We start from the raw sequence: 46106 nt of genomic DNA, 5'->3' as shown, positions 1-46106 counted from the left end.
CTGGATCCATGGCAGGCGTTAGTCGTCTCCCACATTTTGAGCTGAGACCACTAGAATAGAGCTGACGTACCTATTCAGAATCTCGAGATGCCCGATCCCGTCGAAACCCAAGCCTTAGAGCAGTTGCCGCTGGACGAACTGGTCGCCTGCCACGAGTGCGACCTGCTGATGCGCAAGCCGGTGCTGCAGCATGACGAAAAAGCCCAATGCCCACGCTGTGGCTATGAGCTGTACGCCCACCGGCACAATGTGGTCAGCCGCAGCCTGGCCTTGGTGCTGACGGCCCTGCTGCTGTTCGTGCCAGCCAACTTCCTGCCCATCATGCAGCTGCACCTTCTTGGCCAGACTTCGGACGACACCGTTTGGAGTGGTGTGCTAGGTCTGTATAACTCGGAAATGCGCGGCGTGGCCGTGGTGGTGTTCCTGTGCAGCATGGCCATCCCCTTGCTCAAGTTGCTGTGCCAGCTGGCCGTGCTGCTGAGCATCCGCCTGAATGTCGGGCGCAGTTACGGTCTGCTGTTCTATCGCGTCTATCACCACCTGCGGGACTGGGGCATGCTCGAGGTCTATTTCATGGGCGTGCTGGTGGCGATCGTCAAACTCGTCGACCTGGCCGAATTGACTATTGGGCTTGGCCTGTTCTGTTTCATCAGCCTGTTGCTGATCCAGGTCTGGCTCGAAGTGGTGATGTCGCCACACCAGATCTGGAGCGCATTGTCGGGGGAGGATCTCCATGCGGGCGATTGATGCAGGCATTCTGGTCTGCAATGAGTGCCATGAGTTGAACCGCCAGGACGCCGAGAGCGATTCGCAGACCTGCACGCGCTGCGGCGCCGTCGTGCATGCGCGGCGACCCAACAGCATCATCCGTACCTGGGCGTTGTTGATCACTGCCTCGATTCTGTACATACCAGCCAATCTGTTGCCGATCATGACGGTCAGTACTTTGGGGCAGGGTAGCGGCGACACCATCATGTCCGGCGTCATCACCTTGCTCAAGCACGGCATGCTGCCAATTGCCGCCGTGGTTTTCATTGCCAGCATCCTGGTGCCTACCTTCAAGCTGGTGGGTATCGGCCTGCTGCTGTATTCGGTCCAGCGCCGTCAGCCGCTGTCGGCAAGGCAACGAATCCTGATGTACCGCTTCATCGAGTTCATAGGGCGCTGGTCCATGCTGGACATCTTCGTTATCGCCATTCTGGTGGCGGTGGTGAATTTTGGCCGTATCGCCAGTGTCGAAGCCAACCTGGGCGCTGTCGCCTTCGCTACTGTGGTGATCCTCACAATGCTTGCTGCTTTAACTTTCGATCCCCGACTGATCTGGGATAACACGGAGTCGGATGACGACCATGAGTGACATGCCAACGGCTAAAACCCGCCCTGCGTCGAACTGGTCGGCGATCTGGATCCTGCCGCTGATCGCGCTGATGATCGGTGGCTGGCTGGCCTGGCAGGCCTACCGTGATGCTGGCGTGGAAATCGAAGTGCGTTTCGAGACTGGCGAGGGCATTGTCGCCAACAAGACCGAAGTGATCTTCAAAGGTATGCCGGTTGGCAAGGTCACGAAGCTGGTGCTGGATGCAAAGGGTGAGAACCAGGGGGTAATCGCCACCATCGAGATGAACAAGGCCGCCGAACCGCACCTGACCAAGGGCACACGGTTCTGGCTGGTCAAGCCAAGTGTCAGTCTGGCTGGTATCTCTGGTCTGGAGACGCTGGTATCCGGCAACTACATCGCTGTCAGCCCGGGTGAAGGCGAGCCGACCAAGCGCTTTAACGCACTCAAGGTCGCGCCACCACTGTCCGACAGTGAGCCTGGCCTGCACCTGACGCTCAAGGCCGACCGCCTAGGCTCGCTCAATCGTGACAGCCCGGTGTTCTACAAGCAGATTCAGGTTGGCCGGGTGAAAAGCTATCGCCTGTCTGACGACCAGAGCACGGTCGAGGTCAAGGTCTTCATCGAACCGGCCTACGCCAGCCTGGTGCGCAAACACACGCGCTTCTGGAATGCCAGCGGCATCAGCATCGACGCTGACCTGTCGGGCGTGAAGGTGCGCAGCGAGTCACTGTCGAGCATTGTTGCTGGCGGCATCGCCTTTGCCACGCCCGAGTATCGCAAGGACAGCCCGCCTACAGACCCGAGCCTGCCGTTCCGCTTGTATGAAGACTTCGATGCGGCCCAGGCAGGTATCCGCGTCAAGGTGAAGCTCAGCGACTATGAAGGCCTGCAGGCCGGTCGTACGCCGGTCATGTACAAAGGTATTCAGGTCGGTTCGTTGAAAGCCCTGAAGATGGAAGACAACCTGAGCAGCGCCACGGCCGAGCTGACGCTGGACCCCTTGACCGAGGACTATCTGGTCGAGGGTACGCAGTTCTGGGTGGTCAAACCGTCCATTTCCCTGGCGGGTATTACCGGTCTGGAAGCGTTGGTCAAAGGTAACTACATCGCCATTCGCCCAGGCGAAAAAGGCGCCAAGCCGCAGCGCGAGTTCGAGGCCCGGCCCAAGGCGCCGCCGCTGGACCTGAAGGCCCCAGGCCTGCACCTGGTGCTGTTCGCCGATACGCTGGGCTCGCTGGAGATCGGCAGCCCGGTGATGTACCGCCAGGTCAAGGTCGGTAGCGTGCAAAGCTACCAGTTTGCCCGCAACAGCAACCGTATCCTGATTGGTGTGCATATCGAAAAGGAGTACGAAAACCTGGTCAACGGCTCCTCGCGGTTCTGGAATGTCAGCGGTATTACCCTGACCGGCGGCCTGTCGGGCATCAAGATCAAGAGTGAGTCGCTGCAGACGCTCATGGCCGGGGGCATCGCCTTCGATACACCCACGCCCAATGTTGCGCTCAAACGCCATATCCCACGTTTCCGCCTGCTGGAAAGCCAAGAGGCGGTGAACCGCACCGGTACCTTGGTCACCATACGGGTAGACCGTGCTGATGGTCTTAAGCCTGGCACGCCAATCCGCTTCCGTGGCCTGGATGTCGGTAGCGTCGAGAGTGTGGACCTGACAAAAGACCTGCAGGCGGTACTGCTGCGAGCACGCATTACCGAGGCGGCTGATCGTATTGCCCGGGCGGGCACGCAGTTCTGGGTGGTCAAGCCGGCACTTGGGCTGGTGCGGACCGAGAACCTCGATACCTTGATTGGCGGGCAGTACATCGAAGTGCAGCCAGCGGTGAAGGACAAGGGGCCGCAGCGTGATTTCATCGCGTTGAGCGAAGCGCCTGAAGTCGTAGGCGAGGAAGTGGGCCTGCCGTTGACGCTGAGTGCGCCGCGCCGTGGTTCGATCAAGCCGGGCGTGCCTGTTACCTATCGCGAGGTGGCGGTCGGCAAGGTGACCGGTTTCGAGCTTGGTCAGACTGCGGATCGCGTGTTGATCCATATTCTGATCGAGCCGCGTTATGCCGCCCTGGTGCGCGGTGGCAGCAGGTTCTGGAACAGCAGTGGGTTCGGCTTCGACTGGGGGCTGTTCAAGGGTGCCACGGTGCGTACCGAGTCGCTTGAGACGCTCATCGATGGCGGTATTGCCTTCGCCACGCCTGAGGGCGAGCAGATGGGCAATCCGGCGCGGCCGCAGCAGACCTTCGCCTTGTTCGAGAAGCCAGAGGATGCCTGGCTGCAGTGGGCACCGAAGATCCAGATCGCCAAGTAAGTTCCAAGGCTGGCGCGGTTCCAGTGGGAGCGGGTAAGCCCGCTCTCACCAGGATCGCGTGAGCCTTGAATTGCAGGCATAAAAAAACCGGCCCTAGGGCCGGTTTTTTCGACAAGAACGTCGCTTAGGCAGCTGCAGCTTCTTTCAGCGCCTTGATGTGGCCATTCAGACGGCCTTTGTGGCGAGCAGCTTTGTTCTTGTGGATGATGCCTTTATCGGCCATACGGTCGATTACAGGCACAGCCAGAACGTAAGCGGCTTGCGCTTTTTCGGCGTCTTTTGCGTCGATGGCTTTAACTACATTCTTGATGTAGGTACGGACCATGGAACGCAGGCTGGCGTTGTGGCTGCGACGCTTCTCAGCCTGTTTTGCACGTTTCTTGGCGGAAGGTGTGTTGGCCACCGTCGAGCTCCTCGAAAGACTTTAGGTAAATAGCAAACAAAATAGGCCGCGAATCATGCCGATGAGTCGACCGGATGTCAAGGCCACCTGCAGGGTTCCGCCGAGTGGTGCAGCAACAGGCGGGAAATATTCCTTTCTGCCGTGCTACCTGTAAACTCGGGATTTTTTGGCTCCCCTGCGAAGGCGCGGGAGTATCGCACATTCGGACGCTGTCTGGCAGCGCCCTCTGTCCCTGGCGTGAATCTTTTCGATGAATCTGCTCAAATCCCTGGCTGCAGTCAGCTCCATCACCATGATTTCGCGGGTGCTGGGCTTCGTGCGCGACACCATCCTGGCCCGTGTTTTCGGGGCCGGTATCGCCACCGACGCCTTCTTCATCGCCTTCAAGCTGCCCAACCTGCTGCGGCGGATCTTTGCCGAAGGGGCATTTTCCCAGGCGTTCGTGCCGATCCTGGCCGAATACAAGACCCAGCAGGGCGAGGAGGCGACGCGCACCTTCATCGCCTACGTCAGCGGCCTGCTGACCCTGGTGCTGGCCCTGGTCACGGCCGTCGGCATACTCGCCGCACCCTGGGTGGTCTGGGCCACTGCCCCGGGCTTTGTCGACAGCGCCGAGAAGTACGCGCTCACCACAGACCTGTTGCGGGTGACCTTCCCTTATATATTGCTGATTTCGCTGTCCTCCCTGGCCGGCGCGATTCTCAATACCTGGAACCGCTTTTCCGTCCCGGCGTTCACGCCGACCCTGCTCAACGTGGCGATGATCATCTTCGCCGTGCTGCTCACGCCGTATTTCAATCCGCCGATCATGGCCCTGGCCTGGGGCGTGCTGGCCGGAGGCCTGGCGCAACTGCTGTACCAGCTGCCAGCGCTGAAGAAGATCGGCATGCTCGTGCTGCCGCGCCTGAACCTGCGCGATGCGGGCGTATGGCGGGTGCTCAAGCAGATGCTGCCGGCGATCCTCGGGGTATCGGTGAGCCAGATCTCGCTGATCATCAACACCATCTTCGCCTCCTTCCTGGTGGCCGGTTCGGTGTCGTGGATGTACTACGCCGACCGCCTCATGGAGCTGCCTTCTGGTGTGCTGGGCGTGGCCCTTGGCACCATCCTGCTGCCGACCCTGGCCAAGACCTACGCCAGCAAGGACCGTGAGGAGTATTCGCGAATCATGGATTGGGGGCTGCGTCTGTGCTTCCTGCTGGTGTTGCCGTGTACCCTGGCCCTGGCGATCCTCGCCGAGCCGCTGACCGTGGCATTGTTCCAATACGGCAAGTTCAGCGCCTTCGACGCCGCGATGACCCAGCGTGCGCTGATTGCGTACTCGGTCGGCCTGCTGGCGATCATTCTGGTCAAGGTGCTGGCACCAGGCTTCTATGCGCAGCAGAATATCCGTACCCCGGTGAAGATCGCGATTTTCACCCTGGTCTGCACGCAGCTGTTCAACCTGGCACTGGTCGGCCCGCTGCAGCACGCCGGCCTGGCCTTGGCCATCAGCCTGGGTGCCTGTCTGAACGCAGGCCTGCTGTTCTGGAAACTGCGCAGCCAGCAACTGTTCCAGCCGCAACCGGGCTGGGCGAAGTACCTGCTCAAACTGGTGCTGGCAGTCACCCTGATGGCAGCAGTGCTGCTGGTAGGCATGCACTATTTGCCGGCCTGGGAACAGGGCAACATGCTTGAACGGTTCCTGCGCCTGGGCGCGTTGATCGCAGCGGGTGTGGTGACCTATTTCGGTTGCCTGTACCTGTGCGGCTTCCGGCCCCGGCACTTCGCCCGCAACGCCCTGCATTGAGGTAGAAGGCGGGTCAGGCGTCGGTTTTTCGCATTCCACGCCACCCCTTGGCGCTGCTGCCTGTCACCAGCGCCCGGGTGTGGTTATAATCGGCCACTTTATGAGCAAGAAGCGCGTTATGCAGCTGGTTCGAGGTCTTCACAACCTGCGCCCCGAGCACCGGGGCTGTGTCGCCACCATTGGCAACTTCGACGGGGTTCACCGGGGCCACCAGGCAATCCTGGCGCGCCTGCGCGAGCGCGGGCAAGAGCTGGGCCTGCCGACTTGCGTGGTGATCTTCGAGCCGCAGCCGCGCGAGTACTTCGCCCCGGACACTGCACCCGCCCGCCTGGCGCGCCTGCGCGACAAGGTCGAACTGCTGGTCGCCGAGGGCATCGACCGGGTTCTGTGCCTGGCGTTCAACCAGCGCCTGAGCAAGCTCAGCGCCGATGGGTTCGTCAAGGCAATCCTGGTCGACGGCCTGGGCGTGCGTCACCTTGAAGTGGGCGACGACTTCCGCTTCGGCTGCGACCGCGCCGGCGACTTCACCTTCCTGGTCGCTGCCGGCAAGCAGTACGGGTTTACCGTCGAAGCCGCCAACACCGTGATCCAGGACGGCCTGCGGGTCAGCAGCACCGAAGTACGCAAGGCGCTGTCCGAAGGCAACTTCGAGCTGGCCGAGCATCTGTTGGGCCGCCCATACCGTATTACTGGCCGTGTGCTGCATGGCCAGAAGCTGGCCCGCCAGCTCGGCACCCCGACTGCCAACATCCAGCTCAAGCGCCGCCGTGTGCCGCTGTCCGGGGTCTACCTGGCCAGCATCGAGATCGACGGCAAGGCCTGGCCGGGTGTCGGCAATATTGGTGTGCGCCCGACGGTGGCCGGTGACGGCCGCCCGCACCTCGAGATTCATCTACTGGATTATGCCGGCGATCTGTATGGCCGGCGCCTGACGGTGGAATTCCACCACAAGCTGCGTGAAGAGCAGCGATTCGCCTCCCTGGAGGCGCTGAAGTCGGCGATCGATGCGGATATCGCCGCCGCACGTGCACATTGGCACGCTCAACCGCTAACGAAGAGCCTGAAATGACCGACTACAAAGCCACGCTAAACCTTCCGGACACCGCCTTCCCCATGAAGGCCGGCCTGCCTCAGCGCGAACCGCAGATCCTGCAGCGCTGGGACAGCATTGGCCTGTACCAGAAGCTGCGCGAAATTGGCAAGGATCGTCCGAAGTTCGTCCTGCACGACGGCCCGCCCTATGCCAACGGCAAGATTCACATCGGTCATGCGCTGAACAAGATCCTCAAGGACATGATCGTCCGCTCCAAGACCCTGTCGGGCTTCGATGCGCCGTACGTACCGGGCTGGGACTGCCACGGCCTGCCAATCGAGCACAAGGTCGAGGTCACCCACGGCAAGCACCTGACCGCCGACCGTACCCGCGAGCTGTGCCGCGAGTACGCCGCCGAGCAGATCGAAGGGCAGAAGTCCGAATTCATCCGCCTGGGCGTGCTGGGTGACTGGGACAACCCGTACAAGACCATGAACTTCGCCAACGAGGCCGGTGAAATCCGTGCCCTGGCCGAGATGGTCAAGCAAGGCTTCGTGTTCAAGGGCCTCAAGCCGGTGAACTGGTGCTTCGACTGCGGTTCGGCCCTGGCTGAAGCCGAAGTCGAATACGCCGACAAGAAATCCCAGACCATCGACGTGGCCTTCCCGGTCGCCGACGAGGCCAAGCTGGCCGCCGCCTTCGGCCTGGCCTCGCTGGCCAAGCCAGCTGCCATCGTGATCTGGACCACCACCCCGTGGACCATCCCGGCCAACCAGGCGCTGAACATCCACCCGGAGTTCAAGTACGCCCTGGTCGACACCGGCGAGCGCCTGCTGGTGCTGGCTGAAGAACTGGTCGAAGCGTGCCTCAAGCGCTACAACCTGGAAGGTTCGGTGATCGCCACCGCCCCGGGCTCGGCCCTGGAGCTGGTCAACTTCCGCCACCCGTTCTACGACCGCCTGTCGCCAGTCTACCTGGCCGACTACGTCGAACTGGGCGCCGGTACCGGCGTGGTGCACTCGGCACCTGCCTACGGTGAAGACGACTTCGTCACCTGCAAGCGCTACGGCATGGTCAACGACGACATCCTCACCCCGGTGCAGAGCAACGGCGTGTACGTCGAGTCGCTGCCATTCTTCGGCGGCCAGTTCATCTGGAAAGCCAACCCGGCCATCGTCGAAAAGCTGAGCGAAGTCGGCGCGCTGATGCACACCGAAACCATCAGCCACAGCTACATGCACTGCTGGCGTCACAAGACCCCGCTGATCTACCGCGCCACCGCGCAGTGGTTCGTCGGCATGGACAAGCAGCCGAGCACCGGCGAGCCGCTGCGCGAGCGCGCACTCAAAGCCATCGAAGAGACCAAGTTCGTCCCGGCCTGGGGCCAGGCGCGCCTGCATTCGATGATCGCCAACCGCCCGGACTGGTGCATCTCGCGTCAACGCAACTGGGGCGTACCAATCCCGTTCTTCCTGCACAAGCAGACCGGCGAGCTGCACCCGCGCACCGTCGAACTGATGGAGGCCGTGGCCAAGCGCGTCGAGCAAGAGGGCATCGAAGCCTGGTTCAAGCTGGACGCCGCCGAACTGCTGGGTGACGAAGCCAGCCAGTACGACAAGATCGCCGATACCCTGGACGTCTGGTTCGACTCCGGTACCACCCACTGGCACGTGCTGCGTGGCTCGCACGACATCGGCCACGCCACCGGCCCGCGCGCCGACCTGTACCTGGAAGGTTCCGACCAGCACCGCGGCTGGTTCCACTCGTCCTTGCTGACCGGTTGCGCCATCGACGGCCACGCGCCGTACCGCGAGCTGCTGACCCACGGCTTCACCGTGGACGAAAGCGGCCGCAAGATGTCCAAGTCGCTGGGCAACACCATCGAGCCGGAGAAGGTCAACAACACCCTGGGTGCCGACATCCTGCGCCTGTGGGTTTCCGCGACCGACTACTCGGGCGAGATGGCTGTTTCCGAGCAGATCCTGCAGCGCAGCGCCGATGCCTACCGCCGTATCCGCAACACCGCGCGCTTCCTGCTCTCCAACCTGTCCGGCTTCGACCCGGCCCGCGACCTGCTGGCCCCGGAAGACATGCTGGCCCTGGACCGCTGGGCGGTGGACCGTACCCTGCTGCTGCAGCGTGAGCTGGAAGAGCATTACGGCGAGTACCGCTTCTGGAACGTCTACTCGAAGATCCACAACTTCTGCGTGCAGGAGTTGGGCGGCTTCTACCTCGACATCATCAAGGACCGCCAGTACACCACCGGCGCCAACAGTGTTGCCCGTCGTTCCTGCCAGACCGCGCTGTACCACATCAGCGAGGCACTGGTGCGCTGGATCGCGCCGATCCTGGCGTTCACCGCCGATGAAATCTGGCAGTACCTGCCGGGCGAGCGCAACGAATCGGTAATGCTCAACGGCTGGTACCAGGGCCTCAGCGAGCTGCCGGAAGGCACCGAACTGGACCGCGCCTACTGGGACCGCGTCATGGCCGTCAAAGCCGCGGTCAACAAGGAGCTGGAAAACCAGCGTACCGCCAAGGTCATCGGCGGCAACCTGCAGGCTGAAGTTACCCTGTTCGCCGAGGAAGGCCTGAGCGCCGACCTGAGCAAGCTGGGTGATGAACTGCGCTTCGTGCTGATCACCTCGGCCGCCAGCGTGGTGCCGTTTGCCCAGGCGCCGGCCGAAGCCGTGGCCACCGAAGTCGAAGGCCTCAAGCTGCAGGTGGTCAAGTCCGGTCACGTGAAGTGCGGCCGTTGCTGGCACTTCCGCGCCGACGTCGGCAGCCACCCGGAGCACCCGGAAATCTGCGGCCGTTGCGTCGACAACCTGACCGGCGAAGGCGAGGTGCGCCACTATGCCTAACCCTACCGCGGGGCGCTTCGGGCGCCTTGCATGGCTTTGGTTGAGCTTGCTGGTCCTGGTCCTGGACCAGGCCACCAAGCTGTACTTCAACAATGCCCTGACCATGTACCAGCAGGTCGTCGTCATCCCTGACTACTTCAGCTGGACCCTGGCCTACAACACCGGCGCGGCGTTCAGCTTCCTGGCCGACAGCTCCGGCTGGCAGCGTTGGCTGTTCGCCTTGATCGCCGTGGTGGTCAGTTCGGTGCTGGTCGTCTGGCTCAAGCGCCTGGGGCGCAACGAGACCTGGCTGGCCGTGGCGCTGGCGCTGGTGCTGGGTGGTGCCATCGGCAACCTGTACGACCGCATCGTGCTTGGCCACGTGGTCGACTTCATCCTGGTGCACTGGCACAACACCTACCGCTTCCCGGCCTTTAACCTGGCCGACAGCGCCATCACCGTTGGTGCGGTGATGCTGGCGCTGGATATGTTCAAGAGCAAGAAGTCCGAGGATCCGGTCCATGACTGACACCCGTATCGGCCAGAACACCGAAGTCACCCTGCACTTCGCGCTGCACCTGGAAAACGGCGACACCGTCGACAGCACCTTCGACAAGGCGCCAGCCACCTTCAAGGTCGGCGACGGCAACCTGCTGCCAGGCTTCGAGAGCGCCCTGTTCGGCTTCAAGGCCGGTGACAAGCGCACTGTGGTAGTGGCCCCGGAGAATGCCTTCGGTCAGCCCAACCCACAGAACGTGCAGGTCATGCCACGCTCCAACTTCGAAGGCATGGAGCTGTCCGAAGGGTTGTTGATCATCTTCAACGACGCTGCCAACACCGAGCTGCCGGGTGTGGTCAAAGCCTTCGACGACGACCAGGTGACCATCGACTTCAACCACCCACTGGCTGGCAAGACCCTGAGCTTCGAGGTGGAAATCCTCGAGGTGAAGGCCCTGTAAGCCTGGAGCCGAGCATGCAAATCAAACTCGCCAACCCTCGCGGTTTCTGTGCTGGGGTCGACCGGGCGATCGAGATCGTCAACCGTGCGCTGGAAGTCTTCGGCCCGCCGATCTACGTGCGCCACGAAGTGGTGCACAACAAGTTCGTGGTGGAAGACCTGCGTAACCGTGGCGCCATCTTCGTCGAAGAGCTGGACCAGGTGCCGGACGATGTCATCGTCATCTTCAGTGCCCACGGCGTTTCCCAGGCTGTGCGCCAGGAAGCCGCCGGCCGTGGCCTGAAAGTGTTCGACGCGACTTGCCCGCTGGTCACCAAGGTGCATATCGAAGTGGCCAAATACAGCCGCGATGGCCGTGAGTGCATTCTCATCGGCCACGAAGGGCACCCGGAAGTCGAAGGCACCATGGGGCAATATGACCCCAGCAACGGCGGTGCCATCTACCTCGTCGAAGACGAAGACGATGTTGCCCAACTGCAGGTGAACGACCCCGACCACCTGGCCTTCGTTACCCAGACCACGTTGTCGATGGACGACACCAGTCGCGTCATCGACGCCTTGCGTGCGCGCTTCCCGAACATTGGCGGCCCGCGCAAGGACGACATCTGCTACGCCACGCAAAACCGCCAGGATGCGGTCAAGCAGCTGGCTGGCGAGAGTGATGTATTGCTGGTGGTGGGCAGCCCTAACAGCTCCAACTCCAACCGCCTGCGCGAGCTGGCCGAGCGCATGGGCACCCCCGCATACCTGATCGATGGTGCCGAGGACATGCAGCGTGTCTGGTTTGAAAAGGCACAACGGGTAGGCATCACTGCCGGTGCTTCGGCCCCCGAAGTGTTGGTGCAGGGCGTGATTGAACAGCTCAAGGCCTGGGGCGCCACCGGCGCCGAAGAGCTTGATGGGCGGCCGGAGAACATCACGTTCTCCATGCCTAAAGAGCTGCGGGTTCGCTCGCTGATCTGAATCAGGGGCCTGCGTACGATGAGTTTGTTTGTTCATTTGTGCGCAGGTCTACCTTGCCTGTACTTGATATCACTACCTCGTATTTGCAGCTCGCTGAAGAGCCCTCACAAACTTTCAATGTCGCGCCTAATCGCCCCACTGGCATTCCCAGGGCGCTGAATTTCACCTGTCCCTTGGTGTTTTCGACGATTCTCATTGAACGCGTCAGCCTGTATTCGCGCAGCACTTGCTGATTATGTTCGAGCAGTACAACCCAGCCCTTGCTCCAATCTTTTTGCAGTGGTCGCACAAGCACGGCCCGGCTTTGCAGCATGGCGTGGCTGCGCGCGCTGCGCAGTGCCTGGGCCAGATCCCGGGCTGCGGCCGCTCTATGCAGATCATCGCTCAGCCTCGCGTAGGCCGGCATGCCAAGTTGCGTCAGCAAAGCGGCCATGACCAGGGCGAACATCATTTGAATCAGTGTTACACCACGTTGCCTCACCGTGCATTCCTCCCTGGAAGTGCTTGGCTATAGCTTCACGGTCATGGGGCATGAGGTCCAGTCGACCAAGTTCCAGGCAATTGCAGGAAAAGGCGCAGGAGGTGCAGGGATGCACAAGAAACAGCGGGGCATGACGCTTCTGGAAGTGCTGTTGTCGGTCGTTGTGGTGGCTGTTGGCATCTTTGCTTGCGCAGCCATGCAGCTGAAGGCATTGCAAGCGACTGACGGTGCGCGCCGCGATGGGCAGGCGGCATTTGCGGTGCACAGCGAAAACGAGCGGGGCCGACCATGAAGCGCATGCAAGTCGGCTTCGGTCTGCTCGAAGTGATGCTGGCGCTGACGATCGGGCTGATGGTGCTGGCGGCTGCTAGTCAGCTCTTTGCCACTGCCCATCAGGCATGGCGGCTTCAAGGCGCAGCGCTGCGCCTTCAGGATGATGCACGCCTGGCGTTGCTGCGTATGGCTCAGGATATCCGCATGGCAGGCATGTTCGGTTGCCTGCGACTGAACCCCGACGACTTCGAAGACCCGATTGCTAGGCAGGCATTTGCCCAGCCACTGGTGATTGGCCCGTCCAGCCTGGAGTTGGTGGTCGCCGAGTCATCAGAGCATGCAGGCGAGCCTGACTGGGCACTGCTGACTGACTGCCATACCGAAGCCCTCGTGAAAAAAGATTTCCCGTCGAAACCGGGCACGCTCATGGCCTTGCGAATCAGCCGTCATCGATATGAGCTACGTGGTTCCACCCTGCAGTTCATCTGGAAAGGAAGGTCCCAATCGCTGATTGAGCATGTACGCAAGTTACAGGTGACCCGCGTTGATACGCCCAAAGGGGGGAGGGTTGACCTGAAGCTGACGTTGTTCGAACCGACGCTACAACTTGAGCAGCGCCATGAACTAAGCGTGGCTCTACGTAATCTGGAGTCCGATTCATGAGTCGTGAACGCGGGATGGTTCTGCTGCTATCTCTGGTGCTAAGCCTGCTGCTGGCCTTGCTGGCAGCCTCGGCTTTACGCGACGCGCTGATCGAAACCCGAATGACCGGCGCCATGACGGATGGCCTGCAGGCTTTTGAAGACGCGGAAGCCGTGCTGCTAGCTGGCGTCGAGGCGTTAATGCGCACGCCGCCAGGGAAGTGCAACGACTGCCAACCACCGCCACGCCCGCACGACCTGCAAGGCCAATGGCAAAACCACGAACGCGGTTACTTTCAGCTACAGAACCTGGGTGAAACCGACCGAGCCGCACACATGCCCGAGGGTGAGTGGGCCACCTTGTACCGGATAACAGCCGTCAGCCGGCAGCTGGCAGCCAGGCAGGTACTGGAAGCCGTATACGCCGTACCCACCGCTCAAGCACAAGCCCCCCAGCGCATTCTCTGGCGGCAGAGACTGAGGCAAGACTGACATGCAGCAAGGTATGAGCCTGATCGAGTTGTTGATTGTCGTGGCCGTGACCGGCATTCTGGCAGCCATTGCCTACCCCAGTTACAGCGACCAGCTCAGGCGAGCCGCACGCAGCGAAGTGGTTGGCCTGCTGCATGACGCCGCCTTGCGCCTGGAGCGCCATCGCGTGCGCACCGGCCAGTACGCCGAAGGCGACCCGCAGTTGCCCGCCGCCAACCGTCATTACCGCCTGCAGGCCCAGCGCGACAGCGATACCTTCACGCTGACCGCCCACCGGCTGCCCGATGGCCTGATGGCCGATGATCGCTGTGGTGACTTCCAGCTCGACCAGGCCGGTGTGCAGAGCAATCCGGGCGCCACTGAAAGCAGCGAGCGCTGCTGGGGAAGCTGAAGGTTGAATGATGCCCGTGCATCGCGGTTTTACTTCAGGTGTTGGATCGACAGATGAGCAAGCAAGTAGTGGTGGTCGGCGGCGGGGTGATCGGCCTGCTGACCGCGTTCAACCTGGCGGCGAAGGTCGGCCAGGTGCTGGTGTGTGACCAGGGCGAAGTTGGGCGCGAGTCTTCCTGGGCTGGTGGCGGTATCGTTTCGCCGTTGTACCCCTGGCGCTATAGCCCGGCGGTGACCGCATTGGCGCACTGGTCGCAGGACTTTTATCCACAACTTGGCGAGCGCCTGTGCGCAGCGACAGGCATCGACCCCGAGGTGCATACCACTGGCCTGTACTGGCTCGACCTTGACGACGAAGCCGAGGCCTTGGCCTGGGCCGAGCGTGAACAGCGGCCACTCAGCGCCGTGGACATCTCGGCAGCCTACGATGCGGTGCCGGTGCTTGGCCCGGGCTTCAGGCGCGCGATCTACATGGCCGGTGTGGCCAACGTGCGCAATCCGCGGCTGGTGAAGTCGCTCAAGGCGGCGTTGCAGGCGCTGCCCAATGTGACCTTGCGCGAGCACTGCCAGGTCAGCGGCTTCGTTCATGAGAACGGCCGCGTGACTGGCGTACAGACGGCTGACGGTGTGCTCAAGGCTGATGAAGTGGTGCTCAGTGCCGGCGCCTGGAGTGGCGACCTGCTGCGCACCCTGGGGCTCGAGCTGCCGGTCGAGCCGGTGAAGGGCCAGATGATCCTGTTCAAATGTGCCGAAGACTTCCTGCCGAGCATGGTGCTGGCCAGGGGGCGCTATGCGATTCCGCGTCGTGATGGGCACATTCTGGTGGGCAGTACGCTGGAGCATGCCGGCTACGACAAGACCCCGACCGAGGAGGCGCTGGCCAGCCTCAAGGCGTCGGCCATCGAACTGTTGCCTGAGCTCAAGGATGCCACGGTTGTGGCGCACTGGGCCGGACTGCGTCCAGGCTCGCCTGAAGGCATTCCGTACATCGGGCCAGTGCCTGGGCATGACGGTTTGTGGCTGAACTGCGGGCACTACCGCAACGGGCTGGTGCTGGCGCCGGCTTCGTGTCAGCTGTTCACCGACTTGCTGACCGGGGCCGAGCCGATCATTGATCCTGCGCCTTATAAGCCAGAGGGGCGTTTGGGCTGAGATTGCTGGGCTCGCTTTGCGGGCCTTTCGCGACAAGAGGCCGCTGCTACTGGGATCGCGGCTTCTTGTAGGAGCGGCGTTGCCGGGGCGCCGGACCGGTCGGAAAGGGCTGCACAGCAGCCCCCATTTCACCAAGCTAAAAGATCACTGCGATTGGCCGGGCCCCTGCTGCAAGTGCGCCTGGCTGCAATACCAGTCATTCCCCTGCTGCAGCGCCCGGTCATCGGGCAGGTGTACGCCACAGTGGGCGCAGCGCACCATCTTCAGCGGCGCGTCGAGCTTGGGCTCGGAGTGCGATTGCTGGCTGACTTTGAACTTGCGCCACAGCCAGAACGCGGCGGCGATCAGGGCGATCCAGAAAAGTAGGCGAACCATGGTGTCCAGCTTGTTGGTTGTAGAAGCCGACAGTCTAGGACGCAGCCATAAAAAAAGGGAGGCCTCAGGCCTCCCTTTCTCATTGCGCGTGTGTCAGTCGAACAGACCAAAGGTCATGTAGCTGAACCACGAGCGGTCTTTCTCGGCTTCTTTCGGGCCTGCCGGCACGATCGGGTCGCCGTTCTCGTCCTTAGGCAGCAGCTCTTGCGGCATCTCGTCGCGCGCGTCCTGGAACTGCTTGACCACGTCCTGGTTGGCGCGGGTTTCGCCCGGCGGCAGCGGGGTGTCGGTCTCGATCAGGCCCAGGGTGGCCTTGGACAGCCAGCCGCGGCCGTCAGACTCGGTCTGCTTGGGCTGGAACTGGCCATCGACCAGGCTTGGGTGGTCCGGGTAGTTGAGCTTGAGGGTTTCCAGGCTGGTGGCTGCCAGTTCGTCCAGGTGCATCTTCTGGTACGACTCGACCATCACGGCCAGGCCGTCGCCAACCGATGGGGTTTCCTGGAAGTTCTCGACCACGTAGCGGCCACGGTTGGCAGCGGCCACGTAAGCCTGGCGGCTCAGGTAGTAGTCGGCCACGTGGATTTCGTAGGAAGCCAGCAGGTTGCGCAGGTAGATCATGCGCTGCTTGGCGTCTGGCGCGTAGCGGCTGTTGGGGAAGCGGCTGGTCAGCTGGGCGAACTCGTTGTACGAGTCGCGCGCGGCGCCCGGGTCACGCTTGGTCATGTCCAGCGGCAGGAAGCGCGCCAGCAGGCCACGGTCCTGGTCGAACGAAGTCAGGCCCTTGAGGTAGTAGGCGTAGTCGACGTTCGGGTGCTGCGGGTGCAGGCGAATGAAGCGCTCGGCAGCCGATTTGGCAGCCTCAGGCTCGGAGTTCTTGTAGTTGGCGTAGATCAGCTCGAGCTGCGCCTGGTCGGCGTAGCGGCCGAACGGATAACGCGACTCCAGGGCCTTGAGCTTGTTCACGGCGCTGGTGTAGCTGGAGTTGTCCAGGTCAGCCTGAGCCTGTTGATACAGCTCGGCCTCACTGAGGTTCTCGTCAATGACTTCCTTATTGGAGGAACAGGCCGCGGTGAGCCCGAGGATGGCGATCAGCAGCAGGTGTTTCACTTGCATGGCGGCTTGCGTCCCTTTGACGGCCGCTGTCTTGGGCGGTGCCGTCCTGTTATGATGAGCGCCCCGGCAAACCCCGGGACAAAAGAAGCCGTATTTAACCACAAGCTCGCAGCCGAAACCAAAGGCTGTGCGCCCGCCGAATCGAGCATGTCCGAGATCATTCAACTTAGCGCAGAGGTCCCGTCCGAACTGGGCGGTCAACGCCTCGACCAGGTCGCCGCCCAATTGTTCGCCGAGTATTCGCGTTCGCGGCTTACTTCGTGGATCAAAGAGGGCCGCCTGACGGTCGATGGCGCGGTCGTGCGCCCTCGGGACCCGGTCCATGGTGGCTCGCAACTCATCCTGGAGGCCGAGCAAGAGGCCCAGGGTGAGTGGATCGCAGAAGATATCGAACTGGATATCGTCTACGAAGACGACCACATCATGGTGATCAACAAGCCTGCCGGGCTGGTTGTGCACCCGGCTGCCGGGCATGCCAGCGGTACGCTGCTCAATGCGCTGCTGCACCACGTGCCAGACATCGTCAACGTGCCGCGCGCCGGTATCGTGCACCGCCTGGACAAGGACACCACCGGCCTGATGGTGGTGGCCAAGACCTTGCAGGCGCAGACCAAGCTGGTCGAGCAGATGCAGGCCCGTAAAGTCAGCCGCATCTACGAATGCATTGTGATTGGCGTGGTCACCGCCGGTGGCAAGATCGATGCGCCTATCGGCCGTCACGGCGGCATGCGCCAGCGTATGGCGGTCACCGACGGCGGTAAGCCGGCGGTCAGCCACTACCGTGTGCTCAAGCGCTTCCGCTCGCACACCCACGTACGCGTGAAGCTGGAAACCGGCCGTACCCACCAGATTCGTGTGCACATGGCTCATGTCGGTTTCCCGCTGGTTGGCGATCAGACCTACGGCGGGCGCTTCCGCATTCCGCCGGCTGCCAGCCCAACCATGGTCGAGGCGGTGAAGACCTTCCCGCGCCAGGCGCTGCATGCGCGTTTCCTCGCCTTGGCTCACCCGATCACCGGTGAAATCATGAAGTGGGAATCGCCCTTGCCGGACGATTTCGTCTGGTTGCTGTCGCTGCTCAACCAGGACCGCGAGAGCTTTATCGGATGAACGGCCTGACGCAGTCGCTGCTGATCCCCGATTGGCCAGCCCCGGCCTCGGTTCGCGCCTGCGTCACTACCCGTGAGGGCGGGGTCAGCCTGCCGCCCTATGAAACCTTCAATCTCGGCGATCACGTCGGCGATGACCCGGCCGCAGTCGTCGAGAACCGCCGTCGCCTGAGCGACGCATTCACCATCCAGCCAGCCTGGCTCAAGCAGGTGCATGGCTTGGTGGTGGCCGATGCCGACCCAGCTGTGGTGGCCGAAGCTGACGCTAGCTGGACCGACCAGCCTGGCATCGCCTGCACCGTGATGACTGCCGATTGCCTGCCGGCATTGTTCTGCGATCGCGCCGGTACGCGGGTGGCTGCAGCCCATGCTGGCTGGCGCGGGCTGGCAGGCGGCGTGCTCGAGGCTACCCTCGATCGCCTGGCGCTGGCGCCTGAAGAGGTGCTGGTGTGGCTCGGGCCGGCCATTGGCCCCAAGGCGTTCGAAGTCGGGCTGGAAGTGCGCGATGCATTTACCGCCGTGCATCCCGAAGCGGCCAGGGCGTTCGTCGACGGCGAGCGGCCAGGCAAGTTGATGGCCGACATCTACGAGCTGGCGCGCATTCGGCTGGCCGCGCGTGGGGTGACGGCTGTTTATGGCGGTGGCTACTGCACGGTCAGTGATGCCCGCTTCTTCTCCTATCGCCGCACCCCTCAAGGTGGGCGCTTCGCCTCGCTGGTCTGGCTGGCCCCGCGCTAGCCTGTACTGGCCTCTCGCGGATAAATCCGCTCCTACACGGGAACGCGAAACCTGTAGGAGCGGATTCATCCGCGAATGCCCCAGCGCTGATCCAGAAAGCTGACCCCGGTCAACCGCGCTACGCTTGAATCTTTCAGAATCACCCTTATCTATAAGGTCATCTCAGGCAGGTTTCTTCATAAACAGGCGCTGTCCATCGCTCCGACCTGCCCTTTAAAGGAAGGTACACCATGCGAATAGACCGTTTGACCAGCAAGCTTCAGCTTGCAATATCCGATGCCCAATCCCTGGCCGTTGGCATGGACCACCCAGCCATCGAGCCCGTGCACCTGCTGCAGGCCCTGCTCGAACAGCAGGGCGGTTCGATCAAGCCGCTGCTGATGCAGGTTGGCTTCGACATCAACAGCCTGCGCCAGGCATTGGTGAAAGAACTCGACCAGTTGCCGAAAATCCAGAACCCCACCGGCGACGTGAACATGTCGCAGGACCTGGCACGCCTGCTCAACCAGGCCGACCGCCTGGCTCAGCAGAAGGGCGACCAGTTCATTTCCAGCGAACTGGTGCTGCTCGCTGCCATGGACGAGAACAGCAAGCTCGGCAAGCTGCTGCTCAGCCAGGGTGTGAGCAAAAAGGCCCTGGAAAACGCCATCAACAACCTGCGCGGCGGCGCGGCGGTGAATGACGCCAACGCCGAAGAGTCGCGCCAGGCCCTGGACAAGTACACCGTCGACCTGACCAAGCGCGCCGAAGAAGGCAAGCTTGACCCGGTGATCGGCCGTGATGACGAAATCCGCCGCACCGTGCAGGTGCTGCAGCGCCGCACCAAGAACAACCCGGTGCTGATCGGTGAGCCTGGCGTGGGTAAAACCGCCATCGCCGAGGGCCTGGCCCAGCGCATCATCAACGGTGAAGTGCCCGATGGCCTGAAAGGCAAGCGCCTGCTGGCGCTGGACATGGGGGCGCTGATCGCTGGTGCCAAGTACCGTGGCGAGTTTGAAGAGCGCCTCAAAGGCCTGCTCAACGAGCTGTCCAAGCAGGAAGGCCAGATCATCCTGTTCATCGACGAACTGCACACCATGGTCGGCGCCGGCAAAGGCGAGGGCGCCATGGACGCCGGCAACATGCTCAAGCCGGCCCTGGCCCGCGGCGAGTTGCACTGCGTTGGCGCTACCACGCTCAACGAATACCGCCAGTTCATCGAGAAGGACGCGGCGCTGGAGCGGCGCTTCCAGAAAGTGCTGGTGGAAGAGCCGAGCGAGGAAGATACCATCGCCATCCTGCGTGGCCTGAAAGAACGCTATGAAGTGCACCACAAGGTGGCCATCACCGACGGTGCGATCATTGCCGCAGCCAAGCTCAGCCACCGCTACATCACCGACCGCCAGCTGCCAGACAAGGCCATCGACCTGATCGACGAAGCGGCCAGCCGCATCCGCATGGAGATTGACTCCAAGCCGGAAGTGCTCGACCGCCTTGACCGTCGCCTGATCCAGTTGAAGGTGGAGTCCCAGGCGCTGAAGAAGGAAGAAGACGAGGCGGCCAAGAAGCGCCTCGAGAAGCTCACCGAGGAAATCGAGCGACTGGAGCGCGAGTATTCGGACCTGGAGGAAATCTGGGCGTCGGAGAAAGCCGAAGTGCAAGGCTCGGCGCAGATCCAGCAAAAGATCGAGCAGGCTCGCCAGGAACTGGAGGCCGCCCGTCGCAAAGGTGACCTGAGCCGCATGGCCGAGCTGCAGTACGGGGTGATCCCGGACCTGGAGCGCAGCCTGCAGATGGTCGACCAGCACGGCAAGACCGAGAACCAGCTGCTGCGCAACAAAGTGACCGAGGAAGAAATTGCCGAAGTGGTGTCCAAATGGACGGGCATCCCGGTGGCGAAGATGCTCGAAGGCGAGCGTGAGAAGCTGTTGAAGATGGAAGCGTTGCTGCACCAGCGCGTAATCGGCCAAGGCGAAGCGGTGACCGCAGTTGCCAACGCCGTGCGCCGTTCGCGTGCCGGGCTGTCCGACCCGAACCGGCCGAGTGGTTCGTTCCTGTTCCTCGGCCCGACCGGTGTGGGCAAGACCGAGCTGTGCAAGGCACTGGCCGAATTCCTGTTCGATACCGAAGAGGCCATGGTGCGCATCGACATGTCCGAGTTCATGGAGAAACACTCCGTGGCTCGCCTGATTGGTGCCCCGCCAGGCTACGTCGGTTATGAAGAGGGCGGTTACCTGACCGAGGCCGTGCGCCGCAAGCCGTACTCGGTGGTGCTGCTGGACGAAGTGGAGAAGGCCCATCCGGATGTGTTCAACGTGCTGCTGCAGGTGCTGGAAGACGGCCGCCTGACTGACAGCCACGGCCGCACCGTGGACTTCCGCAACACGGTGATCGTGATGACCTCCAACCTGGGCTCGGCGCAGATCCAGGAGCTGGTGGGGGATCGCGAGGCGCAGCGTGCGGCAGTGATGGACGCGGTGGGTTCGCACTTCCGTCCGGAGTTCATCAACCGTATCGACGAAGTGGTGGTGTTCGAGCCACTGGGCCGCGAGCAGATCGCCGGTATTACCGAGATCCAGCTTGGCCGCCTGCGCAGCCGCCTGCTCGAGCGCGAACTGTCGCTGAGCCTGAGCCCGGAGGCGTTGGACAAGCTGATCGCCGTGGGTTACGACCCGGTATATGGCGCGCGTCCGCTGAAGCGGGCGATCCAGCGCTGGATCGAAAACCCGCTGGCGCAGCTGATCCTGGCTGGCAAGTTCGTACCAGGGACGGCGATTACCGCCAAGGTCGAAGGCGACGAAATCGTCTTTGCCTGATTGCTGCTATAAATGAGCCCCGCATCTGCGGGGCTTTTTTTTGCCTGTTTACCTGTGCGGGCCCCTTCGCGGGTAAATCCGCTCCCACAGGATTACCTACCGTTTCAAGGCCTGTGCAGTACCTGTGGGAGCGGGTTTACCCGCGAAGAGGCCCGTGCAGCCCCAGCAAATCCGGGGCTTTCCGGGCTTGTTGGTTAACTTGCTGAAAATTTTGAAATTTTTGCTTGCATCATAAAACGAGTGCCCCTAATATACGCCGCGTTGTCAGGCACTAAGCGAATCACCCGCAACATCGGTGACCGCAAAACAACTTACAAATCAGTAAGTTGAATGAAAAAAAGTGGTTGACAAGCAAAACGAAGAATGTAGAATAGCCGGCCTCAGCAGCGACAACGCGAAAGCGGAGAAGCTAAAGGGTCCGAAGCGAACACAGTCTTCGGAGTTGTACCGAAGTTCAGTTCCGCGATAGCTCAGTCGGTAGAGCAAATGACTGTTAATCATTGGGTCCCTGGTTCGAGTCCAGGTCGCGGAGCCAATCTCGGGGTGTAGCGCAGTCCGGTAGCGCGCCTGCTTTGGGAGCAGGATGTCAGGAGTTCGAATCCCCTCACCCCGACCATTTTCCGGGTCGTTAGCTCAGTTGGTAGAGCAGTTGGCTTTTAACCAATTGGTCGTAGGTTCGAATCCTACACGACCCACCATGTAGAAAAGGGCATCTCCAATGAGATGCCCTTTTTTTTGAAAGACCCGGGGTGTAGCGCAGTCCGGTAGCGCGCCTGCTTTGGGAGCAGGATGTCAGGAGTTCGAATCCCCTCACCCCGACCATTTTTGGGTCGTTAGCTCAGTTGGTAGAGCAGTTGGCTTTTAACCAATTGGTCGTAGGTTCGAATCCTACACGACCCACCATGTAAAAAGGGCATCTCGAATGAGATGCCCTTTTTCTTTGCCTCGAAAAACTGCGCCTTCGGTGCAGGCTGCGGGCATCTGATTACAACCACGCCTGTGGGAGTGGGCTTGCCCGCGAAGAAGGCAGCGCGGTGCATGGCACGGGCTTCGCCCGTGTTCGCGGGCAAGCCCGCGCCCACAGGGGAAGCCCTTTGGCCTGTCAGTGCAGTTTCAGGCGCGGCTCAGTGCCCCGACCAATCTTGCTACCCAGCATCATCAAAGCCGTGCGGAAGAACCCATACAGCGCCATCTGGTGCATGCGGTACAGCGACACGTAGAACATCCGCGCCAGCCAGCCCTCCAGCTTCACGCTGCCCATCAGGTTACCCATCAGGTTGCCCACCGCCGAGAAGCGCGACAGCGACACCAGCGAACCGTAGTCCTTGTACTCGTAGGTCGGCAGTGCCTTGTTCTCCAATCGCGCCTTCAGGCTCTGCGCCAGCATCGAAGCCTGCTGGTGCGCGGCCTGTGCCCGTGGCGGCACATTGCGGTCGCTACCTGGCTGCGGGCAGGCAGCGCAGTCACCAAAGGCGAAAATGTTGTCGTCGCGGGTGGTCTGCAGGGTAGGGCGCACCACCAGCTGGTTGATGCGGTTGGTTTCCAGGCCGTCGATATCCTTGAGGAACCCCGGTGCACGGATACCCGCCGCCCACACCTTGAGGCTGGCCTGGATCACTTCACCGTCTTTGGTCTTCAGGCCATCTTCGGTCACTTCACTGACGGCGGCGTTGGTCAGCACCTTGACCCCGAGTTTCTCCAGGGTCTTGTGCACCGGCACGCTGATGCGCTCCGGCAGCGCAGGCAACACGCGCGGGCCAGCCTCGATGATGGTGATGTGCATGTCCTTGGGCTGGATGCGGTCCAGGCCATAGGCCGCCAGTTCGTGGGCCGCGTGGTGCAGCTCTGCCGCCAGCTCCACGCCGGTGGCACCAGCGCCGACGATGGCCACGCTGATCTGCTCGCTGGCCACATCGCCGGCGTGGGCACGCAGGTAGTGGTTCAGCAGCTGCTGGTGGAAGCGCTCGGCCTGCTTGCGGGTGTCGAGGAACAGGCAGTGCTGCGCGGCGCCCAAGGTGCCGAAGTCGTTGGTGTTGGAGCCGACGGCGATCACCAGGGTGTCGTAGCCCAGGGTGCGCGCAGGCAGCAGCTCACGGCCCTCTTCATCCAGGGTAGCGGCCAACTGGATTTGCTTGCCTTCACGGTCCAGGCCGCTCATGCGTCCCAGCTGGAAGTTGAAGTGGTTCCACTTGGCCTGGGCTACGTAGTTCAGTTCGTCTTCCGAGGAGTTCAGCGAGCCGGCGGCCACTTCGTGCAGGAGCGGCTTCCAGATGTGCGTGAGGTTGGCGTCGACCAGGGTGATCTCGGCCTGCTTGCGCTTGCCCAGGCTTTTACCCAGGCGGGTCGCCAGTTCCAGGCCGCCGGCGCCGCCGCCGACAATCACGATGCGATGAGTCATGGGAATATCTCATAAGGTTTACGGAATTCGTGGCCCCAAGGGCCGGCCGCAAACTGCGAGAGAGGAGGGCGAGCGCAAGGCAGCTCATAGCACCAGTCCACTCAGCAGGCGGCTGATGAGACCCAACCCGATGGTCACGGCCAGTACCAGCGCAAGGAGCAGCCAGGGCCGAAATGGCCGGCGCTCGACTTGGTGCTGGGGGGCTCGCAGATACTCATCGACACGACGCTGATCTTCCGGGTTCAGGCGGCTGGTCATGGTGGGCCTCGTCAGGTAGACGTCTGTGACTGCACGAACGCCACAGCGTTCATGCAAGCGCTTCAAACAAATGATAATGCTTTCTATCCCTGGCGCCGAGTTTACGCCATCGCAAAGACTCTCGGCACTGGATCAAAGACTGATGCCCACGTCGAAGACGATGCTGCGCCCCAGGTTGCCACGCAGAAACTCCGGTGCATCGGGGTGGGCGAACAGTACACGGGCAAAGGTCGGCCCGACCAGCGACAGCGAGCGCCAGCCCTGGCGCAGGTACTCGGTGGGCGGCGGGAAGTGGGTGTTGAGGTCCAGCACTTCGCGCTTGAGGCTGGCAAAGGCGATGATGTCCAGCTCGCTCAGGTCCAGCCCGCGCTCGCGGTAGTTGTGCGCCTTCTTGCGCAAGGTCGGCGCCAGGCGCCCCAGCAGCTCGGCGGCGGCGATGCGCCGGGGGCGGGCTTCGCGGCGAACCAGCTGGGCCAGGGAAAACGCACTGCGCCGACGCTGCAGCTCTTCGCGCCATTCGTCGTTGAGGCGGCGGCCTTCGTCGAGCACGAAAAACACTTCAAAGGCGGCATCGCGGAACAGCACATCCGGGGGCTCCTGGCCGGCCGGGGTGAAGTCCTCGCTGCGGTAGGGGATATTCAGCCCCTGCAACAGGCGCTGGCACACCCACCGCTCCCGCTCCCACTTGCGGGCGTTGGATAAAAAGGCATTGGCTTGTTCGGCCTGGATGGTAAGCAGGCGCAGGTAGTCTGAGTCATCCATGGGAACAAGCTTAGCCGCTAATCGATGACGGTAAGATGCTGTTTGTGCGTGGGAATCAGGCCAATGTCGGCCACCGCTGCAGGCGTTGACGAGAATCGATGTAGACTCAGGTTTATCCACAGGCCAGACAGGGGCATTGTTCGGGTGATCAGCGCGCAGGTTTTATCCACAACCAGCCTGGCCATGGGTTGGCTTGGCTACGTGCCGCTGCTGATCTGGGCCGCCAGCCGCACGCGCTGGGTTGAGCTACTGACCGACCGGCGCCGCCAGCACCTGCTGTTTGGCACCGTGTTCTGCCTGTTTGCCCTGTGGCTGGTCAGGCGCGATTTCGATACAGGCGTGTCGTATCACTTCATTGGCATGACGGCGGTTACCTTGTTGCTGGACTGGCCACTGGCAGTGCTCGGTGGCTTCTTCGCCCAGCTCGGCTTGCTGGCGCTGGGGCGGCAGGACTTCGCGGCGCTCGGGGTCAACGGGTTGCTGCTGGTGGGGTTGCCGGTGCTGATCACCGAAGTGTGCGCGATCCTGGTCGAGCGGGCGCAGCCGCGTAACCTGTTCGTCTACATCTTCTGTTCAGGGTTCTTCCCCGCTGCACTGACGGTGCTGATTTGCGTGCCGGTGGCGTTGGGGGTGTTATGGTTGGATGGTCGCTTTGCGATGCCGGAGTGGCTCAGCGATTTTATCGGCTACCTGTGGCTGATGATGTTCCCGGAGGCGTTCATCAACGGCATGGTGATCAGTGCCCTGGTGGTGTTTTGCCCGGAGTGGCTGGAAACATTCAACCGTACGCGGTATCTGCAGGCGCCGTGGAAGGATGATGAGCGCTGAAAGTCGTATTGGCTATGCCGGCCTCTTCGCGGGTAAACCCGCTCCCACAGGGATTTCACCGCTTTCAGATCCTGTGAAGGTCCTGTGGGAGCGGGTTTACCCGCGAAAGGGCCGGCACAGGCAGCCCAAGCGTCCGTCAGTGCCGCGGCTCCAGCTCCCCGGAAAACAGCTCATCCTCGGCATCCGGCGCTACCGGAATCTTGTGCTCCTCCGCCGCCCAGGCCCCCAGGTCGATCAGCTTGCAACGATCGGAACAAAACGGCCGGAACGTGTTTTTCTCGTTCCATTCCACAGGTGCGCCACAGGTCGGGCAATCGACGGTCAATGGCTGGCTCATGGTTGGCCTCCTCGTAAAGTCAGGTAAAAGTGGTGCAGGCGGTCAATCTGCTCATGCAGTGCGGCCAGGTCGCCGTCATTGACCACCACATCGTCGGCATGGCCCAGGCGCTCCTCCCGGCCCAGCTGGGCCTTGAGAATGGCCTGCACCTGCTCGGCACTGGTGTTGTCACGTGCCAGGGTGCGCGCCACCTGCAGCGCTTGCGGCACATCGATGACCAGCACGCGCTGGACCTTCTGGTGCTGGCCCGACTCGATCAGCAGCGGCGACACGTACACCGCATAGGGTGATTCGGCCTTGGCCAGATAACTGAAGATCTCCTGCCCGATCAGCGGGTGCAGCAGTTGTTCCAGCCACTTGCGCTGAGCAGGGTCGGCAAAGATCAGCTGGCGCAAGGCCGCGCGATCAAGCTGGCCATCGCCCAGCAGCACGCCGGGGCCGAAGCGCTCGACGATGCTGGCCAGTGCCGGGCGGCCGGGTTCGACCACCCAGCGCGCCGCCTGATCGGCATCGACCAGGTGCACGCCAAGTTCGACGAAGCGTTCGGCGGCGGCGCTCTTGCCGCTGCCGATGCCGCCGGTCAGCCCGAGAATCCAGGGGGTGAAGGCCTTGGTGGTCATCACATTCCAAACAGTTGCAGGTAGGAGGCGTATATTTCATCACCCCAGAGCACAGCAATCCACCCCGCAATGGCCAGATAAGGGCCAAAGGGTATTGCAGTGCCGACGGACTGCCTGCGCACGCGCAGCAGGCACAGGCCCGCCACCACGCCGATCACCGATGACAGCAGCAAGGTCACCGGCAATACCTGCCAGCCACCCCAGGCCCCGATCAGCGCCAGCAGCTTGAAGTCGCCATAGCCCATGCCTTCCTTGCCAGTGACCAGCTTGAACACCCAGTACACCGACCACAGGCTCAGGTACCCGGCCACTGCGCCCCACAGTGCATCGGGCAATGGCACCACAGTGTCGAAGGCATTGACGACCAGGCCCAGCCACAGCGTCGGCAGCACCAGCACATCGGGCAATAGCTGCTGGTCATGGTCGATCAGGCTCAGCGTCAGCAGGCTCCAGGTCAGCAGCAGCAGTGCCAGGGCCTCGGTGCTTGTGCCGGAATGCCAGGCCACTGCCATCGACAACAGCGCACAGGCCACCTCGACCAGCGGATAACGCGCACTGATCGGCTGCTTGCACGCCGAGCAGCGCCCCCGCAACGCCAGGTAACTGATTACGGGAATGTTCTCCCAGGCGCGGATCGCGTGGTTGCAATGGGGGCAGTGGGAAGCGGGGAGGGACAGGTTGAAGCGCTCGTGCTCGGTGGTCGGCAGGCCCAGCACCTCCTGCGCTTCGCGCTGCCATTGGCGCTCGAGCATGATCGGCAGGCGATGCACCACCACATTGAGGAAGCTGCCCACCAGCAGGCCGAGCACAGCCGCCAAGGGGATGAAGTAGGCCGGCTGTTCGGCCAGCAAAGTCCATGAAGTCATGTTCAGATCAAGCTACCCAACTGGAAGATCGGCAGGTACATCGCCACCACCAGGCCACCGACCAACAGGCCCAGGATCAGCACGATGGCTGGCTCCAGCAGGCAGGTCAACTGGTCCAGCGCCTGGCTGACCCGTTCCTCGTAATGGCTGGCGGACTTCGCCAGCATCTGCTCTAGCGTGCCGCTGGATTCACCAATGGCGGTGAGTTGCACCAACAAGGGCGGAAACAGCGGTTCATTGGCCATCGCCTGATTCAGCGCCTGCCCGTTGGCCATGCCCTGACGCAAGCGCTGCACGGCCTGTTCGTGCAGTTCATCGCCGCAAGCCTTGGCCACGGTGACCAGCGCATCCAGCATCGGCACCCCGGCAGCATAAGACGTGGCCAGGGTGCGGGCGAAGCGCGCCAGGGCCGCCTGGCTCAACAGCCTGCCGAACACAGGAAGGCGCAAAGCCTGTGCAGTCATCCACAGCCGTGCTGGCGCATGCCTCTGATACAGCCGGGTAAAGGCGAATGCCAGGCCAACTGCGGTTATCAACAGCAGCGGCGCATAGCGCCCCAGCCCTGTGGACAAGTTGATCACCCACTGTGTGAAGGCCGGTAGCGCTGCATCGAAACCGGCAAACAGGCTTTCGAAGCGCGGAATCACCTCCAGCAACAAGATCGCCGAAACCCCCAAACCGGTCAGCAACAACAGCAACGGATAGAGCATCGCCTTGCGCACCCTTTTACGCAGTAGCTGGCGTTGCTCCAGCATCCCCGCCAACTGCTCCAGCTGCCGATCGAGCGTGCCGGATTGCTCACCCACGCGGATCAGGTTGCAGTACAACCCATCGAACCACGCCGGGTGGCGCTGCAGCGCATCGGCCAGCCCCAGGCCCGAGGCCACATCCCGTTTCAATTTATCCAGCAAGGCTGCCTGCGCCGCATTGCAGCCACTGCGCCCCATCACCTCGAAGGCCTGCAACAGCGGTACCCCGGCCTTGAGCAAGGTCGCCAGCTGGCGACTGAAACCCGCCGGGTCGGCCTTTTCCCGAGCCTTCGGCATACGCCATTCAAACCCGCCGGCCGCCCGCAGGCTGACCACGCGAATGCCCTGGCGCTGCAAGCCGGCCCGTGCGTAAGCCAGGCTGCGCCCGCTGACCTGGCCGCTGACCTTGGCGCCACTGGCATCAGTGCCGCGCCACGAATAAAGATGCGTCGATGAGTTCATGCAAAGGTCCTTTTGTGCTCATGCGACAAGCCTGGAAACAGCTTGCCGCGTCCATGAGCGGGCGTACGTCCGTGATGCTCACTAGAGTAGTTCAGCGAAGATGACGCCCCGGCGGGCAGGGGTGACAAAAGGTGTCTGTTCAGGCCTACTGCGCCGCTGCCAGCTGGGGGCGAGCCTGACCTCCACGAGTACACGTATCAAAAAGGAAATCGTTCATGAAAGGGCAACGCGGTATCACCCTGATCGAACTGATGATCGTCGTCGCGATCATCGGCATTCTGGCGACCATCGCCATCCCGATGTACACCAACCACCAGTCCCGCACCAAGGCTGCGGCCGGGCTGCTGGAAATCAGCGCGCTGAAGACGGCGATGGAACTGCGCTTGAATGAAGGCAAGGACGTGACCAATGTGGCCGAGCTGGGCGGCCAGCCCGCCACGGCGAACTGTGCGATTGCGGTCAGCAGCAAGGCGGCTGACGGGGCTGGTTCGATCGAGTGCACCCTGGTGGATGCACCGGCCAATGCGGTGGGCAAGCGCCTTACCCTGACCCGCTCGGCTACCGGCTGGAGCTGCACGACCGACATCGAGGAAGACCTCGCGCCGAAGGGCTGCAAAGCGTCCTGAGACGAGGGGGAATAAGGCTGGGGAAACAGGGGTTTACGCAGCGGGTGCGGCAGTGGTACGTTGCGCTACACGCCGGTGTAGCTCAGTCGGTAGAGCAGCGCACTCGTAACGCGAAGGTCGCAGGTTCGATTCCTGTCTCCGGCACCAGTTCAGGTTCCAGCGAAGGCCACCAAAATCTCTGGAACCCCCGTAAGACCCGCCTTCTGGCGGGTTTTTTCGTTATGACGTTCCTTCGGAATCCGACAGCTGTCAGCCGATTTAGGGGTAACGTTTGGGATAAAGTAGATTCGACAAAGGGGTTTACCTTTTGGCTCGTACTACTGCTCCCCTTACTGACACCGCATGCCGCTCGGCAAAGCCTACTGACCGCCCATACAAGCTTTTCGATTGGGACGGTCTTTACCTCCTCGTTTACCCCAATGGCCGCAAAGGCTGGCGCTTCAGGTATGTGAAACTGGATGGGCGCGAGGGGCTGACCTCGTTTGACAACTCTCCCGTTATCGGTCTCGTAGATGCTCGGCAGAAGCGTCTGGAGACCAAGCGGATACTGGCTGAAGGCATTGATCCGATTGCGTCCAGGCAGCAGGCCAATGTCGAGGCGGTTGTCAGAGGCCACACATTCGAGCGCGTTGCATTGGGCTGGCATAAGGAAATGTCTGTGAAGTGGGCGCCTGGCCATTCGAGGACCGTGCTGAGTCGAGCGATGAAGACCGCAGGCGATTGCGCCAAGAAATAGCGGTTCCCATCGCAGCGAAGCTACATGAGTGGAAGCTGGCCCAGCGTGAGCTTGTGCCAGAAGGCTCTGGTACGGCCAACGCTTTGGACTACAGTTTGAAACGATGGGTAGCGCTAACGCGCTACCTGAATGATGGTGCCGTGCCCATCGACAAAAAACCGGTCGAAAACACGATCAGGCCATGGGCGCTTGGGCGCTCCAATTGGTTGTCTGCTGGGGCTCTTCGCAGCGGTAAACGAGCGGCAGCGATTATGAGCTTGATCCAGTCGACGCGCATGAATGGGCACAATCCGTATGCCTATCTCAAAGATGTGCTGACTCGGCTGCGGGCACAGCGGGGAAGTGAGATTGGAATGTTGTTACCCCAATGCTGGACTCATTCACCGTCTCAAGCGATCAGTCATTCTTGAGCTTGCTCCATGCTCAGCAAAAACCTTAGTCGAGTGGATTGAATGATCGATTCATGGCTACCACGTCGCCATGGGTCGGGTTCGGCCCGAGCCACTTGAAATGCTCAGGCAATTGATCTCGTTTAGCGGCTGCCTGCCCCCTGATAGCTGCTGATAAAGCCCTGCGCATAGTCTCAGCATCGTAATCACAGCAATAGCCTGGTGTAGACGGCTGTTGCCTCCAGGACTCCTCAAGCGAGCCTGCGTCAACCGGATCGAAGCCTACCTGATCTACCAGAGCCATCACTGTTTCTTTGGCTTTCTCATCATCCCCCGCTACCGCCGCTGCCAAACGACCGGGTGTACCGTCCGGTACGCCCAACTCTGCCAATGTGTAGGCGAGCACATTGTTGAATGCCTTGATTACCGGTCGCCCAATCTGCTTCGTCACCCAAACGCTTTCCGTCATCCCTTGATCAATTTCAGCAATGCGGGGGTCACGCAAACCAGGGTAGTAGTTGCTGGTATCCACAACAGGGATGCTGTCGGGTACGGAGGTAAATAGATCAGGAGGGAGTGCGCTCAATGCTGGCAGAGGTATCGACAGCACTATCACATCCGCGCCGTCCACTGCGCCCCGAATGTCTACAGGCTCTGCTCCGATTTCTTCGGCGAATGCACGAACGCCGTTGACACCTCCAGAATTTGCCACGCGAATCTCATGGCCAGCAGCTCTTAACTTACGAGCAATGGTGCCGCCGATGTTGCCCGTTCCAATGATGCCGATTTTCATGGTTAAGCCTCAGTAATCGTTTGCTTGCACCGATTCTAGGCGGCTGTTGTAATAATGGTAAGTACCCACCAAAAGGTGGGTAGCACACCTTCGAGAAAGAAATGGAACGGGATTGGGATTGCGGCGATCCGCAAAATCGGTTGAATTGGGCCGAAGCAACGACTGAGACGCTTCGTGTGCTGGAAGGGAAATGGAAAATCATCATCTTGTGCCAGCTTTTCGCAGCCAAAGGTGCGCTTCGTTTCTCGGATCTAGAGAAGCTGATCGAGGGAATAAATCAGAAGATGTTGATTCAACAGCTAAAGCAGTTAGAAAAGGATGGCATCGTGCTGCGCACGGTCTACCCGCAAGTGCCACCCCGGGTGGAGTACCAGCTCACTCAGATCGGCCATGCACTCGGGCCGTCAATCCAGGCATTGATCGAGTGGGCCGAGATGCGGCGCGATCACAATTGATTGCGGTCGAAAATCCGCCGCTCAGTACGCTCTACTCCTAAAAATAGCTTTCGAGACGGGTTTGTCGGACGCTTACGTCTGCCGCAAGTCAGGGCTTTTTCACGATGGTTCGCCATCTGGAAATAGGTTGAGGATAATTTTAGGGATAATGAGTTCCTGAAGAACAATACCCATTGAATTCAATCTCTTTCGTGTTGATACGACTCCTGTCTCCGCTACATATCAAGGCTTGCAACAATGCAGGCCTTTTTTGTTTCTCATCGCCAGTAGATCAAATTTTTCCTACGGAACGCGTAGAGCCTTTGTTCCGCTCGAAGGCTTGCGAATACAGCCTCAGAGGGATAAATTGCCCCAGTCGCGGCCAATTCCGTGACCGGGTTTGGCGACCCGTACGAAAAGGCGCAACGGCGCCCCGACCACGATTGCAGGCGCTTTTTTTGCGTCCGCAGTTTCGTGTAATGGCGGCTGTGCGTGGGAGACCTTCGGGTCTGCCGAGTTCCTTTTCCTCGGTTCGCCAACCTGCGTACAGCTGCCACCCTAACCGTTTGGCGACGGTCAGCGTGGTGCTTCAACCGAAAAGGACCTCATGCATGCTCATCCGAAGTCTATCCAGGATCCTCGCATCCGCTCTCCGCCGCTGCCCCGCGCCGGCCCCCAAACCTCACCGCTTCTACCCGATCTGCAACCTGGCGCGCCCCACTTCCCCATCAAGGCAGGTGCCCCATGACTGACCAGGAACGCCTATCCACCATCCAAAGCTACGCCTGGACCCTGGAACTGCTCGGCGAAGCCTTGGTCCAGCACGATGAAGTGCTGGAGTGCGAACACAACCCTCAGCTGAGCTTCCGCAACACCGCAGGTATTCACCAGGCGATCCGGATCATCAGCCGGCTGGCCAGTGAGCAATGCGGGAAGATGATCGATCCCAACGAACTTAGTCACCTGGTCGACTAATGAAAGCAACGATGTCGCCAGCCTACGGCTGGCGCAGCTGCTAATGTCAGAACCTCAGCGAACAAAGACGAGGTTCAAGATGGTTTCGCACAAGGATGTCATCACCAGCAACCGTGACGCCTGGAATGCCTCCGCCGACCACCACCGGCGCAGCGCCGAGTGGGCTCGGCTTACCGACGCCGTGGCGGACAAAGGCTTTTCTTGCCTGGATTCGACCCTGACTGAACAGTTGCAACAGGTAGGCGTAACAGGCAAGTCAGTTATCCAGTTGGGCTGCAACAATGGCCGCGAGGTGCTATCGCTGTTTGCCCTTGGCGCACTGGAAGTGGTGGGTGTCGATCAGTCTTCGGCGTTTCTCAAGCAAGCGCAGGAGCTGGCCGAGCGCTCCCAGTATTCGCCTGAATTCGTCGAGGCCGACATTCACGCGCTGCCGACCATGCTCAACGCGCGCTTCGATGTCGCCCTGATCACCATCGGTGTTGTGAACTGGATGCCCGACCTTGGTCTGTTCTTCAGCCACGTTGCCAGGACGCTGAAACCCGGCGGGACGCTGGTGATTTACGAGACGCACCCGGTTCTGGAAATGCTCGATCCCGAAGCCAGCGACCCGTGGCGCATCAGTGGTTCCTACTTTCAGACCGAGCCGGTGGTCGAAACGGGTGCGATTGTTTACGAGGGCAGGGGCGAGGCGACCGGGCAGCGGTCTTACTGGCATATCCACCGGCTGGGCGATCTGCTCATGGGGGTGTTGGGCGCGGGGTTGAGGCTGTGCGCATTCAACGAATACGCGCATTCCAATCGGGAAGATCTGTACGACGTCTACACCCAGGGCGTGGTGCAGGTACCCATGTGTTATGCCCTGGTAGCAGAAAAACTGTGAGGCAGCAGATGGGCAGCAGGGTGTTCAGGGGCGTTGTGAATCGCCCCTGATTCCTCTTTCAGCCCCATAGCTTTGCAGCTTGCGGCACCCCGCCATAGCCATACGCCGTAGCGCGCACGTCTATGATGTGGACGTTCGAATGAGGGTGCACATTCCCGATGCGTCCCGAGAGCAAATCATAGGCTTCACGCTGATACTGCCGTTTCTGCTCCACAGTTGTCGTTTCGTCGGTGATCGTGACCTCCAGGCGAAAGCTGTTTCGCCCTAAGCTCTCGAGCGATTCGCTGTCGATAAACCACAAACCAGCATCGACGAACCGAACGATCACCATCGTTTGTGATGGTTGCTTGTCCAGAACACGTGCAGTCAGTTCAGTAAGTTCATGGCTGAGGTCGGACGCCAGCGCAGCATTCGGCGCGCCGGACAAGGTCAGGGTGATACCAGGCATTTGAGTCATCCTCGTCAGTGAATGTGCCTGTAACTTAGCCTTTGAACATGTTCCTAAAAAGCGGGAAAATCAGTGCTCATCTTCCTGTTTATCCGGAATCTGTATGTACCACCTCGACCTTGCCCAGCTCCACGTCTACTTGGCGGTCTGTGACGCAGGCAGTATCTCTGCAGCCGCTCCGGCCCTGTTTCGCTCAACCTCCGCCATCAGCGAACAGCTGCGCAAGCTGGAAAATGCCATCGGTGTCGAGTTGCTCATTCGAGGCAAGCAAGGCGTTCGCCCCACCCCTGCGGGTGAGCGTCTTGTGCGCCATGCGCGGCAGCTCCTTACCCTGGGAGAGCGGGCGCTGTCGGATGTAAGAGGCGAACAATTCGAAGGGGAGATACGGCTGGCGATCACCGATTACTTCCGCCCCGACGACATTGCTGGCCTACTGAAAAAACTACGTGAATGGCATCCCCGGCTGCGACTTCATGTTGTTATGAAAAAGAGCCTGGAAATTGATCAGGCAAGTGACTACCTGGACATTGGCTTGGCCATGCGTTTTAACGAGCGCGTGTCCACAGCCAACACCTTTGAGGTGAGGCAGGAACCACTGCAATGGGTAGCCGCTGCAGGCTGGGTTCCAGAGCCCGGCCAGCCGCTGCCACTGCTCGCGATCAGCGGGTGCGGATTGTCGGAATACAGCTGCCAGGTGTTGGAGCGCGCCGGGGTGGAATACGAGATCGTTTATTCGACTTCAGGTGTGGCGGGGCTGCAATCGGCGTTGCGGGCAGGGCTTGGAATAGCCTGCCTTAACGCGAGTGCCGTACCGCATGGCGTGGAGCCTTACCGGGCTGGCATGCCGGTGTTGGCGCAAGCCAGGTTCTTGTTGCTTGCGCCGCGTAAGGGGGAGTCTGCGCTAGTGGAAAATGTGCGGCGATTGTTGCAGGGTTATCTCGCATAGGGTTCGGGACGAGGCACTGATCGTTTCATTACCTTTTGGCCTTGCCCCGTGAGTATCCAGGTTGGCTTCTCAGACTAGAGAAACGCTATGACTGATGAAAAAAGCGATGATCGCCCTGTTTACCAAGCAGCCTGCCATTGCGGAACAGTGCGCTTTTCACTGCGCTTGACCGACGGCCTGCGTACAGCACGAAGGTGCAACTGCTCGCTCTGCCGCATGCGGGGTGCCGTGGCTGTATCAGCCAACCTGAACGACATCACTGTCACCCAAGGCCAAGAAGCGCTCACCCTTTATCAATTCAACACACACGAAGCCAAGCACTACTTCTGCTCGAAGTGCGGCATCTACACCTTCCACCAGCGTCGTTCTGCGCCGGATCAGTACGGGGTGAACGTGGCCTGTATTGAGGGCATGAGCCCCTTTGACTTCCCAGAGGTGCCGGTCAGTGACGGGCGGAATCATCCTAAAGACCGCGTAGGTGGCGGGGGAGGGGTTGCAGGATGGCTGCGATACGAAAGCAACCGGCACCCCTGAACCCTGCGCCATTGGCTCAGTGTGCCGGCCTCTTGTCCCGACACGGCTCAGCTCACCGTGATCGCCGCATTCAACACCAACACCACGATCAACCCGACCACAGCCACGATGGACTGCACCACCGAGATGGTCTTGGTCGCTTCGCCCATGGTCATGCCGAAGGACTCCTTCACCATCCAGAAGCCTGCATGGTTGGCGTAGTTGAAGAACAGCGAACCGCAACCGATGGACAAGGCCAGCAATGGCAGGTTGAGGCTAGGGTCTGCACCGGCAAGCGGCGCCAGCAGACCGGCAGCCCCGACGATACCCACCGTGGCGGAACCGGTAGACACCGAGAGCAACATCGCGATCAGCCACCCCAGCAGCAATGGCGGGAAGGCCGACTGCTGGGTGAGGTGCACGATGGCATCGCCCACCTTGGCGCTGGTCAGCATTTCCTGAAAGGCTCCGCCGCCGGCGATGATCATGATGATCGAGGCGATAGGCTTGAGGCTTTTGCCCAGCGCATCGCGCAGCTGTTCGGCGTCGCCTCCGCGCGCCAGCACCAGGCTCGCACCGGCGAACAGCACGCCCAGCAGCATGGCAATCAGCGGGTTGCCCAAGAAGCTGGCCATTTCCAGAACCGCATTGCCCTTGGGCAGCACCATCTCGGCGACGGCGTGCACCAGCATCAGGATCGCCGGTAGCAACGCGGCCAGCATGCCGATCAGCACGCCGGGGCGGGGTTGATTACCGGCTTTTTCAGTCAGGGTGAACTGGTCCAGCAACGCCTGGTCGGGCCGCGTGCTCATGCGCGGCGCAATGAACAGGCCATACAGCGGGCCGCCCAGGATCATGGCCGGGATAGCCGCAAGGAAGCCATAGAGCATGGTGGGCCCGACCGAGGTCTTGAGCACGGCGATGGCGGTCAACGGGCCTGGGTGCGGCGGTACCATGCCGTGCATGGCGGCAAGCGCCGCAATCACCGGCACACCGACATACACGTACGCCGAGCCCTTGAAGCGAGCCTGGCCTTCCAGCTTGCGCGCCACACTGAAGATCAACGGCAGCATGATCACCAGGCCTACCTCGAAGAACATCGGAATGCCGATGACAAAGGCAACCAGCATCATGGCCCACGGGATCATGCGGTCTGACGTGCGCTTGAGGATGACATCCGCGACCTGTTCAGTGACGCCAGCGTCAGCCAGGATTTTGCCCAGCATCGCGCCAAGTGCGATCACCACCCCGACCGCACCCAGCGTCTTGCCGGCGCCAGTGAGCAGGTGGGAGACGATGCTACCGGGCTCCATGTGGGTCGCAAAGCCCACGCCAATGGACACCACCAGCAAGGCCAGCAGCGGGTGCATCTTGAGACGGGACACGATCAACGCTACCAGCACCAGAACACTGACCAGTGCGGTCAGCAACAGCTGTAGATCTAAAGGAGTCATTCAGGGAATCTCGGTTGGGCTGGCGCGCTAGCGGCACTCAGGCATTGCAGGCATGACAGGGGATTCTGCGGGCAGTAGCGAGCCGTTATCGGTCGCGGGCAGCTGGCCGACTGGATGCGCAAACGTCGAACTTCGGAGGAATGGGGTTGGCGGACGGCGGTGTGACGCCGGGCAAACGCCTAAGGCTGGGCAGTGCGGTCATGAAGCGATTCACCTTGTTATTTGGTCATCTATATGAATCTTTACAAAGTATTTCCGGGACGGTGGGAGGCTGTCAATAGCATGCGGTCGCATCACATGGTCTTTTCGCCTTGGCAGGCAATACTTCTCTGTATACGCAGGCGTGCTCCTGGTGGCGCGCGCCGCTGGGAGGTGTCAGGTGAACAAGCTATCAATCGTAGGTGCCGGGATCGTGGGCGAGGCGGCGGCGCAGATCATCGCCCGGGATGAGTTGTGCCGTGAGCTGGTGTTGATGGATGTGCAGGGTGAGCTGGCGCAGGGCAAGGCGCTGGACGTCTGGCAGGCGGCGGTCGAATCAGGTTCTGATACCCGGGTTGTCGGCGGGGCCAAGGCCGACATGCTGCAGGGCTCTGACCTGGTGGTGATCACTGCGGGTGTGCCGCGCAAGCCTGGCCAGTCGCGTCAGGATGTGCTGAGCATCAACCTGCCAATTCTCGACGGCATCATGCAGGACATCAACAATCATGCGCCTGCAGCGACGGTGCTGGTGGTGTCGAACCCGGTCGATGTGTTGACCTATCGCGCCTGCTCGCTCAGCAAGCTGGGGCGCAGCAGGGTATTCGGCCAGGCCGGCGTGCTGGATACCGCGCGCATGAAGTGCTTCATTGCCGAGCAGACGGGGTTTTCGGCCCGGGATATCACGGCGCTGGTGCTGGGCGGGCATGGCGACAGCATGGTGCCGCTGATGCGTTACTGCCAGATCGGGTCGGTGCCGCTGTCGCACTTCCTGTCCGATGAGCAGATCGAGCGGATCGTCGAACGCACACGCAAAGGTGGCGGCGAGATTCTGGGCTTGAAGAAGGTCGGCAGTGCTTGCGATGCACCGGGTGTGGCCATTGCGCAGATGGTGGATGCGATCGCCAATGGGCGTAACCGCATTCTGCCGGCGGTTGCGATTCTTGAAGGGGAATACGGTCGCACCGATATCGCCATGGGCGTTCCCTGCGTGCTGGCCGAGGAGGGGATTACCAGGGTGATCGAGGTGCCGCTGGATGCCCAGGAGCAGGCGATGTTTGATCGCTCTGCCGATCAGGTGGTGAGGGATATTGCGGAGATGAAAGCGCTTTAAACCGGGAGAAGTGGCATCAGCTGGCGAGATATTGGGGCTGCTTTGCAGCCCTCTCGCGACGCAAGGGCGCTCCCACAGTGATCGCGTGATTGCCTATCGTCATCTTATGAGGGCTGGGATGGCTCGGACGTAAATCAACTCGCTGAGCAATTCCACCAGCGTTTGGGTGATTACCGCAGCTGCCGCCAGCCCGCGCAGGTCCTCGGGCAACGCCAGCGCCAGCGGCAATACCACCAGCGAGTTTCGCGTCGCGGCGCTGAAGGTCACGGAGCGTGCCTCGGCCACGGGCAGGCGCATCAGCCGCGCCGAGACAAACCCGAGTAATGGCGCCAGCAGCATGAAGCCGACATACACCGGAATCACTGGCAGCAACCGATCAAAATCCCGCAGCACCACGGCAATCTGCGAAGCGATCACCGCTATCAGCACCAGTGCCATGGCCGGCACTGGCATCCATGCCCAGGCGTCGTTCCAGGCCGACACTGCGCGGAAGCGGCGGGCGCCGGCGCTGGTGAGCACGGCAAGGATCATTGGCAGCACGATCAGCAGCACGAAGGCTTCCACGAACGGGGCGATGCGGATGGTTACGCCGCTGCTGTCGCCAAGCATCAGTGCCAGGTACACCGGCAGCAGCACCAGCTGCACCAGCAACAGCACGGGCGTGGCGGCGAGGGTCAGGCGCGAGTCGCCTTTGCCGATGTGGGTGAACACCACCACGTAGTCGATGCACGGCGTAAGCAGCACCAGCAGGGCGCCGATGAGGATCGCCGGGTGGTCGGCCAGGCCGCGGGTGAGGGCCCACACCAGCAAGGGCACGAGGATGAAGTTGGCGAGCAGCAGCGCGGCCATGAAGCGGCGGTTGCCCAAGCCTTGGCGCAGGTCGAGGAAGGGGATTTGCAGGAACATCGCGTACATCAGGATGGCGATGGCGGGGGTGACCAGGGTTTGCAGGTGTTGCGCAGTGTCGCTGGCCAGCATGCCGAAGGCCAGGGCTGCGAGAACGGCAGCGAAGTAGATGGGGATCTGTTGGGTTTCGAGTTGCTCTCTGGTCAAAGCCGGGCCTGTGTTTGTTTGCGCTTGGGGTGGCACAGGTTAATACGTGACGGCCAGGGCTGCATGATCTGAATGAACCTGAAGAGACCCAGGTTCACCCGCGTGCACCGCGTCGCCTGCTTCGCGGGTGAACCCGCCCCCACAAGGGTTGGGTCAGTACCGAGGAGGTGAGCAAACACATCAGTCAGGCTTGAGCCAATCGACACCGCGCTCTTGAATGATCAGGCTCAAGGTCCCTTGGCGCGCTGCCGGATAGCACGCCAGAAAGCCGCCTACCGGGTACAGGTTGTGGATCTCCACGGGGTGCCCCTGAGCATTGCTCAGCTGAACTTCTCGCCGGCCATCCTCAAGCTGAGTCAGGTCGAACGCCACACCCGTCTGTGCATCGGTCAGCTTCCACAGGCTTGGGTCTTTTGCCTTGATCGGCTGCACGTTTACCAGGCCATCGCCGGTGGTGAACACCCCTTGGCCCGAATGGGGGCCGCTGCGCAGGTAGATGCGGTAGCCCGCTTCGGTGTGGCGAAAATACAGCAGCAAGGCTGCGGGTTGGGCGGCCTGCTCGAATGTGATCAATCCGATTTCCTGGCCGTGACGCCAGTCTGATTCGTTGCCATTCAGCATGCCGAGGGTCGTGGCCCCCTCAACGGCATATCCCGGCGCCTGGTGAGGGCTTACCAGCGATACGGGCCCGGTGGTCATGTCGCCCAGAACATTGACCGGCGCTTCAGCGACTTGCAAGGTGGCGGTGAAGGACAGTGCTACGTGGTCAGCCATCGCTGGCCTCCTGCTCGTTTTCCAAAAGAGGCGGCAGGTTAGGCGGCCGGGTTCGCTCAGCCCATCCGGAAGCGGTTCCGCTGCTGGGCGACAGGCATGAAAAAGCCCGGCACAAGGCCGGGCTTTTTGACATCAGGCTTTCGCCAATCAGTTGCCGTAGACCGGCAGCTTCTTGCAGATGGCCTTGACTTTCTCACGTACGGCGTCGATCACCGCTTCGTTGTTCAGGTCAGCCAGGATGTCGCAGATCCAGCCGGCCAGTTCGCGGCACTCGGTTTCCTTGAAACCACGGGTGGTGACGGCTGGGGTGCCGAAACGCAGGCCCGAGGTGACGAACGGGGAACGTGGGTCGTTCGGTACCGAGTTCTTGTTGACGGTGATGAAGGCTTTGCCCAGGGCAGCGTCAGCATCTTTGCCGGAGATTTCCTGCTTGATCAGCGACAGCAGGAACAGGTGGTTCTGGGTGCCGCCGGAAACGACGTCGAAACCACGCTCGATGAACACTTCGGCCATGGCCTGGGCGTTCTTCACGACCTGCTGCTGGTAAGCCTTGAACTCAGGCTGCAGTGCTTCCTTGAAGCAGATGGCCTTGGCGGCGATCACGTGCTCCAGCGGGCCGCCCTGGGCGCCTGGGAAGACGGCGGAGTTCAGCTTCTTCTCGATGTCGGCGTTGGCACGCGCCAGGATCAGGCCACCACGTGGACCGCGCAGGGTCTTGTGGGTGGTGGTGGTGACGACGTCGGCGAATGGCACCGGGTTCGGGTACACGCCAGCGGCAACCAGGCCAGCAACGTGGGCCATGTCGACGAACAGGTAGGCACCGACCTTGTCGGCGATGGCGCGGAAGCGGGCGAAGTCCAGGACCTGCGAGTAAGCCGAGAAGCCGGCAACGATCATCTTCGGCTTGTGCTCGACCGCCAGGCGCTCGACTTCGTCGTAGTCGATCAGGCCGTTACCGTCGATGCCGTACTGGATGGCGTTGTACAGCTTGCCCGACGAGCTTACCGAAGCGCCGTGGGTCAGGTGGCCACCGTGGGCCAGGCTCATGCCCAGGATGGTGTCACCGGCCGACAGCAGGGCCAGGTAGACCGCGGCGTTGGCTTGCGAGCCAGCGTGCGGCTGGACGTTGGCGTAGTCGGCGCCGAACAGTTCCTTGGCACGGTCGATGGCCAGCTGCTCGACCACGTCGACGTACTCGCAGCCACCGTAGTAGCGCTTGCCTGGGTAGCCTTCGGCGTACTTGTTGGTCAGGACCGAGCCCTGGGCTTCCATGACTGCCGGGCTGGTGTAGTTTTCCGAAGCGATCAGCTCGATATGCTCTTCCTGGCGCAGGGCTTCTTGCTGCATGGCTTCGAAGAGCTCGGCGTCGTACTTGGCAATGGTCAAATCACGGCTGAACATGGCGGTCCTCAAGGATCGGGGTAATTTGGGGGGGCATTCTAACCGATTGATCCACGCCTGGCATATGAACTGGCATCAAGTCGCGGACCAATGGGGCTCATGTTGCATCCCGCGCCGTGTCTGGGCTGGCTGGGGATTGAAGTTGACTCTAAGGTCCGCTTTTGCGGGTGCAAACCCCAGGCCTGGCGCAGCCATTGTAGGAGCGGCCTTGTGTCGCGAAAGGCCTGCGCAGCAGCCCCGGCAATATGTGCAGCGCTGCTGATAGCCTGGGGCCGCGCTGCGGCCCTTTCGCGACCCAAGGCCGCTCCTACAACGGTCACTGGAACATGAACAGGGTTTCGTTGGCGAACTGCGCCTCGAACTGGTTGGCCGGCATCGGCCGCCCGAACAGGTAGCCCTGCACCTCGTCACAGCCATGTTCGCGCAGGAACTCCAGTTGCTCATGGGTCTCCACGCCCTCGGCGATCACCGCCAGGTTAAGGCTGTGCGCCATGGCGATGATCGCCCGGGCAATCTGCGCGTCCTGCTCACCTTCGGGCAGGCCGTCGACGAAGGTGCGGTCGATCTTCAGCACGTCGATCGGGAACTGCTTGAGGTAGTTCAGCGACGAATAACCGGTGCCGAAGTCGTCGACCGCGATGCTCAGGCCGAGGTTCTTCAGGCTGGCCAGAATCTGCAGCGCCTCGTTGACCTCGCGCATCAGGATGCTCTCGGTCAGCTCCAGCTCCAGGCACGCCGGCGGCAGGCCGGTTTCTTCAAGGATGGTGGCGATCCGCGTGCCCAGCTGGCCGTCGGAGAACTGCCGCGCCGAGATGTTCACCGACACCTTCGGGACGCGTACCTTGTTCTTGTGCCAGACCTTGAGCTGGCGGCTGGCCTCGCGCAGCACCCAGTCGCCGACATCCACCACCAGGCCCAGTTCTTCGATCACCGGGATGAAGTCTCCCGGCGGCACCAGGCCGCGGGTCGGGTGGCGCCAGCGCAGCAGCGCTTCGGCACCGGTCAGGCGCTTGCCGTCACCGCTGAACTGCGGCTGGTAGTAGAGGATGAACTCGTTCTGTTCCAGCGCGTGGCGCAGGTCGCTCTCCAGTTCCAGGCGCTCCAGGGCGCTGGCGTTCATTTCGGTCTGGTAGAACTGGAAGTTGTTCTTGCCGCGCTCCTTGGCGTGGTACATGGCGGTGTCGGCGTTCTTCATCAGCTGGCTCAGCTCGTTGCCGTCTTGCGGGCTGAGGGCGATGCCGACACTGGCCGTGACGAAGAACTCGCGGCCTTCCAGCACGAACGGCCGCACCAGGCTGCCAAGAATGTTCTCGGCCACGTGGATGGCGCGGTTCAGGGCCATCTCGCGGGTGGCGCGGGGCTGCAGCAGCAAGGTGAATTCGTCGCCGCCCATGCGCGCCACGGTGTCGTCATCGTCGACGCAGGCCAGCAGGCGCAGGGCCATGTCCTTGAGCATGCGGTCGCCCGCGGCGTGGCCGAGGGAGTCGTTGATCGGTTTGAAACGGTCGAGGTCGAGGAACATCAGCACCACCCACGACTTCTGCCGCTCGGCCTGCTGCAGTGCGGTATGCAGGCGGTCCTGGAACAGCGTGCGGTTGGGCAGGTGAGTCAGGGCGTCGTAGTAGGCCAGGCGGTGGATGCGCTGTTCGCTGGCCTTGCGCTCGCTGATGTCGGTGAAGAAGCACACATAGCTGGCCAGGTCGCCTTCGTCGTCGAGTACTGCGGTAATGCCGACCCAGGCCGGGTAACGGTCGCCGTCGCGGCGCTTGAGCCACACTTCGCCTTCCCAGCTGCCGCGCTGGTGCAGTTGCTTGAGCACATAGCGCAGGTGGCTTTCCTGCTGGTCCTCGACCACCAGCATGGCCGGCAGCTGGTCGAGCACGTCGCTGACCGCGTAGCCACTGACCCGGCTGAATGCTTCGTTGGCCTGCACGATGTAGCCGGCCGGGTCGGTGATGAGGATCGCCGACGTGGAGTGTTCGAAAACCGTCGCGGCCATGCGCAGGTCTTTTTCCGCTCGGCGTTGCTGGCTGATGTCGCGGCCCACGCCGAGCACGCCCTCGAAGCGTTGCTGGTCGTCCCACACCAGCACCAGGCGCAATTCGATGGGGATCTTGCGGCCATCGGCGCGCAGGCAGTCGAACAGGAACAGTTGCGTCGGCAGCTGGCTGCGCAGTTGTGCCAGTTGCTCGCTGTCGCCCATGGCCTTGCTGACCCGCTCCATCAGGCTGTAGATGCCGGTCAGTTGGGAGGGGTTGGCGATGATCGACTGCCAGCCGTTGTCGAAGATCCAGTCGGCCTGGTAGCCCAGCACGGCCTGTACCGAGGGGCTGAGGTAGTTGAGTTGCAGGTGGCTGTCGGTGGAGAAGATCACGTCGCTGATGCTTTCGGCGAGCATGCGGTAGCGCTGCTCGCTGTCGCGCAACGACTGGCTGGCCTCGATCTGCACGGTGACATCCTTGCCCACGCCGATGATGCGTGTGACCAGGCCACCTTCGTCACGGGTCAGCACCTGCTCGCGGATTTCGTAGCAGCGCCAGCCGCCGTCGCGGTGGCGGAAGCGCAGCTGAGTGTGCAGCGACTGGGCGTGAGCACTGTCACGCTGTTGCTGGCGCAACGCCTGATAGTGCGCGGCGTCTTCGGGGTGCAGCAGCAGTTCCCAGAAGCGGTCGCCCATCTGTGCAAGCTCGGTGCGGTCGTAGCCGAGCGTCTGGCCGAGGTGGCGGTTGCTGAAGATCATCCGCTGGCTGTGCACGTCCTGCACGTACAGCTGGTCGGGCACGGTACGCACCACGTCGGACCAGAAGCTTTCGCGCTCCAGCAGCGACAACTCCACCTGCTTGCGGCTGGTGATGTCGCTGATGCTGAGGATCACCGCCTGGTAGTCGCGACGCTGTTGCGGCAGGCGTGCCATCAGCCACAGGTGCAGTTCGCCACCCAACGGGGCAGGCAGGCGCACTTCCAGTTCCAGCGACGGGCGTTGTTCGATCAAGGCGTCGATCAGTTGCATGCCGATGCTGTCGCGGCCCGCGCCGCTGCCGTCGATCAGCCGCTGCCAGGCCCCTTCGTGGCACTCGACGTTGAGCAGTTGGCGCGCCACCTGGTTGATCTCGGTGATCTTCAGTTCCAGCAGCAGCGAGCGGCGCAGGTTAGGGTCCAGCGCCAGGCTCTGCTTGAGCCCGGCCAGGTTGCGCAGGTGATAGCGGTCGAGCTGGCCGGGCAGGCTCGACAGGTCGAGCACGCACAACGCCACGCCCGTGCCTTCGAAGATTTCCTGGTAGCGCCGGCGGTCTTCCTGCAAGGCGCGCTGGCGGCGGCGCATGTTGATCAGTGCCAGCACTGGCAGCAGGGCGCAGAACAGCGCCAGCAGGCACTTGCCGATCAGTGCCGGCAGCAGTTTCTGCTGGGCCAGGCCTGCGTCGAACAGGCCACGCAATTGCCAGGCGCTGTTGTCGATGAACGCGAGCATCACGCTTTGCAGCGGTTCACCGCTGGTCTGTACCGGGGCGTGGCGCTCCAGCACCTCGCCGCTGCGGCTGTTTTCCAGCAGCCAGAGTGGGTGCCCGGGGCCGTCCAGGTGCACGGTGAGCGCCTGGTAATAGTCAGGGGACAGGCGCAGCAGCCAGTATCCACGGTCCTGTTCGGCCGCTTGACGCAACAGCAGGTAGACGGTGCGGTTGTCCGCCGCGTTGGCGAAGTAGTAGTTTCGGCCTTGGTTCAGCCCGACCAGTTCGTCAATCAGCTGGCGGTCGGGGCTGCCGGCCAGGCTGTCGCTGCGCAGTTGCCCGGCATGGTCCAGCCACGCCACGTCGCGCAAGGCGGGCAGGCGTTCGCGCAGTGTGGCCAGCAGGCTCGGCAGGGCGGCGGGCGTCGGTGCTTTGACGTAGGGCTGGACGACATTCAGGGCCTGCTGGGCCTTGAGCGCCATGTTCAGGCTCAGGTGGTCGGCCAGTTCGGCACTGGCGTCCAGGTTCATCTGGCGCTGGTCGGCCTGGGTGTGGCGGAACTGCGAGAACAGTTGCCACAGCAGCAAACCCAGCAGGATCAGGGCCAGCAGGGCCAGCGCACCTTTGACCGAACCACGCAGCGAAGCGACTGGGGCCGTCGAAGCGGGGCGCAGCAGAGTCGGATGATTGAGATTGGTCAAGCGTTGGTCCTGCTATTGGGCTGGCGATGGCAGGGTGGGAACATGCACGGTGTATGCCGGTATCTGCACAAGCCTTGACCGCGGCGGCGCACTATAAAGCCGGACATCTGAACGGGCTAGCATGCCTGTGATTATGGCAATGTGCCAGCCCTGTTGTCCGGCACCGATGGTCGTGGTGCGGCCGGCCCGTTCGGCAAGACCTTGCATCCTGTGCGAGAATGCCGCCCGCTTCAATGACAACGCATCGGAGATGTTCGGTTTTGGTTACTCACTTTTCCACCAATGGCCTCGATTCCGCCTGTGGGCGCAGCAGTCAGACCCTTGTCAGCACTGCCGTGACCGCGGACGTATCCTGCAAATCGTGCCAGCGCTCGCTGGTCAAACCAGACGCGGCTGCGGCCTCGAAAAACAAGACGCCATCGCTGGCTGAACTGCGCAAGACCGCCAAGGGGGCGGTGCCGGCGGTAGAAGCAGCGCCAGCGGCCGTTGCCGCCAAGCCGGCAAGCAAGGTGGTGAGCACGCCTGCTGCAGCCAAGCCTGCCAAGGTTGCCGAGCAGCCGGCCCGCAGTGGTGGTTTCAGCGTCAAGGCCGCTTATGCCGCGCGCCTGGCCGAGCAGAGCGACCGTTGCCGGCTGCCGCGGGGCAAGGCTGGTAAGCAGCGCCACGTCTGAGCCATTTCAGGCTGCTGTGCCGGCCCTTTCGCGGCTAAAGCCGCTCCCACAGGTACTGCACAAGGCTTCAATCCTGTGC

Annotated in this window: 44 protein-coding genes, 6 tRNA genes and 2 pseudogenes; 34 read left to right on the top strand and 18 right to left on the bottom strand. The window is 61.9% G+C overall.

Going from position 1 to position 46106, the window contains the following annotated elements; all coding sequences use genetic code 11:
- Positions 1-87 precede the first annotated feature (87 nt).
- From APH27_RS20565 to APH27_RS20555, 3 genes are read left to right on the top strand one after another with little or no spacing between them, the layout of a single operon-like run.
- Positions 88-747: a paraquat-inducible protein A gene (locus tag APH27_RS20565; RefSeq protein WP_027918211.1), complete on the top strand. Its 660-nt coding sequence runs from the start codon at positions 88-90 to the stop codon at positions 745-747.
- Positions 734-1357, top strand: coding sequence for a paraquat-inducible protein A (locus tag APH27_RS20560; RefSeq protein ID WP_027918212.1), 624 nt, complete (start codon positions 734-736; stop codon positions 1355-1357). The genes APH27_RS20565 and APH27_RS20560 overlap by 14 nt, the downstream gene beginning before the upstream one ends.
- Complete coding sequence (locus APH27_RS20555; RefSeq protein ID WP_060485765.1) at positions 1350-3650, top strand: PqiB family protein; 2301 nt, start codon at positions 1350-1352, stop codon at positions 3648-3650. Before APH27_RS20560 ends, APH27_RS20555 begins: the two co-directional genes overlap by 8 nt.
- 124 nt (positions 3651-3774) lie before the next feature.
- Here the strand turns inward: APH27_RS20555 and rpsT are convergent, their stop codons facing one another.
- Entirely contained in the window at positions 3775-4053 is a 279-nt protein-coding gene (rpsT, locus tag APH27_RS20550) for a 30S ribosomal protein S20 (protein ID WP_003247625.1), read from the bottom strand.
- A 250-nt stretch (positions 4054-4303) separates the two neighbouring features.
- On the opposite strand from rpsT, the gene murJ reads away from it, so the two are divergent.
- The 6 genes from murJ (at position 4304) to ispH (ending at position 11639) form a co-directional block, all read left to right on the top strand.
- Positions 4304-5842 carry a murein biosynthesis integral membrane protein MurJ gene (murJ, locus tag APH27_RS20545; RefSeq protein ID WP_060485764.1) on the top strand — a complete coding sequence of 513 codons (1539 nt, stop codon included), beginning with the start codon at positions 4304-4306 and terminating at the stop codon, positions 5840-5842.
- Positions 5843-5960: 118 nt separating this feature from the next.
- The gene (ribF, locus tag APH27_RS20540) at positions 5961-6911 is read left to right on the top strand and encodes a bifunctional riboflavin kinase/FAD synthetase (RefSeq protein WP_060485763.1); all 951 of its coding nucleotides are present in this window, start codon (positions 5961-5963) and stop codon (positions 6909-6911) included.
- The gene (ileS, locus tag APH27_RS20535; RefSeq protein ID WP_027918216.1) at positions 6908-9739 is read left to right on the top strand and encodes an isoleucine--tRNA ligase; all 2832 of its coding nucleotides are present in this window, start codon (positions 6908-6910) and stop codon (positions 9737-9739) included. Before ribF ends, ileS begins: the two co-directional genes overlap by 4 nt.
- Complete coding sequence (lspA, locus tag APH27_RS20530; RefSeq protein WP_027918217.1) at positions 9732-10247, top strand: signal peptidase II; 516 nt, start codon at positions 9732-9734, stop codon at positions 10245-10247. The genes ileS and lspA overlap by 8 nt, the downstream gene beginning before the upstream one ends.
- Positions 10240-10677, top strand: coding sequence for an FKBP-type peptidyl-prolyl cis-trans isomerase (gene fkpB / locus APH27_RS20525; RefSeq protein WP_027918218.1), 438 nt, complete (start codon positions 10240-10242; stop codon positions 10675-10677). Before lspA ends, fkpB begins: the two co-directional genes overlap by 8 nt.
- A gap of 14 nt (positions 10678-10691) precedes the next feature.
- Entirely contained in the window at positions 10692-11639 is a 948-nt protein-coding gene (gene ispH / locus APH27_RS20520) for a 4-hydroxy-3-methylbut-2-enyl diphosphate reductase (protein WP_027918219.1), read from the top strand.
- A gap of 1 nt (position 11640) precedes the next feature.
- On the opposite strand, the gene APH27_RS20515 is transcribed toward ispH, so the two are convergent.
- Complete coding sequence (locus APH27_RS20515) at positions 11641-12120, bottom strand: GspH/FimT family protein (protein WP_060485762.1); 480 nt, start codon at positions 12118-12120, stop codon at positions 11641-11643.
- 109 nt (positions 12121-12229) lie between these two features.
- On the opposite strand from APH27_RS20515, the gene APH27_RS20510 reads away from it, so the two are divergent.
- From APH27_RS20510 to thiO, 5 genes are read left to right on the top strand one after another with little or no spacing between them, the layout of a single operon-like run.
- Positions 12230-12412 carry a prepilin-type N-terminal cleavage/methylation domain-containing protein gene (locus tag APH27_RS20510; protein WP_027918221.1) on the top strand — a complete coding sequence of 61 codons (183 nt, stop codon included), beginning with the start codon at positions 12230-12232 and terminating at the stop codon, positions 12410-12412.
- A complete protein-coding gene (locus tag APH27_RS20505) occupies positions 12409-13056 on the top strand; it encodes a PilW family protein (protein WP_060485761.1) in 648 nt (215 codons plus the stop codon). Before APH27_RS20510 ends, APH27_RS20505 begins: the two co-directional genes overlap by 4 nt.
- Positions 13053-13526 carry a hypothetical protein gene (locus tag APH27_RS20500; RefSeq protein WP_027918223.1) on the top strand — a complete coding sequence of 158 codons (474 nt, stop codon included), beginning with the start codon at positions 13053-13055 and terminating at the stop codon, positions 13524-13526. Before APH27_RS20505 ends, APH27_RS20500 begins: the two co-directional genes overlap by 4 nt.
- A 1-nt stretch (position 13527) precedes the next feature.
- Positions 13528-13917 carry a type IV pilin protein gene (locus APH27_RS20495; RefSeq protein ID WP_060485760.1) on the top strand — a complete coding sequence of 130 codons (390 nt, stop codon included), beginning with the start codon at positions 13528-13530 and terminating at the stop codon, positions 13915-13917.
- Between the two features lie 53 nt (positions 13918-13970).
- Entirely contained in the window at positions 13971-15068 is a 1098-nt protein-coding gene (gene thiO / locus APH27_RS20490) for a glycine oxidase ThiO (RefSeq protein ID WP_060485759.1), read from the top strand.
- Between the two features lie 144 nt (positions 15069-15212).
- On the opposite strand, the gene APH27_RS20485 is transcribed toward thiO, so the two are convergent.
- On the bottom strand, positions 15213-15443 hold the full coding sequence (locus tag APH27_RS20485) for a PP0621 family protein (RefSeq protein WP_027918226.1): 231 nt from the start codon (positions 15441-15443) through the stop codon (positions 15213-15215).
- 93 nt (positions 15444-15536) lie between these two features.
- Complete coding sequence (locus tag APH27_RS20480; RefSeq protein WP_027918227.1) at positions 15537-16556, bottom strand: outer membrane protein assembly factor BamD; 1020 nt, start codon at positions 16554-16556, stop codon at positions 15537-15539.
- Between the two features lie 147 nt (positions 16557-16703).
- On the opposite strand from APH27_RS20480, the gene rluD reads away from it, so the two are divergent.
- The 8 genes from rluD (at position 16704) to APH27_RS20440 (ending at position 22101) form a co-directional block, all read left to right on the top strand.
- Positions 16704-17666: a 23S rRNA pseudouridine(1911/1915/1917) synthase RluD gene (gene rluD / locus APH27_RS20475; protein ID WP_027918228.1), complete on the top strand. Its 963-nt coding sequence runs from the start codon at positions 16704-16706 to the stop codon at positions 17664-17666.
- On the top strand, positions 17663-18403 hold the full coding sequence (gene pgeF, locus APH27_RS20470) for a peptidoglycan editing factor PgeF (RefSeq protein WP_027918229.1): 741 nt from the start codon (positions 17663-17665) through the stop codon (positions 18401-18403). Before rluD ends, pgeF begins: the two co-directional genes overlap by 4 nt.
- A gap of 230 nt (positions 18404-18633) precedes the next feature.
- The gene (gene clpB, locus APH27_RS20465; protein ID WP_027918230.1) at positions 18634-21198 is read left to right on the top strand and encodes an ATP-dependent chaperone ClpB; all 2565 of its coding nucleotides are present in this window, start codon (positions 18634-18636) and stop codon (positions 21196-21198) included.
- Positions 21199-21657: 459 nt separating this feature from the next.
- Positions 21658-21733: transfer RNA gene (locus APH27_RS20460), tRNA-Asn, on the top strand.
- A 4-nt stretch (positions 21734-21737) separates the two neighbouring features.
- Positions 21738-21814 (top strand) — tRNA-Pro (locus APH27_RS20455).
- A 6-nt stretch (positions 21815-21820) separates the two neighbouring features.
- A tRNA-Lys gene (locus APH27_RS20450) sits at positions 21821-21896 on the top strand.
- A gap of 47 nt (positions 21897-21943) precedes the next feature.
- Positions 21944-22020: transfer RNA gene (locus APH27_RS20445), tRNA-Pro, on the top strand.
- A gap of 5 nt (positions 22021-22025) precedes the next feature.
- A tRNA-Lys gene (locus APH27_RS20440) sits at positions 22026-22101 on the top strand.
- Between the two features lie 199 nt (positions 22102-22300).
- Here the strand turns inward: APH27_RS20440 and APH27_RS20435 are convergent.
- The 3 genes from APH27_RS20435 to APH27_RS20425 all read right to left on the bottom strand — a co-directional run bounded on the left by APH27_RS20435 (position 22301) and on the right by APH27_RS20425 (position 24616).
- Positions 22301-23596, bottom strand: a complete 1296-nt coding sequence (locus APH27_RS20435; RefSeq protein ID WP_027918231.1) for an NAD(P)/FAD-dependent oxidoreductase — start codon at positions 23594-23596, stop codon at positions 22301-22303.
- Between the two features lie 84 nt (positions 23597-23680).
- Entirely contained in the window at positions 23681-23854 is a 174-nt protein-coding gene (locus APH27_RS20430) for a DUF3094 family protein (RefSeq protein ID WP_003247547.1), read from the bottom strand.
- A 132-nt stretch (positions 23855-23986) separates the two neighbouring features.
- The gene (locus APH27_RS20425) at positions 23987-24616 is read right to left on the bottom strand and encodes a DUF1780 domain-containing protein (RefSeq protein ID WP_060485758.1); all 630 of its coding nucleotides are present in this window, start codon (positions 24614-24616) and stop codon (positions 23987-23989) included.
- 144 nt (positions 24617-24760) lie between these two features.
- Between APH27_RS20425 and APH27_RS20420 the strand changes: the two genes are divergently transcribed.
- Positions 24761-25444 carry an energy-coupling factor ABC transporter permease gene (locus APH27_RS20420; protein WP_060485757.1) on the top strand — a complete coding sequence of 228 codons (684 nt, stop codon included), beginning with the start codon at positions 24761-24763 and terminating at the stop codon, positions 25442-25444.
- A 136-nt stretch (positions 25445-25580) separates the two neighbouring features.
- On the opposite strand, the gene yacG is transcribed toward APH27_RS20420, so the two are convergent.
- From yacG to APH27_RS20400, 4 genes are read right to left on the bottom strand one after another with little or no spacing between them, the layout of a single operon-like run.
- Positions 25581-25781, bottom strand: coding sequence for a DNA gyrase inhibitor YacG (gene yacG, locus APH27_RS20415; RefSeq protein WP_027918234.1), 201 nt, complete (start codon positions 25779-25781; stop codon positions 25581-25583).
- The gene (gene coaE / locus APH27_RS20410; protein WP_027918235.1) at positions 25778-26401 is read right to left on the bottom strand and encodes a dephospho-CoA kinase; all 624 of its coding nucleotides are present in this window, start codon (positions 26399-26401) and stop codon (positions 25778-25780) included. The genes yacG and coaE overlap by 4 nt, the downstream gene beginning before the upstream one ends.
- On the bottom strand, positions 26401-27267 hold the full coding sequence (locus APH27_RS20405; RefSeq protein ID WP_027918236.1) for an A24 family peptidase: 867 nt from the start codon (positions 27265-27267) through the stop codon (positions 26401-26403). Before APH27_RS20405 ends, coaE begins: the two co-directional genes overlap by 1 nt.
- Before the next feature lie 2 nt (positions 27268-27269).
- Positions 27270-28478: a type II secretion system F family protein gene (locus APH27_RS20400; protein WP_060485756.1), complete on the bottom strand. Its 1209-nt coding sequence runs from the start codon at positions 28476-28478 to the stop codon at positions 27270-27272.
- 215 nt (positions 28479-28693) lie between these two features.
- On the opposite strand from APH27_RS20400, the gene APH27_RS20395 reads away from it, so the two are divergent.
- From APH27_RS20395 to APH27_RS26130, 4 genes and pseudogenes are all read left to right on the top strand, one after another.
- The gene (locus APH27_RS20395; protein ID WP_060485755.1) at positions 28694-29104 is read left to right on the top strand and encodes a pilin; all 411 of its coding nucleotides are present in this window, start codon (positions 28694-28696) and stop codon (positions 29102-29104) included.
- Positions 29105-29175: 71 nt separating this feature from the next.
- Positions 29176-29251, top strand: a tRNA-Thr gene (locus APH27_RS20390).
- Between the two features lie 160 nt (positions 29252-29411).
- A pseudogene (locus tag APH27_RS20385) lies at positions 29412-29804 on the top strand (integrase arm-type DNA-binding domain-containing protein); the annotation flags it as partial.
- Positions 29798-30250, top strand: a pseudogene (locus APH27_RS26130) (transposase); the annotation flags it as partial. The pseudogenes APH27_RS20385 and APH27_RS26130, both read left to right, overlap by 7 nt.
- A gap of 25 nt (positions 30251-30275) precedes the next feature.
- Here the strand turns inward: APH27_RS26130 and APH27_RS20380 are convergent.
- Entirely contained in the window at positions 30276-31022 is a 747-nt protein-coding gene (locus APH27_RS20380) for an NADPH-dependent F420 reductase (RefSeq protein ID WP_060485753.1), read from the bottom strand.
- 101 nt (positions 31023-31123) lie between these two features.
- On the opposite strand from APH27_RS20380, the gene APH27_RS20375 reads away from it, so the two are divergent.
- The 3 genes from APH27_RS20375 (at position 31124) to APH27_RS20365 (ending at position 33311) form a co-directional block, all read left to right on the top strand.
- Positions 31124-31477: a helix-turn-helix domain-containing protein gene (locus APH27_RS20375; protein WP_060485752.1), complete on the top strand. Its 354-nt coding sequence runs from the start codon at positions 31124-31126 to the stop codon at positions 31475-31477.
- A 723-nt stretch (positions 31478-32200) separates the two neighbouring features.
- On the top strand, positions 32201-32431 hold the full coding sequence (locus APH27_RS20370; protein WP_027918244.1) for a hypothetical protein: 231 nt from the start codon (positions 32201-32203) through the stop codon (positions 32429-32431).
- A 79-nt stretch (positions 32432-32510) separates the two neighbouring features.
- On the top strand, positions 32511-33311 hold the full coding sequence (locus tag APH27_RS20365; protein WP_256250655.1) for a class I SAM-dependent methyltransferase: 801 nt from the start codon (positions 32511-32513) through the stop codon (positions 33309-33311).
- Between the two features lie 58 nt (positions 33312-33369).
- Here the strand turns inward: APH27_RS20365 and APH27_RS20360 are convergent, their stop codons facing one another.
- Positions 33370-33759: a tautomerase family protein gene (locus APH27_RS20360; protein ID WP_060485750.1), complete on the bottom strand. Its 390-nt coding sequence runs from the start codon at positions 33757-33759 to the stop codon at positions 33370-33372.
- Positions 33760-33862: 103 nt separating this feature from the next.
- Here APH27_RS20360 and APH27_RS20355 point away from each other — a divergent pair, with 103 nt between their 5' ends.
- Both APH27_RS20355 and APH27_RS20350 read left to right on the top strand, forming a co-directional pair.
- Positions 33863-34705 carry a LysR family transcriptional regulator gene (locus APH27_RS20355; RefSeq protein ID WP_060485749.1) on the top strand — a complete coding sequence of 281 codons (843 nt, stop codon included), beginning with the start codon at positions 33863-33865 and terminating at the stop codon, positions 34703-34705.
- A gap of 87 nt (positions 34706-34792) precedes the next feature.
- Positions 34793-35239, top strand: coding sequence for a GFA family protein (locus APH27_RS20350; protein WP_060485748.1), 447 nt, complete (start codon positions 34793-34795; stop codon positions 35237-35239).
- A gap of 47 nt (positions 35240-35286) precedes the next feature.
- Here APH27_RS20350 and APH27_RS20345 read toward each other — a convergent pair whose 3' ends face one another.
- Positions 35287-36672, bottom strand: coding sequence for a GntP family permease (locus tag APH27_RS20345; RefSeq protein WP_027918249.1), 1386 nt, complete (start codon positions 36670-36672; stop codon positions 35287-35289).
- Between the two features lie 379 nt (positions 36673-37051).
- On the opposite strand from APH27_RS20345, the gene APH27_RS20340 reads away from it, so the two are divergent.
- A complete protein-coding gene (locus tag APH27_RS20340) occupies positions 37052-37981 on the top strand; it encodes a malate dehydrogenase (RefSeq protein WP_027918250.1) in 930 nt (309 codons plus the stop codon).
- A gap of 99 nt (positions 37982-38080) precedes the next feature.
- Here APH27_RS20340 and APH27_RS20335 read toward each other — a convergent pair whose 3' ends face one another.
- From APH27_RS20335 to APH27_RS20320, 4 genes are all read right to left on the bottom strand, one after another.
- The gene (locus APH27_RS20335; protein ID WP_060485747.1) at positions 38081-39034 is read right to left on the bottom strand and encodes an arsenic resistance protein; all 954 of its coding nucleotides are present in this window, start codon (positions 39032-39034) and stop codon (positions 38081-38083) included.
- A gap of 180 nt (positions 39035-39214) precedes the next feature.
- A complete protein-coding gene (locus APH27_RS20330) occupies positions 39215-39808 on the bottom strand; it encodes a hypothetical protein (protein WP_060485746.1) in 594 nt (197 codons plus the stop codon).
- Between the two features lie 147 nt (positions 39809-39955).
- Positions 39956-41209 carry a serine hydroxymethyltransferase gene (gene glyA / locus APH27_RS20325; protein WP_027918253.1) on the bottom strand — a complete coding sequence of 418 codons (1254 nt, stop codon included), beginning with the start codon at positions 41207-41209 and terminating at the stop codon, positions 39956-39958.
- Between the two features lie 316 nt (positions 41210-41525).
- A complete protein-coding gene (locus APH27_RS20320) occupies positions 41526-45356 on the bottom strand; it encodes a bifunctional diguanylate cyclase/phosphodiesterase (RefSeq protein WP_060485745.1) in 3831 nt (1276 codons plus the stop codon).
- A gap of 260 nt (positions 45357-45616) precedes the next feature.
- On the opposite strand from APH27_RS20320, the gene APH27_RS20315 reads away from it, so the two are divergent.
- Positions 45617-46027, top strand: coding sequence for a hypothetical protein (locus APH27_RS20315; protein ID WP_060485744.1), 411 nt, complete (start codon positions 45617-45619; stop codon positions 46025-46027).
- Positions 46028-46106 lie beyond the last annotated feature (79 nt).

Source organism: Pseudomonas sp. NBRC 111123, from assembly GCF_001320205.1.
In the GTDB taxonomy this organism is placed as follows: Bacteria; Pseudomonadota; Gammaproteobacteria; order Pseudomonadales; family Pseudomonadaceae; genus Aquipseudomonas; species Aquipseudomonas putida_J.
This window is presented reverse-complemented; position numbering and strand designations above follow the sequence as displayed.

What these genes read in the sequence shown, in the direction of transcription:
- APH27_RS20565 (WP_027918211.1), top strand. Translation starts at nt 88, where the DNA reads ATGCCCGATCCCGTCGAAACCCAAGCCTTAGAGCAGTTGCCGCTGGAC.
- APH27_RS20560 (WP_027918212.1), top strand. Translation starts at nt 734, where the DNA reads ATGCGGGCGATTGATGCAGGCATTCTGGTCTGCAATGAGTGCCATGAG.
- APH27_RS20555 (WP_060485765.1), top strand. Translation starts at nt 1,350, where the DNA reads ATGAGTGACATGCCAACGGCTAAAACCCGCCCTGCGTCGAACTGGTCG.
- murJ (WP_060485764.1), top strand. Translation starts at nt 4,304, where the DNA reads ATGAATCTGCTCAAATCCCTGGCTGCAGTCAGCTCCATCACCATGATT.
- ribF (WP_060485763.1), top strand. Translation starts at nt 5,961, where the DNA reads ATGCAGCTGGTTCGAGGTCTTCACAACCTGCGCCCCGAGCACCGGGGC.
- ileS (WP_027918216.1), top strand. Translation starts at nt 6,908, where the DNA reads ATGACCGACTACAAAGCCACGCTAAACCTTCCGGACACCGCCTTCCCC.
- lspA (WP_027918217.1), top strand. Translation starts at nt 9,732, where the DNA reads ATGCCTAACCCTACCGCGGGGCGCTTCGGGCGCCTTGCATGGCTTTGG.
- fkpB (WP_027918218.1), top strand. Translation starts at nt 10,240, where the DNA reads ATGACTGACACCCGTATCGGCCAGAACACCGAAGTCACCCTGCACTTC.
- ispH (WP_027918219.1), top strand. Translation starts at nt 10,692, where the DNA reads ATGCAAATCAAACTCGCCAACCCTCGCGGTTTCTGTGCTGGGGTCGAC.
- APH27_RS20510 (WP_027918221.1), top strand. Translation starts at nt 12,230, where the DNA reads ATGCACAAGAAACAGCGGGGCATGACGCTTCTGGAAGTGCTGTTGTCG.
- APH27_RS20505 (WP_060485761.1), top strand. Translation starts at nt 12,409, where the DNA reads ATGAAGCGCATGCAAGTCGGCTTCGGTCTGCTCGAAGTGATGCTGGCG.
- APH27_RS20500 (WP_027918223.1), top strand. Translation starts at nt 13,053, where the DNA reads ATGAGTCGTGAACGCGGGATGGTTCTGCTGCTATCTCTGGTGCTAAGC.
- APH27_RS20495 (WP_060485760.1), top strand. Translation starts at nt 13,528, where the DNA reads ATGCAGCAAGGTATGAGCCTGATCGAGTTGTTGATTGTCGTGGCCGTG.
- thiO (WP_060485759.1), top strand. Translation starts at nt 13,971, where the DNA reads ATGAGCAAGCAAGTAGTGGTGGTCGGCGGCGGGGTGATCGGCCTGCTG.
- APH27_RS20485 (WP_027918226.1), bottom strand. Translation starts at nt 15,443, where the DNA reads ATGGTTCGCCTACTTTTCTGGATCGCCCTGATCGCCGCCGCGTTCTGG.
- APH27_RS20480 (WP_027918227.1), bottom strand. Translation starts at nt 16,556, where the DNA reads ATGCAAGTGAAACACCTGCTGCTGATCGCCATCCTCGGGCTCACCGCG.
- rluD (WP_027918228.1), top strand. Translation starts at nt 16,704, where the DNA reads ATGTCCGAGATCATTCAACTTAGCGCAGAGGTCCCGTCCGAACTGGGC.
- pgeF (WP_027918229.1), top strand. Translation starts at nt 17,663, where the DNA reads ATGAACGGCCTGACGCAGTCGCTGCTGATCCCCGATTGGCCAGCCCCG.
- clpB (WP_027918230.1), top strand. Translation starts at nt 18,634, where the DNA reads ATGCGAATAGACCGTTTGACCAGCAAGCTTCAGCTTGCAATATCCGAT.
- APH27_RS20435 (WP_027918231.1), bottom strand. Translation starts at nt 23,596, where the DNA reads ATGACTCATCGCATCGTGATTGTCGGCGGCGGCGCCGGCGGCCTGGAA.
- APH27_RS20430 (WP_003247547.1), bottom strand. Translation starts at nt 23,854, where the DNA reads ATGACCAGCCGCCTGAACCCGGAAGATCAGCGTCGTGTCGATGAGTAT.
- APH27_RS20425 (WP_060485758.1), bottom strand. Translation starts at nt 24,616, where the DNA reads ATGGATGACTCAGACTACCTGCGCCTGCTTACCATCCAGGCCGAACAA.
- yacG (WP_027918234.1), bottom strand. Translation starts at nt 25,781, where the DNA reads ATGAGCCAGCCATTGACCGTCGATTGCCCGACCTGTGGCGCACCTGTG.
- coaE (WP_027918235.1), bottom strand. Translation starts at nt 26,401, where the DNA reads ATGACCACCAAGGCCTTCACCCCCTGGATTCTCGGGCTGACCGGCGGC.
- APH27_RS20405 (WP_027918236.1), bottom strand. Translation starts at nt 27,267, where the DNA reads ATGACTTCATGGACTTTGCTGGCCGAACAGCCGGCCTACTTCATCCCC.
- APH27_RS20400 (WP_060485756.1), bottom strand. Translation starts at nt 28,478, where the DNA reads ATGAACTCATCGACGCATCTTTATTCGTGGCGCGGCACTGATGCCAGT.
- APH27_RS20395 (WP_060485755.1), top strand. Translation starts at nt 28,694, where the DNA reads ATGAAAGGGCAACGCGGTATCACCCTGATCGAACTGATGATCGTCGTC.
- APH27_RS20380 (WP_060485753.1), bottom strand. Translation starts at nt 31,022, where the DNA reads ATGAAAATCGGCATCATTGGAACGGGCAACATCGGCGGCACCATTGCT.
- APH27_RS20375 (WP_060485752.1), top strand. Translation starts at nt 31,124, where the DNA reads ATGGAACGGGATTGGGATTGCGGCGATCCGCAAAATCGGTTGAATTGG.
- APH27_RS20370 (WP_027918244.1), top strand. Translation starts at nt 32,201, where the DNA reads ATGACTGACCAGGAACGCCTATCCACCATCCAAAGCTACGCCTGGACC.
- APH27_RS20365 (WP_256250655.1), top strand. Translation starts at nt 32,511, where the DNA reads ATGGTTTCGCACAAGGATGTCATCACCAGCAACCGTGACGCCTGGAAT.
- APH27_RS20360 (WP_060485750.1), bottom strand. Translation starts at nt 33,759, where the DNA reads ATGCCTGGTATCACCCTGACCTTGTCCGGCGCGCCGAATGCTGCGCTG.
- APH27_RS20355 (WP_060485749.1), top strand. Translation starts at nt 33,863, where the DNA reads ATGTACCACCTCGACCTTGCCCAGCTCCACGTCTACTTGGCGGTCTGT.
- APH27_RS20350 (WP_060485748.1), top strand. Translation starts at nt 34,793, where the DNA reads ATGACTGATGAAAAAAGCGATGATCGCCCTGTTTACCAAGCAGCCTGC.
- APH27_RS20345 (WP_027918249.1), bottom strand. Translation starts at nt 36,672, where the DNA reads ATGACTCCTTTAGATCTACAGCTGTTGCTGACCGCACTGGTCAGTGTT.
- APH27_RS20330 (WP_060485746.1), bottom strand. Translation starts at nt 39,808, where the DNA reads ATGGCTGACCACGTAGCACTGTCCTTCACCGCCACCTTGCAAGTCGCT.
- glyA (WP_027918253.1), bottom strand. Translation starts at nt 41,209, where the DNA reads ATGTTCAGCCGTGATTTGACCATTGCCAAGTACGACGCCGAGCTCTTC.